Source organism: Serratia sp. 506_PEND, from assembly GCF_001076875.1.
Taxonomy (GTDB): domain Bacteria; phylum Pseudomonadota; class Gammaproteobacteria; order Enterobacterales; family Enterobacteriaceae; genus Serratia; species Serratia marcescens.
Window position 1 is genome coordinate 1 of record NZ_JVEL01000468.1, and the last position, 43343, is coordinate 43343.

Sequence of the window (43343 nt, forward strand, 5' to 3'; positions counted from 1 at the left end):
GTCATCAATAAATTTCATGGCGGCAAGGTTAAAATTTAACCCGTTGAATTGATTGTTCTGTGAGCAATCGAGGTTTGCCCGGGGAGGGTTGCTGTAAAAAACAGCATTTTCTTTAGGCAAACTTTCAGGCAAAATGCCCGGCCGCCATAAAGAGACGGCGCGTTATCGTTTTAAAGCTTTGGCTTTGGGTTGGAAAACTCGGCGGTACAGCACGCACGGCGTTTCTGTATAGCGTTACTTTGTCAACAACAGCGGTGCAATATGCAAGTTTTGATTATGCGTCACGGAGAGGCGGCGCTCGAGGCAGCCAGCGATGCGGTAAGGCCCCTTACCCTGTGCGGCCGCGACGAGTCCCGTCAGATGGCGGCCTGGTTGAACACCAAGTCTGTGGATATTGAACGCGTGCTGGTCAGCCCCTATCTGCGGGCCGAACAGACGCTGGCGACGGTGCGTGAAGCCTTGACGCTGCCGGAGGGCGAAGAAGTGCTGCCCGAGCTGACGCCGGGCGGCAACGCCGAACAGGTCGGCAGCTATCTTCAGGCGCTGGCGATGCAAGGGGTGAGCTCGGTGCTGATCGTGTCGCACCTGCCGCTGGTGGGGTATCTGGTGGCTGAACTGTGCCCGGGCGAGTGCCCGCCGATGTTCGCGACCTCGGCGATTGCCAACGTCGATCTGCCGGCCGACGGCAGCTACGGCAAGTTTGAATGGCAGGTCAGCCCGTCGCAGGTGATGGCCAAAGTGTGAACCGCGGATGCGGTGCGGAATAAACTCAGGGCGATGTCTGACATCGCCCTGAGTCGTTTTTGCAGGAACTACTCGGCCAGTTCCACCAACAGCAGGATGGCGGCGTTGCCGCCCCATTCCTTCGGCGCCTGATGGAACGCCAGCACGTCGGGATGCTGCGCCAGCCACAGCGGCGTTTGCTGTTTGAGGATGTGCTTGCCGTGCCCGTGCATCACGCAGGCGCAGTGCACGTGCTCGCGTTTGCAGGCGGCGATCAGCGCCCCCAGCTCCTGCTTGGCCTGCAGCTGGGTCAGGCCGTGCAAATCAAGAAACAGTTCCGGCGAATAATCGCCGCGTCGCAGCTTCTTCAGCTCATACGGGCTGCTGCCGGGGCGCACGTAGCGCGTCGGGCCTTCCTCTTCCAGTTGCGGCTGGTATTCATCTGAAAAATAATAGCTGGCATCGACCTGCTCCTGCAGCAATCGCTGCGGCGCAATCTGTTTGACCTTGGGCTTCGGCGGGCGGTGGACGATGGTGTCCTGGCGCAGCTTTTTCGCGCCCGCCACCGACTCTCTGAAGAGCTGTTGTTCGTCTTTGCTCAGAGGGGGCTTGTTCTTCATGCTTCATTCACCGGAAATCGTTTATTTCGCTAGTTTACCTTGTGAATGAGCGCTGTCGACGCAAAACTCGGGCCAGAGTGAAAAGCGCGAGGGGCAAGCGTGATTTGTCGCGGGCTTCATGGCAAACTATGCGGCTAAATCATGAAACACAGCGCCTGCCGGAGGGCAAATTGGACAAAATTTTCGTCGACGAAGCAGTGAACGAACTGCACACCATTCAAGATATGCTGCGCTGGACGGTAAGCCGCTTCAACGCCGCCAATATCTATTATGGTCACGGAACCGATAATCCGTGGGACGAAGCGGTGCAATTGGTGCTGCCAAGCCTGTTCCTGCCGTTGGACATTCCGGAGGACATGCACACCGCCCGTCTGACTTCCAGCGAGCGCCATCGCATCGTTGAGCGCGTGATCCGCCGCGTCAACGAACGCATCCCGGTCGCTTACCTGACCAACAAGGCCTGGTTCTGCGGCATGGAATTCTACGTCGACGAGCGCGTGCTGGTGCCGCGTTCGCCGATCGGCGAGCTGATCAACGATCGTTTCAGCGCGCTGATCCCGCACCCGCCGCGCCATATCCTCGACATGTGCACCGGCAGCGGCTGCATCGCCATCGCCTGCGGCTACGCTTTCCCGGAAGCGGAAGTGGACGCGGTGGACATCTCCAGCGAAGTGCTGGCGGTAACCGAGCGCAATATTCAGGCGCACGGCGTCGAACATCAGGTGATCCCGATCCGTTCCGATCTGTTCCGCGACGTTCCCGCGATCCAGTACGATCTGATCGTCACCAACCCGCCGTACGTCGATGCGGAAGACATGTCGGATCTGCCGCAGGAGTTCCGCTTTGAGCCGGAACTGGGCCTGGCGGCGGGCAGCGACGGCCTGAAGCTGGTGCGCCGCATCCTGGCCTGCGCGCCGGACTACCTGACCGACGACGGCGTGCTGATTTGTGAAGTGGGCAACAGCATGGTACATCTGATGGAACAATATCCGGACATTCCGTTCACCTGGCTGGAGTTCGAAAACGGCGGCGACGGCGTGTTCATGCTGACCAAGCAGCAACTGGTGGATTGCAAGGAACACTTCAGCCTCTATCGCAGCTAAGCCGCATTTCCAAGGCCCGTATGGCGGGCCTCATAACGATAAAAGACTAACGGTAAGGAGCCGTGATGGCAGGAAACAGTATTGGGCAGATTTTCCGCGTCACCACCTTCGGTGAATCTCACGGGGTGGCGCTGGGTTGTATCGTCGACGGCGTGCCGCCAGGCATCCCGCTTACCGAAGCCGATTTGCAACACGATCTGGACCGCCGTCGTCCGGGCACCTCGCGTTACACCACCCAGCGTCGCGAACCGGATCAGGTGCGCATTCTCTCCGGCGTATTCGAAGGCGTGACCACCGGCACCAGCATCGGTCTGATCATTGAAAACACCGATCAGCGCTCGCAAGACTACAGCGCCATCAAAGACGTGTTCCGTCCGGGGCATGCCGACTACACCTACGAACAGAAATACGGTCTGCGCGACTATCGCGGCGGCGGCCGCTCTTCGGCGCGTGAAACCGCCATGCGCGTCGCGGCGGGCGCTATCGCCAAGAAATACCTGCAGCAGAAGTTCGGCGTGCAGGTGCGCGGCTATCTGGCGCAGATCGGCGACGTGACCTGTGAGCTGAAAGACTGGGATCAGGTCGAGCAGAACCCGTTCTTCTGCCCGGATCCGGACAAGCTGGAAGCGCTGGACGAACTGATGCGCGCGCTGAAAAAAGAGGGCGACTCCATCGGCGCCAAGGTCAGCGTGATCGCTGAAAACGTGCCGGTTGGCTTGGGTGAGCCGGTGTTTGACCGCCTCGACGCCGATCTGGCGCATGCGCTGATGAGCATCAACGCGGTGAAAGGCGTGGAGATCGGCGACGGGTTCGCCGTGGTGACCAAACGCGGCAGCGAAAACCGCGATGAAATCACCCCGGAAGGCTTCCAGAGCAACCATGCCGGCGGCATTCTCGGCGGCATCAGCAGCGGCCAACCGGTGATCGCGCATCTGGCGCTGAAACCGACCTCCAGCATCATGGTGCCGGGGCGCACCATCAATCGCCAGGGCGAAGCGGTGGAAATGGTGACCCGCGGTCGCCACGATCCGTGCGTGGGCATCCGCGCCGTGCCGATCGCCGAAGCGATGATGGCGATCGTGTTGATGGATCACCTGCTGCGCCAGCGTGCGCAAAACGGTGATGTGGTTTCCGACGTGCCGCGCTGGTAATCGCCATGAAAAACTGGATGTTGGGCCTGCTGGCCCTGACGGCCTCCGCTTCCGCCATGGCGCTGACGCCGTGGCAGAAAATCGACCATCCGGTGGCCGGCGCGCCGCAGGCGGTGGGCGGTTTCGCCAACGGTTGCGTCATCGGCGCGCAGCCGCTGCCGCTGAACTCACCGAACTACCAGGTGATGCGTACCGACCAGCGCCGCTATTTCGGCCACCCGGATCTGCTGGCGTTCATTCAGCGTCTCAGCAGCCAGGCGAATCAGAAAGCGCTGGGCACGGTGCTGATCGGCGACATGGCGATGCCGGCCGGCGGGCGCTTCAGCAGCGGCCACGCCAGCCACCAGTCGGGGCTCGATGTTGACATCTGGCTGCAGTTGCCGCGCCAACGCTGGAGCGCGCAGCAATTGCTGAAGCCGCAGCCGATCGACCTGGTGTCGGGCGACGGCAAGCAGGTGGTGGCGCGCCAATGGCAACCGCAAATTGAGTCGCTGATTAAGCTGGCGGCACAGGATGCGGAGGTGACGCGCATCTTCGTCAATCCGGCGATCAAGCAGCGCCTGTGCCTGGACGCCGGCGCCGATCGAGCCTGGTTGCACAAGGTGCGGCCGTGGTTCGGCCACCGTGCGCACATGCACGTGCGCCTGCGTTGTCCGGCTGGCAGCCTGGAGTGCCAGGAGCAGGATACGCCGCCGCCGGGCGACGGCTGCGGCGCCGAACTGGCGAGCTGGTTCGTACCGCATCAGCCGAACGCGAAGCCGGGCAAACCCGTGCCGCCGCCGTTACCGCCGACCTGTCAGGCATTGCTGGATCACCATTTCTCAGCGGAATAACACATGGACTGGTTCGTCATTGGCCCCGAGATGCTCGGGGTGTTGTTTGCGGTAGCGCTGCTGGCGGGGTTTATCGACTCCATCGCCGGCGGCGGCGGATTACTGACGGTGCCGGCCTTGCTGGCAGTGGGGGTTCCTCCGGCGCAGGCGCTGGCGACCAATAAGTTGCAGTCGGTCGGCGGCTCCTTCTCCGCCAGTCTGTACTTCATTCGTCGGCGAGCGGTGAATCTCAACGACCAGAAGCTGACGATTTTTCTGACGCTGATCGGCTCGATCGCCGGCGCCATTTTGGTGCAGCATATGCGCGCCGATTTGCTGCGGCAGATGTTGCCGCTGCTGGTGATCGGCATCGGTCTCTATTTCTTGTTGATGCCGCGACTGGGGGAGGAAGATCGTCAACGCCGCCTTGGTGCCTTGCCGTTCGGGCTGGTGGCCGGCGGTTGCGTCGGGTTTTACGACGGCTTTTTCGGCCCCGGCGCCGGGTCATTCTACGCGCTGGCCTACGTGACGCTGTGCGGTTTCAACCTCGCCAAGTCCACGGCGCACGCCAAGGTGCTGAACTTTACCTCCAACGTCGGCGGGCTGGCGCTATTCATCATCGGCGGCAAGGTGGTGTGGAGCATCGGTCTGGTGATGTTGGTGGGGCAGGTGCTGGGGGCGCGTTTGGGCGCGCACATGGTGCTGACCCGCGGCCAGAAATTGATTCGGCCGATGATCGTGATCGTCTCGCTGGTGATGAGCCTCAAGCTGCTGTACGACAATCACGGCGCGGAAATTCAGCAGTGGTTGACCGCCTTGATGCACGGTTAAAGATGAAAAGGGGGCGCTGCTTACGCGCCCTGTCTTATCGGGTATAATGGCCTCTTTATTTTTGTGGTTATAGAGTTTTTATGTCAGACACGCAGACCCGTCATCGCTATGAACAGCTGATCGAGATCTTCAATCGCTGCTTCAGCGATGACTACAACACTCGCCTGGTGAAGGGCGACGACGAACCCATTTACCTGCCGGCCGACGATGAACTGCCGTATCACCGCATCGTGTTCGCCCACGGTTTCTACGCCAGCGGCCTGCACGAAATCTCGCACTGGTGCATCGCCGGTGAAGCGCGCCGTCAATTGGTGGACTTCGGTTATTGGTATTGCCCGGACGGGCGCGACGCGCAGACCCAGAGCGAATTCGAAGCCGTGGAGATAAAACCGCAGGCGCTGGAATGGATGTTCTGCGTGGCGGCCGGTTTCCCGTTTAACGTCAGCTGCGACAACCTGAATGGCGACTGCGAGCCGGATCGCATTGCGTTCCAACGCAAGGTGCGCGACCGGGTATTGACGCTGCTGGAGCAGGGAATACCCACAAGGCCTGCGCGCTTTATTCAGGCGCTGCAATCGTTCTACAATACGCCACCGTTGGCAGCCGAGCATTTTCCGTACCCGGAAGATCTCAACTGACGCCACAGTCCGTTATTTAATGAGGAAATTTGATGATCGCAGAATTTGAAGCGCGCATTTTGGCGCTGATTGATGACATGGTAGAGCACGCCAGCGATGATGAACTGTTTGCCGGTGGCTACCTGCGCGGTCATCTGACGCTGGCGGTGGCCGAAGCGGAAGAGCAGGGCGAACACACCGCTGAAGCGCTGAAAGCGCGGGTGGAGGAGAGCCTGCACAAGGCGATCGCCGCCGGTGAACTTTCGCCGCCGGATCAGCTCCTGGTGCGCGGCATGTGGGAAAACCTCTATCAGGCTGCCACCCCTGCCGCCTGACCGCCATGCCGGGGCGCGATCGCCGCGCCCCTCCGGGTTGATTAAACCGCACGTCCCTTCAGTAATTTCCGCACCCACATCCGATTCGGATTCAACGCCGCCAGCAGGCGCATATCGCCCGGCAACGGCTCGCCGAACAGCTGCGCCGCCAAAATTTCCGCCGCCAGCGGCGCCGAGCTCAGCCCGCGCGAGCCTAATCCGCCGATAGCGAACAGGCCGGGATAGACCGGCGCATCGGCGACGGTTTCGCCGCGCTGATTTTGCCGCTGCAAATCCTGATACTGCGTCAGCGTGGCCTGATAGTCCGGCAGCGCGCCGACCATCGGCAGATGATCGCGGGTGGCGCTGCGCACGCCGCAGCGCGCCTGGCGTGCGCTGACGTCCACCTGCTGCGGCCAGGCCTGCTCCGGCAGGCAGCGCAGCAGGCGCTCGCGGTTTTCCTGTTGCTCCTGCTCGCGGTAGTCGGTGGCGATGTCGCCGCGCTGATAGCTGGCGCCAATGCAGTGCTGGCCGTTGTTGGCATTAATCGGCGTCAGGTAGCCGTCGTAGCACAAGACCTGCTTCAGTTGACCGAGGGCCGGCGAGGTCGGGATATGCGACACCTGCCCGCGTACCGAATACAGCGGCAGGGCTTCCGTCGGCGCCAGCTCGGCCAACCGATGGCCGTTGGCCAGGATCACCGTCGCATGGCGCCGGCAGTCGCCGTTGGCGAAATCGATGCGCCAGCCGTTTTCTTCCTGCGTCAGCATCTTTGCATCGTGCCGGTAGCGGCAGACCAAGCCCTGGCGCTGCGCCAGCGCGATAGCGCCGCGCGTCAGCTCGGCCGGGCACAGCCAGCCGCCTAGCGGGTAGGTGATGCCGCCAAAGCCGGTATCGACGCCGCAGCGTTCGCTGAGCGTCTCGCGGTCGGCCGCCATCGCCAAGGCCTGCGGCCAGTCGGTTTTCAGCATATTGGCGATCTTGGCGCTGCTCTTTTCGTCATAGGCCAACTGGCTGACGCCGCACCACTGGTGATCGAAGGCGACGCCTTGTTGCAACAGGGCGTCGTATTGGCGGCGGGCGAAGGGAAACGCGGCGCTGAAGAAACTCTCCAGCGCGTCGCCGCTGCCGTTCAGCAAAGGATAAATCGCGCCCTGGCGGTTGCCGGATGCGCCTTCGGCCGCCTGTTCATCGGCGCAGTACAGCGTGACGGTGGCGCCGCGCCGCAGCAAGGCCAGCGCAGTGAGCGCGCTGGCGACGCCGCCGCCGATCAGGGCGATGTCGGCGGTGTTGTCCGCCGCCGGGCGTCGATACCAGGGCGCTGGGTGTGCGGCGGGCTGCGCATCGGCCGGGAGCTCGCCGGCGAGCATCTCACGCTTTTGGCCGAAGCCTTTGCAGCGGTTGACCTGAAAACCGGCCTGTTGCAAGCCGCGGCGCACGAAGCCGGCGGCGGTAAAGGTGGCGAAGCTGCCTCCCGGCCGGGCGAAACGCGCCATGGCGGCGAACAGTTGATCGGTCCACATGTCGGGATTCTTTGCCGGCGCGAAGCCGTCGAGGAACCAGGCATCCACCTGGTTATTCATGCTGGCGTCAAACTGCGGCAGCAGATCGTTGACGTCGCCGAACCACAGATCGAGCGTAATGCGGCCTTCGGCTAACAGCAGGCGATGGCAACCCAGCAACGGCAGCGGCCATTGGGCGCGCAGTTCGTCGGCGTAAGGCGCCAGCTCCGGCCAGCGCGCATGCGCCGCCGCCAGGTCAGCCTGCTGCAGGGGGAATTTTTCGAAGCTGATAAAGTGCAGGCGCTGCAGCGTTGCGTCCGGCTCGGCCTGGCGAAAGCCGGCGAAGGCCTGCCACAGCGTGAGGAAATTGAGCCCGGTGCCAAACCCGGTTTCCGCCACGACAAACAGCGAGCGCGGGTGGACGGCGAAACGCTGCGGCAGCCGATTGCCGTGCAGGAAGACATAACGGGTTTCTTCCAGCCCATCCTGATTGGAAAAATAGACGTCATCAAACTGTTTCGAAACAGGTGTACCCTGTTCGTTCCAGGTTAGCGTTGCGGTTTGGATGGGGGCGTGGTTCACGGTCAATGGCTCGAAATTCAAGGGATGCCGCGAATTCTAACGGCGCTGGCGCCCCGGCGCAAACTGGACAACAATAAAGCTGAAAAACGCTGATCGGACTTGTTCGGCTTACATCTGTACGCTAAAGTGCGATGCAAAATCCCGTAGGTAAATAGTGGAAGAGGTATTGAATGAAACGTGCAGTGATTACTGGCCTGGGAGTTGTCTCCAGCATTGGTAATAACCAGCAGGAGGTCCTGGCGAGCCTGCAGGAAGGACGTTCTGGGATCACTTTCTCCCAGGAACTGAAAGATTCCGGCATGCGTAGTCACGTATGGGGGCAAGTTAAGCTCGACACGACCGGCCTGATCGACCGCAAGGCGGTGCGTTTCATGAGCGATGCTTCCATTTATGCCTTCCTGGCGATGCAAGAAGCGATCGCGTCTTCCGGTTTGAAGGAAGAAGAGTATCAAAACAACCCGCGCGTAGGCCTGATCGCCGGTTCCGGCGGCGGTTCTCCGCGTTTCCAGGTGTTCGGCGCCGATGCGATGCGCAGCCCGCGCGGCTTGAAAGCGGTTGGCCCGTACGTGGTCACCAAAGCCATGGCTTCCGGCGTTTCCGCCTGCCTGGCGACGCCATTCAAAATCCACGGCGTGAACTACTCCATCAGCTCCGCTTGCGCGACCTCCGCACACTGCATCGGCAACGCGGTTGAGCAAATCCAGCTGGGCAAACAGGACATCGTGTTCGCCGGCGGCGGCGAAGAGCTGTGCTGGGAAATGGCCTGCGAGTTCGATGCGATGGGCGCGCTGTCCACCAAGTACAACGACACGCCGGAAAAAGCCTCCCGCACCTACGACGCCGATCGTGACGGTTTCGTCATCGCCGGCGGCGGCGGCATGGTGGTGGTTGAAGAACTGGAGCACGCGCTGGCGCGCGGTGCACATATCTACGCAGAAATCGTCGGCTACGGCGCGACTTCCGACGGCGCCGACATGGTTGCGCCTTCGGGCGAAGGCGCAGTGCGCTGCATGAAGATGGCGATGCAGGATCTGGACGCGCCGATCGACTACATCAACGTGCACGGCACCTCCACACCGGTGGGCGACGTGAAAGAACTGGGCGCCATTCGCGAAGTGTTCGGCGACAATACCCCGGCTATCTCCTCCACCAAGGCGATGACCGGTCACTCGCTGGGCGCCGCGGGCGTGCAGGAAGCGATCTACAGCCTGTTGATGTTGGAGCACGGCTTTATCGCGCCGAGCATCAACATCGAAACGCTGGATGAGCAGGCGGTCGGCATGAACATCGTGACTCAGCCGACTCAGCGCGAGCTGACCACCGTGATGTCCAACAGCTTCGGCTTCGGCGGCACCAACGCCACCCTGGTGATGCGCAAACTGGCGAAATAATCCCGCCTGAGCCTCACCTCGCCATCAAGCCCGCGTTTTCGCGGGCTTTTTATTGCTCAAAGCCCACTTGCCGGGCGCTCGGAGTTTTCCCAAATCACATCCCCTGACACATCATTACCTCGCCATTACACGCGTTGGGCATACAATAGCCTGGTAGCGTGATTATCGCTCGGCGTAGCTTTATAAAGTGATCGAACATTGAGGCAAGAAGTATGAAAAAGTTAATTGCGGTTGGGTTACTGTCGGCCGTGTTGGCCGGATGCGCCACCGATTCTCCCTGCGTGCCGGTCTACGATGACCAGGGGCGTCTGGTGCACACCAACACCTGCATGAAGGGCACCACTCAGGATAACTGGGAAACCGCGGGCGCGATCGCCGGCGGCGCGGCGGCGGTTGCCGGTCTGACCCTCGGCATCATCGCGCTGACCAAGTGATCGGCGCGGAACAGGACTAAGCCCGGCCATTGCGTGCCGGGCTTTTTTTATCTCACTGCACCAAAAACGCTTTGAACTGCGGCGTCATCACGGCGCTGAAACCGTCGTCGGTTTTACTGATCAGGTAGACCGCCAGCCCTTTCTCTTCCGCGAGCTGCAACGCTTTCTCCGTGCCCAGCACCATCAGACCGGTATCCCAGCCGTCGGCCTCGAGCGCGGTCGGGGCGATCACCGTGGCGGAAACCAGCCGGTGGTTGATCGGCGTGCCGGTGATCGGATCGATGACATGGGAGTAGCGCTGGCCGTTTTGTTCAAAGTAGTTGCGGTAGCTGCCGGCGGTGCTGATGCCGTAACCGTGCAGATCAACCAGCGCCTGCACCGCATTTTCACGATCGGTCGGCTTTTGGATCGCCACCCGCCAGGGTTTGCCCTGGCCGTTGACGCCGCGCGAAGAGACCGCGCCGCCGACCGATACCAGGTAGTTGGTAATGCCGTTGCGGTTCATCAGGCGCACCAACTCATCCGCGCCATAGCCTTCGCCCAGCGTCGAGAGATCGACATACATGTCCGGCAGATCTTTTTGCAGCCACTCCCCGCGGTTGTCGCTGATCAGCTTCAGGTGCTGCAGGCCGGTGCGCTGCTTCGCCGCGTCGATCTGCGCCTGTTCCGGCACCTTGACCGGATGTTTGTCTGGGCCGAATCCCCACAGGTTCACCAGCGGGCCGACGGTGATATCCATGGCGCCGCCGGTATCGCGGCCGATGCGTTGAGCCATCAGCACGATGTCCGCCATGCCGCGTGGGATCGGCTGCGGCCCGAGGCTGGCGCTGCGGTTAAACCGCGACAGCACTGAATCGGCGCGGTAGGTAGAGATATCGTCGTTGGCCCGTTCGAGCACCGTGTCGATCTGCCGCTGCAGCTCTTGTTTGCCGATCGCGACGTCACCGCTGACCTTAACGCTGTAGAAGGTGCCCATGGTCTTGCCGTCGATATCGATTTGCGGGCGGGAGGAGGCATCGTCGCAGGCGGCGAGCAGGGCGCATAAGGCGCTCAGCAACGCCCCTTTGGCGAACAGGGAAGCCATAACATGTCCTTTGAAAACGAGAAAGCCGCTACAAATAAAGTAAAGCGCGGCAAATGAAAAGCGGATAAAGGTAAAATAGCATTTTGCTGGCGCTGAAACCGCGTCTGAGCTAACGTCTGCCCATTCTTTTCGGTGAGGTTCACGCAGCCACCATGAGTTCAACCGCCATTTCTCGGCTTATCCACCCCTTTATCAAAGATCGCTTCTTGCATGCATTGTTGCTGGCCGGCGTGGCGATGTTCACTTTTCATCCGCAACCGCTGAAAGCGCTGGGTGGTTTCATCGACGGCCGTACCCTCATCACCCTGTTGGGGCTGATGCTGCTGACCAAAGGCGTGGAGGTCAGCGGCTACTTCGATTTTGTCGGTCGCAAGATTATCAATCGCTTGCTCAGCGAACGGCGGCTGGCGCTGTTCCTGGTGTTTTCCGCCGCGCTGCTGTCGTCGTTTCTTACCAACGATGTGGCGCTGTTTATCGTCATTCCGCTCACCATCACGCTGAAAAAGCTGTCGGCGCTGCCGGTTGGCCGCTTGATCATCTTCCAGGCGCTGGCGGTGAACGCCGGTTCGTTGCTGACGCCGATCGGCAACCCGCAAAATATCCTGCTGTGGAGCCGCTCCGGCCTCTCTTTCCTCGGTTTCATCGGCCAGATGGCGCCGTTTGGCGCCGCAATGATGTTGAGCTTGCTGGCGCTGACCTGGTTAAGCTTCCCGGCGCGCGACATTGTGAAAGCGCCGAATACCGAGGGGTATCCCTACCAGCGGCCGCTGTTGCTGAGCTGCGTAGGGCTGTATGCGGTTTTCCTGCTGAGTCTCGATTTCGATCTGCCGTTGTATGGGCTGTTGGCGGTGTTCGCCGGTTTCTTGCTGCTGGCGCGCCGGGTGCTGTTGCAGATCGACTGGAGCCTGATTTTCGTGTTCGCCGCCATGTTCATCGATGTCGGCCTGTTTACCCGTTTGCCGCCGCTTCAGCCGGCGTTCGCCGCCATCGCCGGGCTGAGTGAGGGCGGCGTGTATGCGTTGGGCGTTGGGCTGTCGCAGATCGTCAGCAACGTGCCGGCCACCATACTGTTGCTCAACTATGTGCCTTCCAGCGCTCAGCTGGCCTATGCGGTCAACGCCGGCGGCTTCGGATTGGCGATCGGATCGCTCGCCAACCTGATTGCGCTGCGCATGGCGGGGGAGCGCATGATCTGGTTGCGCTTCCACTATTATTCGCTGCCGTTGTTGGTATGGGCCGCGTTGCTCGGTTGGGTGATGAGCTAAGCCGGTTGGCCGCTTTGCCGCGCGGCCAGCAGGCAAATGCTGCGGGTCACCTGATAGGATTTCACGAAGGCGCTGACGGGTAAAAACTCGAAGCGCGAGTGGAAGTTATGCGCGCCGGTGAAGTAATTGGGCGTCAGGATGCCGCGGCTGGAGAGCGCCGCGCCGTCGGTGCCGCCGCGCATCGGGATCACCTTCGGCGGGATGCCGTGGGCGGCGAGGGCGCCGAAGATCAGATCGATAGCGCGCCGGTCCTCGCCGATGGCGTTGCTGATGTTGCTGTAGATGTCGCTGACGCTGCAGCTGACGTTGGCGCGCGGATAGTTGGCCGCCACCTGGCGCACCGTCTCCTCAAGGCGGGCCTTGCGCGTCTCGAACGCCGCGCGATCGAAGTCGCGAATCGACACCTTCAGCGTCGCCTGATTGGCGTTGGCGGCCAGATCGGTGAACCAGAAATAACCCTCGCGCCCCTCGGTGTGCTCCGGGGTATCCTGCACGTCGAATCGGTTTATGATGTCGTTGGCGATGCGTATTGGGTTGATTAACACGTTTTTCGCCGACATCGGGTGGGCGGTCACTCCCTCGATGCGGATCTCCGCCGCCGCCGCGTTGAAATTCTCGTATACCACTTCACCCAGTTCGCAGCAGTCGATGGTGTAGGCGAAATCGACGGGGAAGCGCTGCAGATCCAGCGCCTTGGCGCCGCGCAGGCCGATTTCTTCGTCCGGCACGAACGCCACCACGATATCGCCGTGGCGATCGGCCGCGGTCAGGTTGGCCAGCAGCGTCATCACCACGGTGACCGCCGCCTTATTGTCGGCACCCAGCACGCTGGTGCCGTCGCTGAACAGGATCTCTTCGTTCCGGTAGGGCAGGATCTCCGGATGCTCGGCGACCCGCAGCCAGATGTCTTGCTCGGCGTTCAGACATAAATCTTCGCCGGTGAAGCGCAGGCGCTGCGGGCGAATCTCGGGCGAGAGGCCAACGTCCACGGTGTCGATATGCGTGATGAAGCCGATGCGCGGCGCGCCGGGTTGGGTGCCGGGCTTGCGCGCGGTCACGGTGGCGTGCTCGTCGATTTGCACGTCGGCCAGGCCGAGCCGGCTCAGCTCGTCCGCCAACAGTTGCGCCATCTCATGCTGCCCCGGCGTGCTGGGCAGGGTGGCTGCGGCGGCGTTACTCTGGCTGGTCACCGCCAGATAGCGGAAGAAACGTTCGGTAAGCTGTTCGGCAATCGGGCTGGTCATTGGAACTCCTCGCGGTTGGCAATCTACCGGTTTTAAAACGAAATCAGCCGTTTGTCCAACGGTGCAATGCGTAAACCGCCAGAATGCGAAGTATCGCGCAGAAACGAAAAATAGCGGTGCAACTAGGAAATAGTCGCAGGTTTCTGCGGCAAAATCGGTGTTAGCTGTGGGCCGGGATGCGCCCACATAACACTTATCTGTCCCTCAAGGAGAATTCATGCACACCGGTCACGCTCTGCTTATCACCTTACTGTCCCTGGGTATCTCTCACAGCGCCTGGTCGTCTGCCGATACCGGGCACGCCAACAGCAACGCCAACAGCCGCGAGGTGGCCAGCGCGTTGGGCGGCCTGAAGAACAAAACCTACGAACTGGAACAGGCGCCGAAGATCCGCGTCGCCAGCTTCAATATCGCCGCCGGCAAGGTCAGCGACATGACCGCCATCGCCAAGGCGATTCGCGCGATGAACGTCGACGTGGTGGCGCTGCAGGAGGTGGATAAACTCACCGCCCGCAGCGGGCGGGTCGATCAGGCGGCGGAACTGGCGAAGCTGACCGGCATGCAGGCGGTGTTCGGCCGGGCGATCGATTTCGACGGCGGTGAATACGGCCTGGCGTTTCTCTCGAAGTATCCGCTGCACGACGCCGTGATCTATCCGTTGCCGTCCGGCCAGCGCGAGCAGCGCATCGCCTTCAGCGCCAAGGTCGATGTGCCGGAGTTCCCGACGCCGATCACCCTGTTCAACACCCACCTCGATACCAAGGAAGATCCGACGATGCGTCTGGATCAGGTACGGGAGCTGAACGATCGCACCATAGAAGTGCGCGGCATCAAACTGCTGTTCGGCGACATGAACGACGTGCCGGGCAGCGTCACCTGGCTGGAGCTGAGCCGCTATTGGAACGATATCATGCCCAACGGGCAGGACGGCCGCAGCTGGCCGGCGGAAAACGCCGAAATCAAGGTGGATTACATCTTTAGCGGCAATGCGCAGCGTTGGCATCTGGACAGCCTGACGGTGCCGAACGCCAGCGGCGATTGGAACGGCGTGCACTGGCCGGCGGTAAGCGATCACCTGCCGCTGGTGGCGGAGATGCGCCTGACCGAGCAATAAGCCGGCCGGCGTCTCTCCGGGGCAGGGCTAAGCCGCGGCGATCCGCGCCAGCCGCTCGACGGCGCTGCGGATCTCGCCCGGCGTCAGGGCCGAAAAGCCCAGCAGCCATCCGTCGCGCTGGGCCTGAACCGTTTGGTATTGCGCAGTTAACCCGGGTGTAAGGACGCCGAGCCGCCGCGCCTGCCGGCTGAGCGCCGCCTCCTGGCCGGGCGGCAGCCAGACGCTGAGCTGCAGGCCGCCGGCGGCGGGAGCGGGTGTGGCGAAGTGGCCGAGTTTTTCGTGCACTGCCGCCAGCAACACATCGCGCCGGCTATGGTAGAGTTGGCGCATGTAGCGGATATGCGCGGCGAAGTGCCCCTGGCGGATGAATTCGGCGGTGACCGCCTGCATCAGCTGCGCGCTGTGGCCGTCATACACCGTGCGCGCGGTGACGAACGCTTCAACCAGCGTGGGCGGTACGATCAGGTACGCCAACCGCAACGAAGGGAACAGCGATTTGGAGAAGGTGCCGAGGTACAGTACCCGGCCACGGCGATCCAGGCCCTGCATCGCCGGTATCGGCAGGCCGTCGTAATGAAACTCGCTGTCGTAATCGTCCTCAATGATCCAGGCCTGCTGTCTTTCCGCCAGCGTCAGCAATGCCAATCGGCGCGCCAGGCTGAGCGCTGCGCCGGTTGGGTATTGGTGCGAGGGCGTCAGATAAATCAAACGCGGCTCGGGCAAGGAGGGCTCAGCGCGCAGGCCGTCGCCGTCTACCGCCACCGGCGTCAGGGCGGCGCCGGCGCTGATAAAGGCGTTTCTCGCCCCGGCGTAACCCGGTTCTTCCATCCAGACGCTGTCGCCGCTGTCCAGCAGCAACGTGGCGATCAGCTGCAGCGCCTGCTGCGAACTGGTCAGCACGATAACCTGGTTTGCATCGCAGATTACGCCGCGCGTTTGGTTGACGTGGGCGGCAATCGCTTCACGCAGCGGCAAATAGCCCTGCGGGTCGCCGTAGCGCAGCAGGCTTTCCCCCTGTAGCCGCAGGCGCTGCGCGGTCAGCTGCTTCCACAAGGCCAGCGGAAACGCGCGCAGATCCGGCGAGCCGGCGGCAAACGCCTGTGGCTGCTGCGGATCGCGGCAGCCGCCGGTTTGCACGATCTGTTGGCCGCGCTGCGAAAGGCGCGGCAAGCCGGAGCCGGCTGCCGGCGGCGGTGATTTGGCGATGGTAATCGCCACAAAGGTGCCCTGGCCGACGCGGCGCTGCAAATATCCTTCCGCCTCCAACTGGCCGTAGGCTGCTTCGACGGTCACCCTTGAGAGGCTCAGATCCCCAGCCAGCACTCGGCTGGAGGGCAGGCGTTGCCCAATGCTCAATGCGCCGTGGTGGATGGCTTGCCGCAATGCCGCGCACAAACGATCGCGCAGTGTGCCGACGGCCTGGGGCGATTGCTGAAACAGCGTGATCAGCGTGTGCCGCATAATGGGTCTTATCATCTGTGGATAATGGGTATCAATCATAAGACCAAAATGGGGCACTATTGTCATCTGTCTTGATGCACGGGAGTAAGTGATATGTCGAAAGAATCATTGGTGCTGGCTTTTCCGCCGGCGTCGCCGGAAGAGAGTTTGGCCTACCTGGCGGCCAAACTGAGCCGCTATGCGGATGCCTGGGATGTGGCGGAAGATCTGCGCAATGGCGTGGACGGGATAGTGGTGATCGATACCCGCGCGGAGGCGCTGTACGCCGCCGGGCATATTCCCGGCGCGTTCAGCTTGCCGCATCGCCTGATGGATGAAGCCGGCACGGCGCATCTGGATCGTCAAAAGGTGTATGTGACCTACTGCGACGGCATTGGCTGCAACGGATCCACCAAAGGCGCTTACAAGCTGGCGAAACTGGGATTCAGGGTGAAGGAATTGATCGGCGGGCTGGACTTCTGGCTGCGCGATGGCCATCCATTGGCCATCGGAGAACAGCCGGGATCGCTGCGCGATCGGGCGGCTGCTGAGGACTGCGGCTGCGCCTGAGGCGTTAAAACACCAGCGCCAGCACGACCGCCAACGCCAACAGCAGCAGGATCAGCGCCACGGCCGGCTTGCTGAGCGCTTTTTGCAGCGGCAGAGGCAGAGCGGCGATCAGCGGGTTGAGCAGCGGCTGCGGTTCGACAGGGTGGCTGGCGATCGGCTGCGTCTGGCCGGCTTTATCCAGACGGCGGGCAAACAGCTGATGAATGGCGTCGCTCATTTGCGGGTGCGTCAGCGGCGCATTAGCGCCGCAGTTGAAGCGCGCCTGGCAATAGTCGTTCATCTGCTGCAGTTCTTGCTTATCCGCCGGCTGTTTGAGCGCCGCCAGCAGGTTGTTCAGCGTCGGCGCGTTCTGCGGGCTGAGCGCCACCTTCACCTGTAAAAACTGGTTCAGCAGCTGGAAGTGGCGCGCCGGCAGCGGATCGTTGGTTTTCACGCCCGCCAGATCGAACAGTGTTTGCCAGATTTTAGCCGGCGCTTCGCCGGTCGCGGCGCTGAGTTTGGTGATCTGCTGCTGCAGGCTTTGATGCTCTGCGGGCAGCAGCGGGCGATCGCTGGTGGCGGTTTGCTGCGGCTGGGGAATGGTCAGGCCGCCGGTCTGCAACAGATTCAGCACCTGCTGCAATTGCGGTGGGCTCAGCTGGCTCAACACCGTATGGCCGAACTGCTGGCGAATAAAGTCGCTGACCGCCTGGCGGTTATTGCCCTGCGGCAGCAATTCGGCCAGCTGTTGCAGCAGTTGGCGCCCGGCATGGTTTTGTTGCGCCTGCGTCAGGCGCGTTTGCAGCAGCTGTTCCGCCGGTTGAAAATGGCGCGCCAGCAGTTCGCCGCCTTTGTCGGCGCCGAGATCGTGACGCAGAGACGCCCAGATCTCCGCCGATTTGGCCGGGCTGAGCGTCATGATTTTCACGATCAGTTTTTCCAGCGTCGTGCGCTGCGCCGGAGAGAGGGGTTGATCGTCAGTGGCCGCCGTTTTGCCCGGGGAGGGGGGGCGTTCGCCGGCGATTGGGGTGCCCGGCCCACTCAAAGGTTGCATATCACCAGTCCTTCGCTGTGTATCCCCGCAGTGTGCCTGGAGGAGAGAATCGTCATCGTACCCGGCGAAAAGCGCAGGCTTACCGTCTATGATACCTGTAAATCGCCGCCATCAATACCGCCGCTCAGACATTTCTTTACCGACAAAACGTTGCTAAACGCGTCTGCGTCGCTAAGATAACCCCAGATCTGAACATGAGGATGGCATGGTTAAACGGCAGCGGATTGCAAAATGGTTTTTATGCCTGGCTTGCCTGGTGGTGCTGACGTGCATGACCCAGCGCATGGCGGGCCTGCATGCGCTGCAGCAAACGCTGGGGATCCCGGCCGCCACTGCCGTGCAATCCAGCGACGCCGCCGCCGAAGCGCAGCCGACGCCTTGTGAACTGAGCGCCAAATCATTGCTGGCCGCGCCGCCGGTAATGTTCGAAACCGTGCTGTTCGGGCTGGGTCTGCTGCTGGCGCTGTTGGCACCGACCATTGCCGCGCGTCTGCGCATTCCTCCTCCCCGCGCCATTTCACCGCCCACCCTCAGGGTGCACCTTCGATTATGCGTCTTCCGTGAATGAGTTAATCGCCCGTTTTTCGCGGTGAATTAATCATTTATGGAGAATTAACATGTTGAAAATTATCAGGCTGGCCTGCGCTTGCCTGTTTATGCTGTGGCTGCCTGCCTTGCAGGCGGCGGACAGCGGCTGGCTGCAAAACCCGGCCAACGATCATGCCAAGGTGCGGCTGCGCGCCGACACGTCACAGCCGGGAGAGACCCGTCTGCTGCTGTCGGTCGAGCTGCAAAAAGGCTGGAAAACCTACTGGCGCTCTCCAGGCGAAGGCGGCATCGCGCCGGCTATCGTCTGGCAGGGTAACCCGCCGCCGGCGACCTGGCACTGGCCGACGCCGCAGCGTTTCGAGGTGGCCGGCATTTCCACCCAGGGCTATCACGATCGGGTCACGTTGCCGATCGTGATGCTAGGCCAGGTGTCCGGCCCGCTGGCGGGTACGCTGACGCTGTCCACCTGCAGCAACGTCTGCATTCTGACCGACTACCCGTTCAGTCTGGATCTGACCACGCCGAACGATCCGCAGTTTAACCATGACTTCGCGCAGGCAATGGGGCAGGTGCCGATCGCCGCCGGGTTGGCGGAAAGCGTCAAGGCCGGGTATCGCAGCGGCGAGCTGCAGATTTCCGCCGAACGCGCCGCCGGCTGGCAACAGCCTGCGCTGTTCTTCGATACCCTGGCGGATGCCGATCTCGGCAAGCCGCAGGTCGAGACCGACGGCGCTCAGCTGTTGGCGCGAGTGCCGGTCAGCGATGGCTGGGGCGATGCGGCGCCGGATCTGCGCGGCAAAACGCTGACGTTGGTGATCGACGACGGCGGCATGGCGCAGCAGATTACGCTGCCGATTGGCGAGCCGCTGGCCGCGCCCGCCGGTGCGGCGTTCCCGTTATGGCAGGCGGTATTGATGGCGCTGGCGGGCGGGTTGATCCTCAATCTGATGCCGTGCGTCCTGCCGGTGTTGGGCATCAAGCTCGGTTCCATCCTGCAGGTGGGGCGGCGCGATCGGCGCAGCGTACGGCTGCAGTTCCTGGCATCGTCGCTGGGTATTGTCGCCTCGTTTATGGCGTTGGCCCTGCTGATGACGCTGCTGCGGCTCGGCAACCATGCGCTTGGCTGGGGCATTCAGTTTCAGAATCCGTGGTTTATCGGCTTTATGGTGCTGGTGACGCTGCTGTTCAGCGCCAACCTGTTTGGCCTGTTCCATCTGCGCCTCTCATCCGATTTGAATACCTCGCTGGCGACCCATAACGGGCGCGGTCTGAGCGGCCATTTCTGGCAGGGCGCGTTCGCTACGCTGCTGGCGACGCCGTGCTCGGCGCCGTTTCTCGGCACGGCGGTGGCCTTCGCGCTGGCGGCGTCGCTGCCGGTGCTGTGGGGCATGTTCATCGCGCTCGGCATCGGCATGAGTCTGCCGTGGCTGCTGATAGCCGCCTGGCCGTCGCTGGCACTGCGATTGCCGCGCCCCGGCCGCTGGATGAATACCGTCAAGCTGGCGATGGGATTGCTGATGCTGGCGTCGTCGCTGTGGTTGCTGAGCCTGCTGAGCAATCATATCGGCGCGCAGGCCACGCTGTGGCTGGGGGCGCTGGCGCTGCTGGCATTACTGCTGGCGGTGTGGCGCCAGCAGGGGGCACGGTTGGCGGCCAAGCTGGCGGCGGGCACGTTGGTGCTGGCGGGCGCGGCCTTGCTGGCCGGCTCGCTGACCGCCGGTCTGTGGCGTCAACCCTTGCAGGATCGGGTGCAGTGGCAACCGCTGAGCGAACAGGCGATCGCCGAGGCGCTGGCGCAGCATAAGCGGGTGTTCGTCGACGTGACCGCCGACTGGTGCGTGACCTGCAAAGCCAACAAATTCAATGTGCTGCTGCGCGATGACATACAGCGGGCATTGAGCGCCGATGATGTGGTCGCGCTGCGCGGCGACTGGAGCCGCCCGTCGGCCGACATCAGCGCCTTCCTGCAAAGGCGCGGCAGCGTCGCCGTGCCTTTCAACCAAATCTATGGCCCCGGTAGCCCGGACGGCGAGGTGTTATCCCCGCTGTTGACCCGTGACGCCGTGCTGCAAACGCTTTCCCATGCCAAAGGAACCGAACAATGAAAAAACTACTGATTTTACTGATGATCATCGCCGCCCCAGTGTGGGCCGCCGAGCCTTTCACCCCGGCGCAAGAGGCGCGTATCAAAGAGATGATCCGCGAAACGCTGGTGTCCAACCCGGACATTCTGGCGCAGGCGGTGGACGCCTGGCAGCAGCAAACCGCCAGCCAGCAAATCAGCCAGGCTATCAAGCAGAACGCCAAAACGCTGTATCAGGATCCGGCCAGCCCGCGGCTGGGCGCCGCCAACGCCAAACTGACGCTGGTGACCTTTACCGACTATAACTGTCCGTACTGCAAGCGTTTTGATCCGATGCTGGAGAAGATAGTTAAGCAATACCCGGATGTGGCGCTGGTGGTGAAGCTGCTGCCGTTCAAGGGCGAAAGTTCGGTCAGCTCGGCGCGCGTGGCGCTCACTGCCTGGCAGCAGCACCCTGATCAATTCTGGGCCTTGCATCAGCGGCTGATGGCGAAAAAGGGCTTCCACGACAATGCCAGCATCGCCGCCGCGCAGGAGAAAACCGGCGTCAAGGCGGTGGCGCCGAGCGAACAGAGCATGACCACGCTGCGCAGCAATATGGCGTTGGCGGAGCAACTGGGCGTACAAGGAACGCCGGCGACGTTGATCGGCGATCGGATGCTGCCGGGGGCGGTGTCCTATGAAGAGCTGGAAACGATGGTGAAGCAGCAACTGGCGAAGGCCAACAATGGCTAAGCTCAAGCGCTGGGGGCGCGAGTTGCTGCTGCTGGCGCTGATCGCATTGGCGGTGGTCACGGTGATGGATTGGCTGAACGCGCCGCAGGCGCCGCCGGCCTTCGATGCCCAGACGCTGACCTCGCTGGACGGCGAGCGCGTGTCGTTGGCGCAGCTTAGCGATGAGCGGCCGCTGCTGGTTTACTTTTGGGCCAGCTGGTGCGGCGTTTGCCGTTTCACCACGCCGGACGTTGCCCGCTTGCAGGCGGAGGGCGGCAACGTGCTGACCGTCGCGCTGCGCTCGGGCGACGATACCCAGGTGAAACAGTGGCTGGCGCGTAAACGGCTGGCGCTGCCGGTGGTCAACGATCCGGCCGGCGCGCTGTCGGCGCAGTGGCGGATTGGCGTGACGCCGACCTTCGTGGTGATCTCGCAGGGCAAGGTGGTGCAGAGCACCACCGGCTGGACCAGCTACTGGGGGATGAAGCTGCGGCTGTGGTGGGCCGCCGTCTAACCGGCGCTTTTCTCCGCTATCACTTCCTCAATCGCCCGGCACAGCCGGGCGATACCTTCTTCAATTTGCGGCGGCGAGTTGGCGGCAAAGTTTAGCCGCAGGCCGTGTGCGCCCTGCTGTTCCTGCGCATAGAAGCATTCACCGCGGGCAAAGGTGACGCCGTGCCGCCAGGCCGCTGGCATCAGTTCGGCGGTGGTCACCGTCGCGGGCAGCGTCAGCCAGATAAACAAGCCGCCTTGCGGCGTTTCGAAACGGCACCCCGGCGGCAGCCGCCGTTGCAACGCGTCGATCATCACTTCCAGATGCAGGCGATAGACGCGCCCGGCGCGCCGCAGCTGCTTGTCGTAACGGCCGACGGTGACGAACGCGTCCAGCGCCCGCTGGATCAGGCTGGAACTGGTGAAGCTGTCGACGTGCTTCAGCCTGGCGAAACGCTGATAGTGTTCGCTGTCCGCCACCAGATAGCCGATGCGCATGCTGGGCAGCAGCATTTTGGAGAAGGTGCTGACGTAGATCACCGCGCCCGGCTGCGCCAGCGCGCGCAGCGACGGCAGTTGTTTGCCTTGATAACGCAGATCGCCGACGAAGTCGTCTTCCAGGATCACCACGCCGGCCTGTTGGGCGATCGCCAGCAGACGTCGCCGGCGCGTCTCGCTCAGGCAACGGCCGGTCGGGTTGTGGAAGTTGGGGATGGTGTAGATCAGTTTGGGGCGGTGGCGTTCCAACAACTCCGGCAGCAAATCCACCCGCATGCCGTGGCGGTCGCCGGGCACGGTGACGATATTGATGCGGTGCTGGCGCAGCAGGCCCAGCGCTTCGGCATAGGTCGGCTCTTCGACGATCNCCCGGCGCCAGCAGGCTTTGCACCACCAGACTGATGGCATGCTGCGAACCGTTGGTGATCAGCACCTGTTCCGCCTGCGTGGGGATGCCCTGGGCGCTGAGGATGCGGCTCAGCGTATCGCGCAGCGGATAGTAGCCGCAGTATTCGCCGTAGCTGAAGGCCTCTTCCGCGTGGCGGCTGAGCACCGACAGCAGCACTTTGCGAAACGCCTCCAGCGGAAATATTTTGGGGCTGCCGACGCCGGCGGCGAAGTTGATCAGCCCCTCCGGCAGCGGGGCGTCGGCGTAGCCGTCCAGACGCGAGGTGAGGGTGGTGAAGCTCTCCAGCGGGAAAGGGGCGTCGCTGGTCGGGCGGGCCGGGCGCGTTTGCGCCTGCGGGTGCGCGACATAGGCGCCGCTGCCGCGCCGCTGATGCAAAAAGCCCTTGGCCGCCAGCTCGGCGTAGGCGTTATCCACCGTTAAACGGCTGACCGCCAGCTCGGTCGCCAGCGTGCGCGTCGAGGGCAGCTTGTCGCCATCGACGAACACGCCGGTGAGGATGGCGCGCCGCAGCGCTTCTTCGATCTGTAAATAGAGCGGAACGTCCTGCTCGCGATCTAACGGGATGTGCATGCGAAATTGGCCCGGTTAGGGAGAGATATTTTCACTATACCCCATGTCAGCAGGGCTTCAAGCGCAGAAAAGTGGCCTGCATGACAACGCCGCAAAGTGGCTATAGTGAGAAAAAATGGCCGCGTTACACTCTGTGCCTGAGTATTTATGTCGCCATTTCTCCGAGGATCTCATGTCATTACCGTCAGGCGTTTCCGCCCGGCCGGCGCTGCCCGGCGCGCGCCTCTTTCAGGGCAGCAGCCAGGGGTACGTCATCGCCATGATCAGCGCCATGCTGCTGGCCTTTACCGCCATCATCATCCGCGCGCTGACCGAGTATTACCACCTGCCGACCTTCGTGCTGGCGTTCTGGCGCGCGGCGCTGGTGGCGTTGGTGCTGTTGCCGCTGCTGTTGCTGGTGAAACCGCAGTGGGCGCGTCTGCGCCGTGAGCAGGTGGTGTTCTACGCGCTTTACGGGCTGCTGCTGGCGCTGTTCAACAGCCTGTGGACGCTGTCGGTGGCGCTGAACGGCGCGTCGGTGGCGACCATTCTGACCTACTGTTCGGTGGGCTTTACCGTATTCCTCGGCTGGGTGATGTACAGCGAACGCCTGACGCTGCGCCAATTGCTGGTGATCGCCATCAGCCTGGGCGGCTGCTTCCTGGTCAGCAACGGCGACAGCATGGGGAACAGCCACTTCGATCTGCTGGGGCTGCTGGTGGGGATGCTGTCGGGCATCGGTTATACCCTGTATACCCTCGGCGGGCGGGTGGCCAGCGAACGCGGCTATCCGGTGTGGAACACCATCCTGTACGTGTTCGGGTTTTCGGCGCTGTATCAGCTGGCGTTCAATGCGGCGCTGACGGCGTTCCCGTTGGCGGCGTTCCACGGCATGGCCGGCGATCTGTGGTTCCTGTCGCACAGCGCGCAGGGCATTCAGTGGAGCGGCTGGCTGTTGCTGCTGGCGTTGGCCGCCGGGCCGACGCTGCTGGGTTTCGGGTTGTATAACATCAGCCTGAAAACGCTGCCGCTGGCGGTAGCCAACCTGATCCTGTCGCTGGAGCTGGTGTTTACCGCGGTGATCGCCTATTTCCTGCTGGGGGAGAACATGAATCAGCTGCAGCTGCTGGGCAGCGCGTTGGTGATGGGCGGGGTGCTGCTGTTGAAAAGCAAGACCGCCGAGGCGTGATCGGTTAGCATTACGCCTCGCAAGAGAGGCGGTAATGATGAATAACCCAAGATTGAAACGAGCGCTTATCGCTTGAATGGCCGTGTTGAGTGAACGACAACACGGCCACAGACACTCCGTTCCGTGGCTTTTATTCCCGTAACAAGAGAATACGCCATGTCCGAAAAACACTGGTCCAAAACCGAGCTGCTGCATCAGACGGTGACCAACCCGAATATAATCGTCAAAGGCACCCACAGCTACTACAGCGACTGCTGGGACAACGGCTTCGAACGCTCGGTGGTGCGCTATCTGCACGGCGACGCGGTCAGCCGGCAATGGCAACCGCTGGGCGAAATAGACCGTTTGCTGATCGGCGATTACGTGTGCATCGCGGCCGAAGCGGTGATCCTGATGGGCGGTAATCACACCCATCGCATCGACTGGCTGAGCCTGTACCCGTTTATGGCAACCATCAAGCAGGCGTACCGCCCCAAAGGCGATACCCGGCTGGGTGACGGTTGCTGGATTGGCATGCGGGCGATGTTGATGCCGGGGGTATCGATAGGCGAAGGGGCGATCGTCGCCGCCGGCAGCGTGGTGGCCGGCGATGTTGAACCTTATGCCATCGTCGGCGGTAACCCGGCGACGTTTATCCGTTGGCGATTCACGCCGGAAATCATCGCGCGGTTGCTTGCGTTGCGCCTCTATGACTTGTCCGAGGCGGACTTTGCGGTGATCCAGCCTCTGCTTGCCGATGACGATATCGGGGCGCTGGAAAAGGGAATTGCGGCCTTGCGCCGTTAAACACCACGGGCGGGGGAGCCCCGCCCGTTTCGCGTTATTCGGCCTTGGCCTCGGCCGCCGGTTGGCGGCGTTTGCGCATCAGGCGCAGCAGCGGCGGCAGCGCCAGTACCGCAACCGCCAGCACCAGCAGCGTTTGCGCGATGCTGCTGCTCCACAGAATGCCGAACTCGCCGTTGCTGATCGACAGCGCGCGGCGCAGGTTTTGTTCCAGCATCTCACCCAGCACAAAGCCCAGAATCAGCGGCGACATCGGGAAATGCATTTTCCGCAGAATATAGCCGAACACGCCCAACCCGACCATCAACAGCAGGTCGAAGGTGGTGCTGTGCACCGCATAAACCCCCACCGCCGACACCGCGGCGATCGCCGGCACCAGGAACCACAGCGGGATGGTCAGCATGCGGGTGAACAGGCCGACCAGCGGCAGGTTCATGATCAGCAAGATGACGTTAGCGATCAGCAGCGCGGCGATCAGCCCCCAGACGATATCCGGCTGTTCGGTGAACATCGCCGGGCCGGGGGTGATGTTGTACAGCGTCAGCGCGCCCATCATCACCGCCGTGGTGCCGGAGCCCGGCACCCCCAGCGTCAGCATCGGAATGAACGAACCGCAGGCCGAGGCGTTGTTGGCCGCCTCCGGCGCCGCCACGCCGCGAATGTCGCCCTTGCCGAAGGTGTCGCTGTTGCCGCTGATTTTCTTCTCGGTCATGTAGGTCAACGCGCTGGCGATAGTGGCGCCGGCGCCCGGCAGAATGCCGACGAAGAAGCCGATCACCGACGAGCGCAGGGTTGGGCCTGCGCACTGCGCCGCCTCTTTGCGGTTGAACAGCAACCGGCCGGTTTTACGCACCAGCTTTTGCCCGGCGCTGGTGCTTTCCAGCATCAGCAGGATTTCGCTGACCGAGAACAGGCCGATCACCACCACGATAAACTGCACGCCGTCGGAGAGATGCACGCTGTCGAAGGTAAAGCGGTAAACGCCGGTGTTGGCGTCGACGCCCACCGTCGCCAGCCCCAGGCCGATCAGCGCCGCCAGCAGCGATTTTAGCGGGTTCTGGCTCATCATGCTGCCGAGGCAGGCGATGGCGAACACCATCAGGGCGAAATACTCGGCCGGGCCGAAGGCCAGCGACCAGCGGGCCAGCAGCGGCGCGAACAGAATGATGCCGCCGATGGCGATCATCGAGCCGACGAACGAGCTGACCGCCGAGATGGACAGCGCCACGCCGGCGCGCCCCTGCTGCGCCATCGGGTAGCCGTCCAGCGCGGTCATGATCGCCGCCGCGTCGCCCGGCACGTTGAGCAGAATCGACGAGATGCGCCCGCCGTATTCGCAGCCGATATACACCGTCGCCAGCAGGATCAGCGCCGATTCGGCCGGCAGTTTGAGGGCGAACGCCAGCGGCAGCAGGATCGCCACGCCGTTGATCGGCCCCAGCCCCGGCAACAGGCCGACGATGGTGCCGACGAAGCAGCCGATCAGGGCGATAATCAGGTTCTGCGGCACCAGCGCCACTTCAAACCCTTGGGTCAAATACATCCAGGTATCCATCATCGCTCCCGTTAGCTCAGCCAGATGCCGAGCGGCAGTGTGACATCGAGAAGTTGGTCAAAGGCGTAGTACAGCGCTGCGCCCATGATGACGCCGGAGATGGCCGCCGCCGGCAGGCTGGCCTGAAACAACAGGCCGATGCTGAACGTCAGCAGTGCGGTCGCCAGCGGAAAGCCCAGCCATTCAAAGCCCCAGGCATACAGCACCAGGGTGATCACCAGCACCAGCAGCCGCTGCAGCACCTTGTGGTGCGGCCATTCCACCGCCTGTGGGCGGCGCAGCAGCAACAGGGCCGCGCACAGCGCCATCAGGCTGAGGATCGCCAGCGGGAACGGGCGCGGCCCCAGCGGTTCATAGCTGTATTCGCTCTGGATGCCCCAGCCGATGAACAGCCCGCCGATACACAGCAGCAGCCAAAAGCCGGCAAAAATACGATCGCTCATGGTTTTCCCCTGCGGTTATTTGGCCAGGCCGAACACTTTCGCCTGCTCACGGTATTGGGCAACCTGATTCTTCACGTAGGCGTCCAGCTCTTTGCCGGTCATATTGAATTCGAACAGGCCGCGCAGATCGCGCTGCTGCTTGAATTCGTCTGTTGCCATCATTTTCTGGAAGGTGTCGATCCACCACTGATACTCTTCATCGCTGACTTTCGGCCCGACGTAGAAGCCGCGAATGATCGGCCACACCAGGCTGTACCCCTGTTCTTTGGCGGTCGGAATGTCGGCCAACTGGCCCGGCAAACGTTGCTCGGCATACACCGCCAGCACGCGGATTTTGTCGCCCTGCAGGTAAGGCACCATCTCGCTCAGGTCACCGGAAACCGCCTGAATATGGTTGCCCAACAGCGCGGTGACCGGCTCGCCGCCGCCTTCGAACGCCACGTAGCGCATCTTGCGCGGATCCACGCCGACTTCGCGCGCCAGCAGCGCGGTTTTCATCCAGTCCTGGCTGCCGATGGAGGCGCCGGCGCCGAACACCACGCTGTTGGGATCTTTTTGGAAGGCGTCCATCAGGTCTTTCAGGGTTTTGTAAGGCGAGTCGGCGCGCACCGCGATCATGCCGTAGTCGGTTCCGACCGCCGCCAGCCATTTCACGTCGTCCACGTTATAGCGGCCGAACTTGCCCTGAGCCAGATTGAGCAGCGAACCGCCGGAGAAGGCCACCACGGTGCCGAACTCCGCCGGGCGCTGCGCGACGATGGCGTTGTAGGCCACCGCGCCGACGCCGCCGGGCATATAGGTGACGCGCATCGGTTTATCGATGGCCTTGGTGTCCTGCAACGACACCTGAATCAGCTTGCAGGTCAGATCGAAGCCGCCGCCGGGCTTGGCCGGCGCAATGCATTCGGTGCGTTTGGGCGCTTCCACGGCAAAGGCCTGAGAGGCCGCCAGCAACAGTGCGGCGGCGGTCAAGGTACGGGTCATTATTTTTTTCATTGTGGCTTGCCCTCGGTATTGTTCTGGTTGTGAATCCCGCTGAGCGCGGTTGCAGGATTGTTAAAACAACAACCTTTCATTTACCTTTCAGTGGCCGGAAAAGTTTCCAGTCTGTGATTAGGGTCTCTTGTCGCTAGCGAATCACGGGTGCGCTACCATAGAAATGCTGGCAGGAACAGGGCGCAAAACCGGCCAAAATCCTGCGTAATATCAGGTTTGCCGTTTTGCTTTCGCGATAAAATCATGATCAGTGAAATGAATAGAGACGCAGTGATATGTTTTCGTTAGGGAAATTGTTTAGCGGCAGGGACAGCGCCAAAGTATGCGCGATTAAACGGTTGCCTGAGGTCTACGCGGAGATGGTCGGTGGAACCGGGCAGTGCCGTTTGAAGCGACTGCGCGCCGAGGTTGGCGTGTTTGAGCTGCATTTCGTCAACGCCGCCGGTGAAAGATATGCCTGCCAGATGACCGCCTGCGTGACCGGCATCGATCTGGTATTTGCCGTCAACAATCGCTCCGTGCTGGTTTCTGCACCGTTTACCGCCGACAAGCTGCGCTCGGTGCTGGACATTGCCGTGGCCGATAGCCCCATTCCGCTGATCTGACGCCGCCCTGCGATCGCGCTCCATACGCATAATTGTGTGCCAGCTCCCAAAACTGGCGGCGCGGCGCTCTTTTATCCCCTTATTTTCCATGCCATTCTCTGTTATCAGCCTGTTAACGGACGCCGTGTCGGAGCCAGGTTGTTCAGATAAATCAATGGAATGGGAACATGCGACTGTTATTGGTTGAAGATCACCCCGAGCTGTCTCACTGGTTGCAAAAGGCGCTGACCGGCGCCGGGTTTGCCGTCGACGTCGCCCCGGATGGCGTGGCGGCCGATCATCTGTTGCTCAACGAGCGTTATGCGCTGGCGGTGTTGGATGTGGCGCTGCCGCGTTTGAACGGCCTGGATTTGCTGGCGCGCCTGCGCAAGCGCGGGCAGGATCTGCCGGTGTTGCTGCTGACGGCGCGCACCGACGTGGCCGATCGGGTAAAGGGCCTGAATCTGGGGGCGGACGATTACCTCACCAAGCCGTTCGAACTGGACGAGCTGGAAGCGCGTATTCGGGCGCTGCTGCGCCGCAGCGTCGGCGCCCCGCAGCCGGCGTTGCAGTACGGCGCGTTGACCTACCATGACGAAGGCTATTTTCTGCTGGAGAGCAAGCCGCTGGCGCTGACGCCGCGCGAATTGGCGGTGTTGACCGCGCTGATGCATCGGCGCGGCCGCCCGGTGGCCAAACAACAGCTGTTCGAGCAGGTGTTTACGCTGTCCGACGAGGCCAATCCCGAGAGCATCGAGCTTTACGTACACCGCCTGCGGAAAAAGCTGCAGGGCAGCGACGTGGCGATCGTCACGCTGCGCGGTCTGGGCTACAGCCTGGAGCTCTGCAATGCGGTGGTTTAATGCGCCGCGTTCGCTGTTCTATCAACTGCTGCTGTTTTTTGGCCTGCCGCTGCTGGCGTTGGGCGGTATCTCTATCTACACCCACTATTTCAGCGCCATGAGCGCCGCCACATTGGCTTACGATCGCACGCTGCTGGCGTCGGCGCGCACCGTGGCGGAGCGACTGGTGGTGCGCGAAGGCAAGCTGGCGGTCGATGTGCCCTATGTAGTGCTCGACAGCTTCGAGCGCAACATGAACGATCAGCTGTATTACGAGGTGATTTCGCCGCAGGGAAAAAGCATCTCGGGCTATGACGATTTGCCGTCGCTGCCGCCCCATATCCCGCGCTCCACGCTCTACCCGGCGCTGGTGCATTTTTATGATGCGGAATACCTCGGCCGGCCGATCCGCGTGGCGGCGCTGTTTCAACCGGTCAACGAGTCGGGGGTGAGCGGCATGGCGACCATTTTGGTGGCGGAAACCCTGGAATCGCGCCGTTACCTGGCGCGGCAGATGATGATCGCGGCGCTGCTGAGCCAGGGCACGGTGGTGGTGTTGACCCTGATCCTGGCGTTCGCGCTGCTCAAGCGGGTGTTGAAGCCCATGCGTAAACTCTCCGGCATCATGCTGCGGCGCGATCCGGGCGAGCTGACGCCCTTGCCGCGGGTATTGCCGTGGTCGGAGATGCAGCCGCTGCTGGTGGCGTTCAATCGCTATATCGAACGGCTGCGGCTGATGGTGGCGCGTCAGGAACGCTTCAGCGCCGACGCTTCCCACCAGCTGCGCACGCCGCTGGCGGTGTTGAAGACGCAGGTCGGGGTGGCGCTGGCCAGCGATCGGCCGCAGCAGTGGCGCGAAAGCCTGCAGGCGATGAGCGCGACGCTGGACAATACCGTGGCACTGACCGACCGCCTGCTGTATCTCTCACGCCTGAAGGCCAGCGAGCACCAGGCCGAGCGCAAGCTGCAGCCGGTCAACCTGGCGCAGGTGCTGCGCGACGCCTGTTTTTCCCGCTTGCCGCAGGCGCGCAGCAAACAGATCGATCTCGGTTTCGAAGGTGAAGCGGCGTGTCAGGTGGCGGGGGAACCGCTGCTGTTGGCCGAACTGTGCGCCAACCTGTTGGACAATGCGTTGAAATACACGCCGCGTCAGGGCGTGGTCACCGCTCGCCTCACGCAGGAAAAGGAGACGGGGGAAGGCGTGCTGGAGATTGAAGACAGCGGCCCCGGCATCGCCTTACAGGACAAGGCGCTGGCGCTGCAGCCGTTTCACCGGCTGGACAACGTGGGCGATCAGCCGGGCGCCGGCCTGGGGCTGGCGCTGGTGAAGGATATCACCGCGTATCACGGCACCCGCCCGGAGCTGTTGAGCTCCGCCGCGCTGGGCGGCCTGTTGGTGCGGGTGCGTTTCACGTTGCTGCCTTAAGCCTGTTCTTTGCAGGACTCGACGTCAGCCGCCGGGGCTTTGGCTTTACGCGTCAGCGGCGTGCGCAGCCGCTGCGACAGGATAACGCCCAGCAGGGTAATGCCGCCGCCGATCAGGTGGTAACCGTGCAACTGCTCATGCAGGAACAGCACGGCGATAGCGGCGGTAAACACCGGAGCCAGGTTCATGAAGATCGAGGCGGTGTTGGCGCCCAGGCGCATCACGCCCTGGATCCACAGGAACGGGGCGATGATCGAAGCCGGAATGCCGGCGAACAGCACCAGCGGCAGGTTATGGCCGTTCAAGCCGACATCCTGCGCCATCAGGAAATTAGGCAGCAGCAGCAGCACGCCGAACAGGATCTGCACGTACAGCGATTGCCAGTTCGGCAGCGCGATGGCCCAGCGTTTGGTCAACACGCCATACAGCGCGTAAGAGGCGGTGGCGAGCAGCATCATCAATTCCCCCTTGCCGATACCGTGCTGCAGCAGTACGCCGGGCTGGCCGCCGCTGACCAGCCAGATCAAACCGCCGAAGGAGAGAATACTGCCGAGCAGCACGCCGACGGTCGGCGCAATGCGCAGCAGGACGATGCTGATCAGGATGGTCAGCAGCGGGATCAGCGACACGATGATGCCCATAAACAGCGCGCTGACGCTGTGCGCCGCGTAATAGGCCAGGCTTTGATACAGCACCATGCCCAGCAGGCCGAGGATCATCAACTTCCACCAGTTGGCGCGCACCTGCGCCCAATTGCGCAGCACGCCCGGCAGCACGAACGGCGTCAGGGCAACCAGCGCCAGCAGCCAGCGGTAGAGCGAAATGGCCGCCGGATCGATGGCGGTGGCGGAGAGTTTGCTGACGACGGCGTTAATCGACCAAATCAGCACGGCCAACAGCGGGAAGAGCATATTCATGATAATTATTCTCAATAACGTCCAACATGCTGGCTAGTCTACGCGTGTCCGGTTTATCATATATAGCGATATCCAGACAAAAATCGGCGTAAACAAGACAAATCACGGGACGAAACCATGCCAGAAATCCGCCATTTCCCCGAGTCGCTGATCCCGGCGCCCAACCCGGTGCAGTTCCGCTGCGAAGAGTTTAACGCGCGCACCGAATTCCAGCCGCACAGCCACACCTGGGGCCAGTTGATGTGGGTCAAGGCCGGGGTGATGGTGCTGCGCATCGGCGGGCAGCGCTTTCTGGCGCCGCCGGAGTTCGTGTTGTGGGCGCCGGCGGGCATCGAACACTCCTGCTACAACCAGCGACTGGCGCAGTGCCGCATGGTGGACATCACGCCGGCGCTGTGCGCCGGTATGCCGGCCGACCCCTGTCTGGTGAGCGTCACGCCCATCTTCCGCGCCATCGCCGAGGATTTCTATGCGCGCAAGCAGTACATTCCGCAGGCGGAGGAGGATTTGCGCCTGTGCCAGGTGCTGATCGATCAGCTGCGCCTGTCGCCGCGTCAGCAAACCTATCTGCCGTCGTCGGACGACAAATTTTTGGCGCCGGTGCTGGAAGCGCTGGAGCATTGTCCGGCGGACAACACCTCGCTGGCGACGTGGGCGGGGCGGGTCTACACCACCGAGCGCACGCTGTCGCGCCGCTGCCAGCAGGATCTGGGCATGTCGTTCAGCGAGTGGCGCCAGCGCCTGCGTTTTCTGCATGCCGTGTCGTTGCTCGAGCAGGGCAAAACCGTGCAGGACGTGGCGTTGGACGTCGGCTACAGCTCCGCGTCGGCCTTTATCGTCATGTTCCAGCAGATCGCCGGCACCACCCCTGAACGCTTTCGCCGTGCCTGATTCAGTGGCACACTATTTCGCAGACAAATAGCCGTAAACCGTCGGAGAACGCAGTGAAAATTCTGGTTGATGAAAATATGCCGTACGCGGCCGAGCTGTTCAGCCGCCTGGGCGACGTGCAGGCGGTGCCGGGGCGTCCGATCCCGCGCGAGGCGCTGGCGGATGCCGATGCGCTGATGGTGCGTTCGGTCACCAAGGTCAATGAGGCCTTGTTGGCCGGCAGCCGCATTGGCTTTGTCGGCACCGCCACCGCCGGCACCGATCACGTTGATGACGCCTGGCTGCAACGGCAGGGCATCGGGTTTTCCGCCGCGCCGGGCTGCAACGCCATCGCGGTGGTCGAGTATGTGTTCTCCGCCTTGATGCTGCTGGCCGAACGCGACGGCTTCCAACTGCGGGATAAAACCGTCGGCATCGTCGGCGTGGGCAACGTCGGTTCCCGCCTGGACGCGCGCCTCAAAGCGCTGGGCGTGCGCACGCTGCTGTGCGATCCGCCGCGTGTCGATCGCGGCGACGCCGGGGAGTTTTGGCCGTTGGAGAAGCTGGTGGCCGAGGCCGACGTGCTGACCTTCCATACGCCGCTGAATAAATCCGGCCCATACCATTCGCTGCATCTGGCGGACGCCGAGCTGTTGGCGGCGCTGCCGGACAACCGCATTCTGATCAACGCCTGTCGCGGGCCGGTGGTGGATAACGCCGCCTTGCTGCAGGCGCTGGAAAAGGGCAAAAAGCTGAGCACGGTGCTGGACGTGTGGGAACCGGAGCCGGATCTCGCCTTGCCGCTGCTGGCGCGGGTGGATATCGGCACCGCGCATATCGCCGGATATACGCTGGAAGGCAAGGCGCGCGGCACCACCCAGGTGTTCGAAGCGTTCAGCCGCCATCTGGGGCAGCCGCAGCAGGTGGCGCTGGCCTCGCTGCTGCCGGTGCCGGAGTTCAGCCTGATCCGCCTCAACGGGCCGCTGGATGAAGCGCGGTTAAAACGATTGATGCACTTGGTGTATGATGTGCGCCGCGATGATGCGCCACTGCGCAAAGTCGCCGGGCAACCGGGCGAATTCGATCGCCTGCGCAAGCACTACCAGGAGCGCCGCGAGTGGTCTTCGCTGGCCGTGCAATGCGATGACAGCGCCAGCGCCGAGCTGCTCGGCAAGCTGGGCTTCAGCGTGGCGTAGCGTAAGGTTGTCTTAAGCCAACGCCGCTACAGTGAGCGGTAAAGATTATCGGGCGGTGATTGCACTGCCCGTGTGCTTTTATGAATGAAATACTCTGGAGAAAACCCGATGTCTGACGGCTGGAATATCGCGCTGCTCGGCGCCACTGGCGCGGTAGGTGAAGCGTTGCTGGAATTGTTGCAGGAACGCCAGTTCCCGGTGGGTGAACTCTATCCTCTGGCAAGCGAACGCAGCGCGGGCGCCAATGTGCGCTTCAACGGCAAGTCTCTTCTGGTGCAAAACGCCGAAGAGTTCGACTGGTCGCAGGCGCAGCTGGCCTTCTTCGTCGCCGGCAGCGACGCTTCCGCGCGCTATGCCGAAGAAGCCGGCAACATGGGCTGTCTGGTGATTGACACCAGCGGCCTGTTCGCCATGGAGCCGGATGTGCCGCTGGTGGTGCCGGGCGTGAACCCGCAGGTGCTGGCGGATTACCGTAACCGCAATATCGTGGCGGTGGCCGACAGCATGGTCAGCCAACTGCTGACGGCGATCAAACCGCTGACCGAACAGGCGGGGCTGTCGCGTCTGCACGTCACCACGCTGATGTCGGTATCGTCGCGCGGCAAGGTGGCGGTGGACGACTTGGCCGGCCAGAGCGCGCGCCTGCTGAACGGCATTCCGGCCGAGGAAGGCGTCTTCGGTAAACAGCTGGCGTTCAACCTGCTGCCGCTTGTCGCCGACGAGCAGGGCAGCGTGCGCGAAGAGCGCCTGATCGTCGATCAGGTGCGCAAGGTGCTGCAGGATGAAGGGCTGCCGATTTCGGTGAGCTGCGTTCAGTCGCCGGTGTTTTACGGCCACGCGCAGGTGGTGCATCTGGAAGCGCTGCGCCCGCTGTCCGCCGAAGAGGCGCGCAGCGAGCTCGAAGAGGTCGAAGACATTCAGCTGAGCGAAGAGGACGATTACCCGACCCAGGTCACCGACGCTTCCGGCAGCGATGCGCTCAGCATCGGTTGCCTGCGTAACGATTACGGCATCCCCGAGCTGCTGCAGTTCTGGACGGTAGCGGACAATGTGCGCTTCGGCGGCGCGTTGATGGCTATCGAAACCGCCGAGCGTCTGGTGCAGGAGCAGATGTACTGATGTCTGAGGTGGTCTCGCCCGCTCAGCCGACGCTGAAGGTAGCGCTGGGCATCGAATATGACGGCAGCCGGTACTACGGCTGGCAGCGGCAGCAAGAAGTGGCCAGCGTGCAGGAACGCCTGGAGCAGGCGTTGAGCAAGGTGGCGGATGCGCCGATTACCGTGCTGTGCGCCGGGCGCACCGACGCCGGGGTGCACGCCACCGGGCAGGTGGTGCATTTCGAAACCACTGCGCGCCGCAAGGACGCCGCCTGGACGATGGGGGTGAATACCCATTTGCCGCCGGACATCGCGGTGCGTTGGGTGAGCCCCGTCGCCGACGATTTTCACGCGCGTTTCAGCGCCACCGCGCGCCGCTACCGCTATATCATTTTCAACCATCGCTACCGGCCGGCGGTGCTGCAGCAGGGGGTGACGCATTTTTATCACCCGCTGGACGCCGATCGCATGCACCGGGCGGCGCAGGCGCTGCTGGGCGAGAACGACTTCACGTCGTTCCGCGCGGTGCAATGTCAGTCGCGCACCCCGTGGCGTTGCGTAAAACACGTTAAGGTTACGCGCTACGGCGAATATATTGTGGTAGATATCAAGGCGAATGCCTTTGTGCATCATATGGTTCGCAACATCGTCGGCAGCCTGATGGAGATCGGCTGCGGCAATCAGGGTGAGAACTGGATGGCCGAGTTGCTGGCGCTGAAGGATCGCAATCTGGCGGCGGCGACGGCGCGAGCCGAGGGACTGTATCTGGTTGCCGTGGATTACCCTGACCACTTTGGTCTACCGCGGCCGCCGATGGGGCCGCTGTTTTTGCCCGACGATTAAACGCCGGCACGCCTGAAAGCGTCGCTCCCTTGTGCTTCTGCCGGGTGATTGAAACGCCCGGCATCAATGAGAGAATTTATGGACATCATCAAGTTTATTATTGATTTTATTCTGCATATTGATGTGCACTTGGCCGAACTGGTCGCACAATACGGCATGTGGGTCTACGCTATTCTGTTCCTGATCCTGTTTTGCGAAACCGGTCTGGTGGTGACGCCGTTCCTGCCGGGGGATTCTTTGCTGTTCGTCGCCGGCGCGCTGGCGGCGTTGCCGACCAACGATCTGAACGTGCACACCATGGTGGCGTTGATGGCCGTGGCGGCGATCATCGGCGATGCGGTGAACTACACTATCGGGCGGTTGTTCGGCGAGAAGCTGTTCAGCAACCCGAATTCGAAAATCTTCCGCCGCAGCTACCTGGACAAGACGCATCAGTTCTATGAGAAGCACGGTGGGAAAACGATTATTCTGGCGCGATTCGTGCCGATCGTGCGTACTTTTGCGCCGTTCGTCGCCGGCATGGGGCATATGTCCTATCGCCACTTCGCCGCCTACAACGTGATTGGCGCACTGGTTTGGGTGCTGCTCTTCACTTATGCTGGCTATCTGTTCGGCGATCTGCCGGTGGTGCAGGAGAACCTGAAGCTGTTGATCGTCGGGATCATCATCGTTTCGATTCTGCCGGGCGTGATTGAAATTTGGCGCCACAAGCGCGCGGCCGCCCGCCAGCAAAAACAGTAAAAACATCGCTTAACCTGTCGGTTCGACCAGTTTTTTGTCCACAGCGTCGGGCCGATATGGTTTAATGAGCGACATTATGGTCTGTTCCTGCGAACAACCCTGAAGCCGATGCCTCAGTCGCCGCGCTTGCCGCGCCGCGAACGGGCATTTTTTCATTGGGGTGTTTTCGGGGGGATTGTTAAAGCATGAACAGCGGACTGGCGTGTGCCAGGTTCAAACAGAAAGGTCATCGATGAGCTGGATTGAACGAATTCTTAACAAGAGCAATATCACACAAACCCGTAAGGCGAGCATTCCTGAAGGGGTCTGGACTAAATGCGACAGCTGCGGCCAGGTTCTCTACCGCGCCGAGCTGGAGCGGAATCTGGAAGTGTGCCCGAAGTGCGACCATCACATGCGTATGAGCGCGCGCGCGCGTCTGCATACCCTGCTGGACGAAGGCAGCGAAGTGGAGCTGGGCAGCGATCTGGAGCCGAAGGACGTTCTGAAATTCAAGGATTCCAAGCGCTATAAAGATCGTCTGGTCGCCGCACAGAAAGCGACCGGCGAGAAAGACGCGCTGGTGGTGATGAAGGGCACGCTGTACGGCATGCCGATCGTCGCCGCGTCCTTCGAATTCGCCTTCATCGGCGGCTCGATGTCTTCCGTGGTCGGCGCGCGTTTCGTGCGTGCGGTTGAGCAGGCGCTGGAGGACAACTGTCCGCTGGTGTGCTTCTCCGCCAGCGGCGGCGCGCGCATGCAGGAAGCGCTGATGTCACTGATGCAGATGGCGAAAACCAGCGCGGCGTTGGCCAAAATGCAGGAGCGCGGCTTGCCGTATATCTCCGTGCTGACCGACCCGACCATGGGCGGTGTCTCCGCCAGCCTGGCGATGCTGGGCGACATCAATATCGCCGAGCCGAAAGCGCTGATCGGTTTTGCCGGCCCGCGCGTCATCGAGCAAACCGTGCGCGAGAAACTGCCGCCGGGCTTCCAGCGCAGCGAGTTCCTGATCGAAAAAGGCGCGATCGACATGATCGTTCGCCGTCCGGAAATGCGCCAAACGTTGGCGAGCATTCTGTCCAAGCTGACCAACCAGCCGCAGCCGCATTTCGATGAGGCCGCGCCGGTCATTGAGCCGGAGCCGCAGGCCGACGCCTGAGGCAAAGACAGATCCCGCCCGGGTTCAGCCGCCACTTTGTGGCTAAGTGACGGCTGATGCCCGCTCCCTGCCGGCCGTAGCCTTTCCGCTGCGGTTTGCAGGGTGGCTGCAGTCACGAAGCGCATCGCCTTTACCGCGGTGAGGGTGGTGCCCTGATGGATTAATGAACCCAAGTTCAGTGATGGGACTCATGCAAAACCACCAAATTCCCCAAGCCACGTCGCCATTGAGCTCGTGGCTTTACTATCTGGAACGTCTGCACAGCCAGGCGATCGAACTCGGCCTTGAGCGCGTACAGCGCGTCGCGGCGCATCTGGATTTACTGACCCCCGCACCCACGGTGTTCACCGTTGCCGGCACCAACGGCAAAGGCACCACCTGTCGCACCCTTGAAGCTATTCTGCTGGCCGCCGGCCTGCGCGTCGGCGTCTACAGTTCACCGCATCTGGTGCGCTATACCGAACGCGTGCGCATTCAGGGCGAAGAGCTGAGCGAAGCGGAGCACAGCCGCTCGTTCGCCGCCATTGAAGCCGGCCGCGGCGAAACGTCGCTGACCTATTTCGAATTCGGCACCCTGTCGGCGCTGCAGCTGTTCAAACAGGCGCGACTCGACGTGGTGATCCTGGAAGTGGGGCTGGGCGGGCGTCTCGACGCCACTAACATCGTCGATCCGAGCGTGGCGGTGATCACCAGCATTGCGCTCGATCACACCGACTGGCTGGGCAACGATCGCGAAAGCATCGGCCGTGAAAAGGCCGGCATTTTCCGCAGCGGCAAACCGGCGGTGGTCGGTGAACCCGATATGCCGGACAGCATTCGTCAGGTTGCCGAAACGCTGGGCGCACCGCTGTCTCGCCGTGGTGAAGCCTGGCGCTTCAGCGAGCAGGGCGATCGCTGGCAGTGGCAGGGCGGCGACACGCTGCTGACCGATCTGCCGACGCCGAACGTACCGCTGGCCAACGCCGCTACCGCGCTGGCGGCGCTCAACTGCAGCCCACTGGAAATCGACGAACGCGCGATTTTCACCGGACTGCAGCAGGCGACACTGCCGGGGCGTTTCCAGATCGTGCGGCGGGAGCCGACGCTGATCCTCGATGTGGCGCACAACCCGCACGCCGCCGGCTATCTGGCCGGGCGTCTGGCCAAACTGCCGCGCAACGGCGGCAAGGTGCGCGCGGTGGTGGGCATGCTGTCGGACAAGGATATCGCCGGCACGCTGGCCTGCCTCAGCGAGCAGGTGGATGAATGGTACTGCGCGCCGCTCGACGGGCCGCGCGGCGCCAGCGTCGAACAGCTGGCGCAGCATCTGACGGAACCGCGCCGCTTTAATGATGTCGAAACTGCCTGGCGGCAGGCTATGCAGGATGCTGATAAACAGGATATTGTGATCGTCTGTGGATCGTTCCACACCGTGGCGCAGGTGATGGCGGCGTTAGACGAGATGCGGGGAGTGTGAGTGGCGAGTAAATTTCAGAACCGACTGGTCGGAACCGTGATTCTGGTGGCGCTGGGGGTGATCATCCTGCCAGGGTTGCTGGACGGCAAAAAGAAGCATTACGAGGATGAATTCGCGGCCATTCCGTTGGTGCCGAAGGCGGGCGACGTCGAAGAGAACGACGTGCTGCCACCGGTGACGCAACCGTTGCCGGCGCAGCCGCCGGAAGGGGCGGGCGCGCTGGTCGAACAGCAGGCGGCCAACGAAGCGGCGGCGCAACAGGCGGTGCGGCAAGGTGCTCAGCAGCCAGCGCAGGTGGCGCCGCCACCGGTCGAGACGCGTCCTCAGCCGGTGCCGCAGCCCAAGCCGAAACCGGTAGAAACCAAACCGGTGGAAGTGAAACCGAAACCGGCTCCGCAACCGAAACCGGTGGAAGTGAAGCCGGTACCGAAGCCGGAGCCGACGCCGAAACCTGAACCGACGCCGCAGCCGAAACCGGCGGAAGAAAAAGCGCCGGCCGGGCAAGCCTACGTCGTGCAGCTCGGGGCGTTGAAAAATGCCGCCAAGGCGAACGAGATTGTCGCCTCGCTGCGCCTCTCGGGCTATCGCGCCTTTACCGTGCCGTCAACGCCGGTGCAGGGGCAGATCACCCGCATCTATGTCGGCCCGGACGCTTCCAAGCAGAAGCTGCAGGCGGCGCTGCCGTCGCTGAACTCGATCAGCGGGCTGAGCGGGCAGGTGAAGCCGTACGGCCGTTAAACCCCGCAGGGGCGCAGCACGATGCGCCCCTGAATTAAGGAGTGGTGGAGATAAAGCGAGAAAAACCGCGCCTTTTACAGGCGAAATCACCTATGTAGGCGCGGCGATTGGGAATTTTTTGATCGCCGCTTTTTATTTGTAACGTGGTAGGAAATCCCCTACGCAAACGTTTTCTTTTTCTGTTAGAATTCGCCGCGAATTGGATGCAGGGGCGATTCATCATTGGAATAGTTCATGGTCTGGATTGATTACGTCATTATAGCGGTGATTGGATTTTCGGCTCTGGTGAGCCTGATCCGAGGGTTTGTTCGCGAAGCATTGTCACTTGTGACATGGGGATGTGCGTTTTTTGTTGCCAGCCATTTCTACTCTTACCTTGCGGTTTATTTCACTCGTTTTGAAGATGAACTGGTGCGAAACGGCATCGCGATCGCGATTTTGTTCATCGCGACCTTGATCGTAGGGGCTATTGTTAACTATGTGATTAGCTCACTGGTAGAGAAAACCGGGTTGTCGGGCACCGACCGGGTGTTGGGCATCTGCTTCGGCGCGCTGCGCGGAGTATTGATCGTCGCGGCGATCCTGTTCTTCCTGGATACCTTTACCGGCTTTTCACAGAGTGCCGACTGGAAACAGTCACAGCTCATTCCCCAGTTCAGTTACGTCATCAGGTGGTTCTTTGACTACCTGCAGAGCACGTCGAGTTTCTTGCCGACCCAATTGCCGGGGCGGTAGCGCTGATGAGGAAAAGACAACATGTGCGGTATTGTCGGTATCGCCGGTTTCATGCCGGTAAACCAGTCGATTTATGATGCGCTGACGGTGCTTCAGCACCGTGGCCAGGATGCCGCAGGCATCGTCACCATTGACGCCCACAACGGGTTCCGTTTGCGTAAAGCCAACGGCCTGGTGAAAGATGTGTTTGAGGCGCGCCATATGCAACGCTTGCAGGGCAACATGGGCATTGGCCATGTGCGTTACCCGACGGCCGGCAGCTCGAGCGCCTCTGAGGCCCAGCCTTTCTACGTCAACTCGCCGTTCGGCATTACGCTGGCCCACAACGGCAATCTGACCAACGCCCATGAGCTGCGCCAAAAGCTGTTCGAAAGCGGCCGCCGCCATGTCAACACCACCTCCGACTCGGAAATCCTGCTGAACGTGCTGGCCAGCGAGCTGGATCGCTTCCCGCATTATCCGCTGGAGGCCGACAACATTTTTACCGCGGTCGCCGCCATGCATCAGCAACTGCGCGGCGCTTACGCCTGCGTGGCGATGATCATCGGCCATGGCCTGCTGGCGTTCCGCGATCCGAACGGTATTCGTCCGCTGGTGATCGGCAAGCGCACGCTGGAGGATGGCCGCAGCGAGTACATGGTGGCTTCCGAGAGCGTGGCGCTGGATACCCTGGGCTTTGAGTTCCTGCGCGACGTGGCGCCGGGCGAAGCGGTGTACATCACCACCAAGGGCCAGCTGTTCACCCGCCAGTGCGCAGAGAACCCGAAAACCAACCCGTGCCTGTTCGAATACGTCTATTTCGCGCGCCCGGACTCCTTTATGGACAAGATCTCGGTCTACAGCGCCCGCGTGCGCATGGGCCAGAAGCTGGGTGAGAAGATTGCCCGCGAATGGGAAGATCTGGACATCGACGTGGTGATCCCAATCCCGGAAACCTCCTGCGACATCGCGCTGGAGATCGCGCGCATTCTTGAGAAACCCTACCGCCAGGGCTTTGTGAAGAACCGCTACGTCGGCCGCACCTTTATCATGCCGGGCCAGCAGGCGCGTCGTCAGTCGGTGCGCCGCAAGCTGAACGCCAACCGCGCCGAGTTCCGCGACAAGAACGTGCTGCTGGTGGATGACTCCATCGTGCGCGGCACCACGTCGGAACAGATCGTCGAGATGGCGCGCGAAGCGGGCGCCAAGCGTGTGTACCTGGCTTCCGCCGCGCCGGAAGTGCGTTTCCCGAATGTCTACGGCATCGACATGCCGAGCGCCAACGAACTGATCGCCCACGGGCGTGAAGTGGATGAAATCCGCCAGATTATCGGCGCCGACGGGCTGATCTTCCAGGACCTGGACGATCTGATCGAAGCGGTGCGCGAAGAGAACCCGGACATCACCCAGTTCGAATGCTCGGTGTTCAACGGCATCTACGTGACCAAAGACGTCGATCAAAGCTATCTGGAATATCTGGAGTCGCTGCGCAGCGACGACGCCAAGGCGCTGCGAGGGCAAACCGAAGCGGAAAATCTGGAACTGCACAACGAAGGCTAACCGGCCGCGTTGATTACTCGGGGGGCATCGCCGCGTCTGCGGCGGTGCGCCTTGCTCCTGTGAACTTGCTTATCCCTCGCCATTGCGGCAAAGTCTGCCTGATCTTACTTTTTACGGCAGAGGCCATTTTCCATGAAACGACTCATCATCGGCATTTCCGGCGCCAGCGGCGCGATCTACGGCGTGCGCCTGTTACAGGTTTTGCGCGACGTCGCAGAGGTGGAAACCCATCTGGTGATGAGCAACGCTGCACGGCAGACGCTGGCGCTGGAAACGCCGTACAGCCTGCGTGAAGTGCAGGCGTTGGCCGACGTGGTGCACGATGCGCGCGATATCGCCGCCGCCATCTCTTCCGGTTCCTTCAAAACCCTGGGCATGGCGATCCTGCCATGCTCGATCAAAACCCTGTCCGGCATCGTCAACAGCTACAGCGACGGGCTGCTGACCCGCGCCGCCGACGTGGTGCTCAAAGAGCGCCGCCGTTTGGTGCTGTGCGTGCGGGAAACGCCGCTGCATCTGGGACACCTGCGGTTGATGACGCAGGCGGCGGAGATGGGCGCGGCGATCATGCCGCCGGTGCCGGCGTTTTATCACCAGCCGAAAAGCGTGGAAGACATCATCGATCAGACCGTCAATCGGGTGATCGATCAGTTTGATATCGAACTGCCGGCCGATCTGTTCACCCGCTGGCAGGGTGCTGATTAACATTTTCATCCCCAAATTGGCACATTTGTGCAACACCGCACTGAATTAGGGCGGCGCATGCACCATAATGATCCCACTTCATCACGTTCACTGTTTCATGGCGCCGCCTTATCGCGGCTGCCAGTGGCGCGGCCCCGAGCGGCCGATTTAATTTTGCGGTTATCGTCCCAGGAAACAGTATTGTGAAGGCCGGAGCCGTTCCCTCCGCCCGTAGCACCTAATGTGGCACGATTACTGCAAATTGATTTGGTGGGGAAAAGTAATGCCCGTAGTGGCATCAAAAAATCAATTTGAGGGTAATTTATGAAAAAGCGGGTTTTGATTTTGCCGTTAGTTCTGGCTTTGAGCGCCGCCAGCAGCGCCTTTGCCGCCATTCCTTCCACGCTGAAGATTGGCACCGATCCGACTTACGCACCGTTTGAA

Annotated in this window: 42 protein-coding genes and 2 pseudogenes; 33 read left to right on the forward strand and 11 right to left on the reverse strand. The window is 62.0% G+C overall.

The annotated features are described in order from the left end of the window. Positions 1-261 precede the first annotated feature (261 nt). Complete coding sequence (gene sixA, locus ADK28_RS18870; protein WP_004936230.1) at positions 262-744, forward strand: phosphohistidine phosphatase SixA; 483 nt, start codon at positions 262-264, stop codon at positions 742-744. Positions 745-812: 68 nt separating this feature from the next. Here the strand turns inward: sixA and smrB are convergent, their stop codons facing one another. After that, positions 813-1343: an endonuclease SmrB gene (gene smrB / locus ADK28_RS18875; RefSeq protein ID WP_004936226.1), complete on the reverse strand. Its 531-nt coding sequence runs from the start codon at positions 1341-1343 to the stop codon at positions 813-815. A 170-nt stretch (positions 1344-1513) separates the two neighbouring features. On the opposite strand from smrB, the gene prmB reads away from it, so the two are divergent. The 6 genes from prmB to ADK28_RS18905 all read left to right on the forward strand — a co-directional run bounded on the left by prmB (position 1514) and on the right by ADK28_RS18905 (position 6192). After that, entirely contained in the window at positions 1514-2446 is a 933-nt protein-coding gene (gene prmB / locus ADK28_RS18880; RefSeq protein WP_028127753.1) for a 50S ribosomal protein L3 N(5)-glutamine methyltransferase, read from the forward strand. 65 nt (positions 2447-2511) lie between these two features. Next, on the forward strand, positions 2512-3597 hold the full coding sequence (gene aroC, locus ADK28_RS18885; protein ID WP_004936219.1) for a chorismate synthase: 1086 nt from the start codon (positions 2512-2514) through the stop codon (positions 3595-3597). A 5-nt stretch (positions 3598-3602) separates the two neighbouring features. Continuing rightward, positions 3603-4430, forward strand: a complete 828-nt coding sequence (mepA, locus tag ADK28_RS18890; protein ID WP_033639752.1) for a penicillin-insensitive murein endopeptidase — start codon at positions 3603-3605, stop codon at positions 4428-4430. Positions 4431-4433: 3 nt separating this feature from the next. Beyond that, entirely contained in the window at positions 4434-5240 is an 807-nt protein-coding gene (locus ADK28_RS18895) for a sulfite exporter TauE/SafE family protein (protein ID WP_016926853.1), read from the forward strand. Between the two features lie 80 nt (positions 5241-5320). Then, positions 5321-5878 (forward strand): elongation factor P hydroxylase, encoded by a 558-nt coding sequence (locus ADK28_RS18900; RefSeq protein ID WP_016926854.1) that lies wholly within the window; start codon positions 5321-5323, stop codon positions 5876-5878. Positions 5879-5910: 32 nt separating this feature from the next. After that, entirely contained in the window at positions 5911-6192 is a 282-nt protein-coding gene (locus ADK28_RS18905) for a YfcL family protein (protein ID WP_048796380.1), read from the forward strand. Positions 6193-6233: 41 nt separating this feature from the next. Here the strand turns inward: ADK28_RS18905 and mnmC are convergent, their stop codons facing one another. Continuing rightward, positions 6234-8255, reverse strand: a complete 2022-nt coding sequence (gene mnmC, locus ADK28_RS18910) for a bifunctional tRNA (5-methylaminomethyl-2-thiouridine)(34)-methyltransferase MnmD/FAD-dependent 5-carboxymethylaminomethyl-2-thiouridine(34) oxidoreductase MnmC (protein ID WP_048796393.1) — start codon at positions 8253-8255, stop codon at positions 6234-6236. Between the two features lie 170 nt (positions 8256-8425). Here mnmC and fabB point away from each other — a divergent pair, with 170 nt between their 5' ends. Both fabB and ADK28_RS18920 read left to right on the forward strand, forming a co-directional pair. Continuing rightward, a complete protein-coding gene (gene fabB, locus ADK28_RS18915; protein WP_004936203.1) occupies positions 8426-9646 on the forward strand; it encodes a beta-ketoacyl-ACP synthase I in 1221 nt (406 codons plus the stop codon). A gap of 212 nt (positions 9647-9858) precedes the next feature. Then, entirely contained in the window at positions 9859-10080 is a 222-nt protein-coding gene (locus tag ADK28_RS18920) for a hypothetical protein (protein WP_004936201.1), read from the forward strand. Positions 10081-10132: 52 nt separating this feature from the next. On the opposite strand, the gene apbE is transcribed toward ADK28_RS18920, so the two are convergent. Then, on the reverse strand, positions 10133-11164 hold the full coding sequence (apbE, locus tag ADK28_RS18925) for an FAD:protein FMN transferase ApbE (protein ID WP_033639753.1): 1032 nt from the start codon (positions 11162-11164) through the stop codon (positions 10133-10135). Positions 11165-11316: 152 nt separating this feature from the next. Between apbE and ADK28_RS18930 the strand changes: the two genes are divergently transcribed. Next, positions 11317-12429: an SLC13 family permease gene (locus ADK28_RS18930; protein ID WP_048796381.1), complete on the forward strand. Its 1113-nt coding sequence runs from the start codon at positions 11317-11319 to the stop codon at positions 12427-12429. Here ADK28_RS18930 and pepT read toward each other — a convergent pair. Continuing rightward, positions 12426-13673 carry a peptidase T gene (gene pepT, locus ADK28_RS18935; protein ID WP_048796382.1) on the reverse strand — a complete coding sequence of 416 codons (1248 nt, stop codon included), beginning with the start codon at positions 13671-13673 and terminating at the stop codon, positions 12426-12428. The genes ADK28_RS18930 and pepT overlap by 4 nt on opposite strands. 217 nt (positions 13674-13890) lie before the next feature. Between pepT and ADK28_RS18940 the strand changes: the two genes are divergently transcribed. After that, positions 13891-14787: an endonuclease/exonuclease/phosphatase family protein gene (locus ADK28_RS18940; protein WP_016926861.1), complete on the forward strand. Its 897-nt coding sequence runs from the start codon at positions 13891-13893 to the stop codon at positions 14785-14787. A gap of 27 nt (positions 14788-14814) precedes the next feature. Here ADK28_RS18940 and ADK28_RS18945 read toward each other — a convergent pair whose 3' ends face one another. Further along, the gene (locus ADK28_RS18945) at positions 14815-16248 is read right to left on the reverse strand and encodes a PLP-dependent aminotransferase family protein (protein ID WP_193392141.1); all 1434 of its coding nucleotides are present in this window, start codon (positions 16246-16248) and stop codon (positions 14815-14817) included. A 93-nt stretch (positions 16249-16341) separates the two neighbouring features. On the opposite strand from ADK28_RS18945, the gene ADK28_RS18950 reads away from it, so the two are divergent. Then, on the forward strand, positions 16342-16797 hold the full coding sequence (locus tag ADK28_RS18950; RefSeq protein ID WP_033639758.1) for a rhodanese-like domain-containing protein: 456 nt from the start codon (positions 16342-16344) through the stop codon (positions 16795-16797). 4 nt (positions 16798-16801) lie between these two features. Here ADK28_RS18950 and flk read toward each other — a convergent pair whose 3' ends face one another. Then, positions 16802-17830 (reverse strand): flagella biosynthesis regulator Flk, encoded by a 1029-nt coding sequence (gene flk / locus ADK28_RS18955; RefSeq protein ID WP_033639759.1) that lies wholly within the window; start codon positions 17828-17830, stop codon positions 16802-16804. A gap of 205 nt (positions 17831-18035) precedes the next feature. Here flk and ADK28_RS18960 point away from each other — a divergent pair, with 205 nt between their 5' ends. From ADK28_RS18960 to ADK28_RS18975, 4 genes are read left to right on the forward strand one after another with little or no spacing between them, the layout of a single operon-like run. Then, positions 18036-18398: a hypothetical protein gene (locus tag ADK28_RS18960; protein ID WP_033639760.1), complete on the forward strand. Its 363-nt coding sequence runs from the start codon at positions 18036-18038 to the stop codon at positions 18396-18398. A 49-nt stretch (positions 18399-18447) separates the two neighbouring features. After that, the gene (locus tag ADK28_RS18965) at positions 18448-20484 is read left to right on the forward strand and encodes a protein-disulfide reductase DsbD family protein (RefSeq protein WP_048796384.1); all 2037 of its coding nucleotides are present in this window, start codon (positions 18448-18450) and stop codon (positions 20482-20484) included. Further along, a complete protein-coding gene (locus ADK28_RS18970; RefSeq protein WP_048796385.1) occupies positions 20481-21197 on the forward strand; it encodes a DsbA family protein in 717 nt (238 codons plus the stop codon). Before ADK28_RS18965 ends, ADK28_RS18970 begins: the two co-directional genes overlap by 4 nt. Beyond that, the gene (locus ADK28_RS18975) at positions 21190-21690 is read left to right on the forward strand and encodes a protein disulfide oxidoreductase (protein ID WP_048796386.1); all 501 of its coding nucleotides are present in this window, start codon (positions 21190-21192) and stop codon (positions 21688-21690) included. The genes ADK28_RS18970 and ADK28_RS18975 overlap by 8 nt, the downstream gene beginning before the upstream one ends. Here ADK28_RS18975 and ADK28_RS18980 read toward each other — a convergent pair. Beyond that, a pseudogene (locus ADK28_RS18980) lies at positions 21687-23145 on the reverse strand (PLP-dependent aminotransferase family protein). The gene ADK28_RS18975 and the pseudogene ADK28_RS18980 overlap by 4 nt on opposite strands. A gap of 172 nt (positions 23146-23317) precedes the next feature. Between ADK28_RS18980 and ADK28_RS18985 the strand changes: the two are divergent. Together ADK28_RS18985 and ADK28_RS18990 are read left to right on the forward strand one after the other, a co-directional pair. Further along, positions 23318-24313 carry a DMT family transporter gene (locus tag ADK28_RS18985; RefSeq protein ID WP_048796387.1) on the forward strand — a complete coding sequence of 332 codons (996 nt, stop codon included), beginning with the start codon at positions 23318-23320 and terminating at the stop codon, positions 24311-24313. A 156-nt stretch (positions 24314-24469) separates the two neighbouring features. Beyond that, positions 24470-25099, forward strand: coding sequence for a CatB-related O-acetyltransferase (locus ADK28_RS18990; RefSeq protein WP_016926871.1), 630 nt, complete (start codon positions 24470-24472; stop codon positions 25097-25099). Positions 25100-25133: 34 nt separating this feature from the next. Here ADK28_RS18990 and ADK28_RS18995 read toward each other — a convergent pair whose 3' ends face one another. From ADK28_RS18995 to ADK28_RS19005, 3 genes are read right to left on the reverse strand one after another with little or no spacing between them, the layout of a single operon-like run. Beyond that, positions 25134-26651, reverse strand: coding sequence for a tripartite tricarboxylate transporter permease (locus ADK28_RS18995; RefSeq protein WP_016926872.1), 1518 nt, complete (start codon positions 26649-26651; stop codon positions 25134-25136). Positions 26652-26662: 11 nt separating this feature from the next. After that, positions 26663-27094, reverse strand: a complete 432-nt coding sequence (locus tag ADK28_RS19000; RefSeq protein ID WP_048796388.1) for a tripartite tricarboxylate transporter TctB family protein — start codon at positions 27092-27094, stop codon at positions 26663-26665. Positions 27095-27109: 15 nt separating this feature from the next. Beyond that, positions 27110-28090, reverse strand: a complete 981-nt coding sequence (locus tag ADK28_RS19005; RefSeq protein ID WP_033639767.1) for a Bug family tripartite tricarboxylate transporter substrate binding protein — start codon at positions 28088-28090, stop codon at positions 27110-27112. A 386-nt stretch (positions 28091-28476) separates the two neighbouring features. Between ADK28_RS19005 and ADK28_RS19010 the strand changes: the two genes are divergently transcribed. The 3 genes from ADK28_RS19010 to ADK28_RS19020 all read left to right on the forward strand — a co-directional run bounded on the left by ADK28_RS19010 (position 28477) and on the right by ADK28_RS19020 (position 30942). Beyond that, entirely contained in the window at positions 28477-28695 is a 219-nt protein-coding gene (locus ADK28_RS19010) for a hypothetical protein (RefSeq protein WP_228009735.1), read from the forward strand. 167 nt (positions 28696-28862) lie between these two features. Beyond that, positions 28863-29537 carry a transcriptional regulator TctD gene (gene tctD / locus ADK28_RS19015; protein ID WP_016926876.1) on the forward strand — a complete coding sequence of 225 codons (675 nt, stop codon included), beginning with the start codon at positions 28863-28865 and terminating at the stop codon, positions 29535-29537. Next, on the forward strand, positions 29524-30942 hold the full coding sequence (locus ADK28_RS19020; protein WP_033639768.1) for a sensor histidine kinase: 1419 nt from the start codon (positions 29524-29526) through the stop codon (positions 30940-30942). Before tctD ends, ADK28_RS19020 begins: the two co-directional genes overlap by 14 nt. On the opposite strand, the gene ADK28_RS19025 is transcribed toward ADK28_RS19020, so the two are convergent. Continuing rightward, positions 30939-31859: a DMT family transporter gene (locus ADK28_RS19025; protein WP_048796389.1), complete on the reverse strand. Its 921-nt coding sequence runs from the start codon at positions 31857-31859 to the stop codon at positions 30939-30941. The two genes, ADK28_RS19020 and ADK28_RS19025, sit on opposite strands and share 4 nt — an antisense overlap. A gap of 117 nt (positions 31860-31976) precedes the next feature. On the opposite strand from ADK28_RS19025, the gene ADK28_RS19030 reads away from it, so the two are divergent. The 12 genes and pseudogenes from ADK28_RS19030 to ADK28_RS30345 all read left to right on the forward strand — a co-directional run. Next, complete coding sequence (locus ADK28_RS19030) at positions 31977-32750, forward strand: AraC family transcriptional regulator (RefSeq protein WP_048796390.1); 774 nt, start codon at positions 31977-31979, stop codon at positions 32748-32750. Between the two features lie 53 nt (positions 32751-32803). Continuing rightward, the gene (gene pdxB / locus ADK28_RS19035; RefSeq protein WP_048796391.1) at positions 32804-33925 is read left to right on the forward strand and encodes a 4-phosphoerythronate dehydrogenase PdxB; all 1122 of its coding nucleotides are present in this window, start codon (positions 32804-32806) and stop codon (positions 33923-33925) included. A 108-nt stretch (positions 33926-34033) separates the two neighbouring features. Next, on the forward strand, positions 34034-35044 hold the full coding sequence (locus ADK28_RS19040; protein WP_004936134.1) for an aspartate-semialdehyde dehydrogenase: 1011 nt from the start codon (positions 34034-34036) through the stop codon (positions 35042-35044). Next, positions 35044-35865, forward strand: coding sequence for a tRNA pseudouridine(38-40) synthase TruA (gene truA, locus ADK28_RS19045; RefSeq protein WP_004936132.1), 822 nt, complete (start codon positions 35044-35046; stop codon positions 35863-35865). Before ADK28_RS19040 ends, truA begins: the two co-directional genes overlap by 1 nt. Before the next feature lie 78 nt (positions 35866-35943). After that, the gene (locus ADK28_RS19050) at positions 35944-36606 is read left to right on the forward strand and encodes a DedA family protein (protein ID WP_004936130.1); all 663 of its coding nucleotides are present in this window, start codon (positions 35944-35946) and stop codon (positions 36604-36606) included. Between the two features lie 232 nt (positions 36607-36838). After that, a complete protein-coding gene (gene accD, locus ADK28_RS19055) occupies positions 36839-37747 on the forward strand; it encodes an acetyl-CoA carboxylase, carboxyltransferase subunit beta (RefSeq protein ID WP_028127750.1) in 909 nt (302 codons plus the stop codon). Positions 37748-37937: 190 nt separating this feature from the next. Beyond that, positions 37938-39203 carry a bifunctional tetrahydrofolate synthase/dihydrofolate synthase gene (folC, locus tag ADK28_RS19060; protein WP_033639771.1) on the forward strand — a complete coding sequence of 422 codons (1266 nt, stop codon included), beginning with the start codon at positions 37938-37940 and terminating at the stop codon, positions 39201-39203. Further along, a complete protein-coding gene (gene dedD, locus ADK28_RS19065; RefSeq protein ID WP_015378591.1) occupies positions 39204-39941 on the forward strand; it encodes a cell division protein DedD in 738 nt (245 codons plus the stop codon). It begins immediately after the preceding gene. Between the two features lie 234 nt (positions 39942-40175). Beyond that, positions 40176-40676, forward strand: coding sequence for a colicin V production protein (gene cvpA, locus ADK28_RS19070; protein ID WP_004936119.1), 501 nt, complete (start codon positions 40176-40178; stop codon positions 40674-40676). 21 nt (positions 40677-40697) lie between these two features. Then, on the forward strand, positions 40698-42215 hold the full coding sequence (purF, locus tag ADK28_RS19075; RefSeq protein ID WP_004936117.1) for an amidophosphoribosyltransferase: 1518 nt from the start codon (positions 40698-40700) through the stop codon (positions 42213-42215). Between the two features lie 132 nt (positions 42216-42347). Next, positions 42348-42920 (forward strand): UbiX family flavin prenyltransferase, encoded by a 573-nt coding sequence (locus tag ADK28_RS19080; RefSeq protein WP_016926883.1) that lies wholly within the window; start codon positions 42348-42350, stop codon positions 42918-42920. Between the two features lie 303 nt (positions 42921-43223). Continuing rightward, positions 43224-43343: pseudogene (locus ADK28_RS30345) on the forward strand (histidine ABC transporter substrate-binding protein HisJ); the annotation flags it as partial.

What these genes read in the sequence shown, in the direction of transcription:
- sixA (WP_004936230.1), top strand. Translation starts at nt 262, where the DNA reads ATGCAAGTTTTGATTATGCGTCACGGAGAGGCGGCGCTCGAGGCAGCC.
- smrB (WP_004936226.1), bottom strand. Translation starts at nt 1,343, where the DNA reads ATGAAGAACAAGCCCCCTCTGAGCAAAGACGAACAACAGCTCTTCAGA.
- aroC (WP_004936219.1), top strand. Translation starts at nt 2,512, where the DNA reads ATGGCAGGAAACAGTATTGGGCAGATTTTCCGCGTCACCACCTTCGGT.
- mepA (WP_033639752.1), top strand. Translation starts at nt 3,603, where the DNA reads ATGAAAAACTGGATGTTGGGCCTGCTGGCCCTGACGGCCTCCGCTTCC.
- ADK28_RS18895 (WP_016926853.1), top strand. Translation starts at nt 4,434, where the DNA reads ATGGACTGGTTCGTCATTGGCCCCGAGATGCTCGGGGTGTTGTTTGCG.
- ADK28_RS18900 (WP_016926854.1), top strand. Translation starts at nt 5,321, where the DNA reads ATGTCAGACACGCAGACCCGTCATCGCTATGAACAGCTGATCGAGATC.
- ADK28_RS18905 (WP_048796380.1), top strand. Translation starts at nt 5,911, where the DNA reads ATGATCGCAGAATTTGAAGCGCGCATTTTGGCGCTGATTGATGACATG.
- fabB (WP_004936203.1), top strand. Translation starts at nt 8,426, where the DNA reads ATGAAACGTGCAGTGATTACTGGCCTGGGAGTTGTCTCCAGCATTGGT.
- ADK28_RS18920 (WP_004936201.1), top strand. Translation starts at nt 9,859, where the DNA reads ATGAAAAAGTTAATTGCGGTTGGGTTACTGTCGGCCGTGTTGGCCGGA.
- apbE (WP_033639753.1), bottom strand. Translation starts at nt 11,164, where the DNA reads ATGGCTTCCCTGTTCGCCAAAGGGGCGTTGCTGAGCGCCTTATGCGCC.
- ADK28_RS18930 (WP_048796381.1), top strand. Translation starts at nt 11,317, where the DNA reads ATGAGTTCAACCGCCATTTCTCGGCTTATCCACCCCTTTATCAAAGAT.
- pepT (WP_048796382.1), bottom strand. Translation starts at nt 13,673, where the DNA reads ATGACCAGCCCGATTGCCGAACAGCTTACCGAACGTTTCTTCCGCTAT.
- ADK28_RS18940 (WP_016926861.1), top strand. Translation starts at nt 13,891, where the DNA reads ATGCACACCGGTCACGCTCTGCTTATCACCTTACTGTCCCTGGGTATC.
- ADK28_RS18945 (WP_193392141.1), bottom strand. Translation starts at nt 16,248, where the DNA reads ATGCGGCACACGCTGATCACGCTGTTTCAGCAATCGCCCCAGGCCGTC.
- ADK28_RS18950 (WP_033639758.1), top strand. Translation starts at nt 16,342, where the DNA reads ATGTCGAAAGAATCATTGGTGCTGGCTTTTCCGCCGGCGTCGCCGGAA.
- flk (WP_033639759.1), bottom strand. Translation starts at nt 17,830, where the DNA reads ATGCAACCTTTGAGTGGGCCGGGCACCCCAATCGCCGGCGAACGCCCC.
- ADK28_RS18960 (WP_033639760.1), top strand. Translation starts at nt 18,036, where the DNA reads ATGGTTAAACGGCAGCGGATTGCAAAATGGTTTTTATGCCTGGCTTGC.
- ADK28_RS18965 (WP_048796384.1), top strand. Translation starts at nt 18,448, where the DNA reads ATGTTGAAAATTATCAGGCTGGCCTGCGCTTGCCTGTTTATGCTGTGG.
- ADK28_RS18970 (WP_048796385.1), top strand. Translation starts at nt 20,481, where the DNA reads ATGAAAAAACTACTGATTTTACTGATGATCATCGCCGCCCCAGTGTGG.
- ADK28_RS18975 (WP_048796386.1), top strand. Translation starts at nt 21,190, where the DNA reads ATGGCTAAGCTCAAGCGCTGGGGGCGCGAGTTGCTGCTGCTGGCGCTG.
- ADK28_RS18985 (WP_048796387.1), top strand. Translation starts at nt 23,318, where the DNA reads ATGTCATTACCGTCAGGCGTTTCCGCCCGGCCGGCGCTGCCCGGCGCG.
- ADK28_RS18990 (WP_016926871.1), top strand. Translation starts at nt 24,470, where the DNA reads ATGTCCGAAAAACACTGGTCCAAAACCGAGCTGCTGCATCAGACGGTG.
- ADK28_RS18995 (WP_016926872.1), bottom strand. Translation starts at nt 26,651, where the DNA reads ATGGATACCTGGATGTATTTGACCCAAGGGTTTGAAGTGGCGCTGGTG.
- ADK28_RS19000 (WP_048796388.1), bottom strand. Translation starts at nt 27,094, where the DNA reads ATGAGCGATCGTATTTTTGCCGGCTTTTGGCTGCTGCTGTGTATCGGC.
- ADK28_RS19005 (WP_033639767.1), bottom strand. Translation starts at nt 28,090, where the DNA reads ATGAAAAAAATAATGACCCGTACCTTGACCGCCGCCGCACTGTTGCTG.
- tctD (WP_016926876.1), top strand. Translation starts at nt 28,863, where the DNA reads ATGCGACTGTTATTGGTTGAAGATCACCCCGAGCTGTCTCACTGGTTG.
- ADK28_RS19020 (WP_033639768.1), top strand. Translation starts at nt 29,524, where the DNA reads ATGCGGTGGTTTAATGCGCCGCGTTCGCTGTTCTATCAACTGCTGCTG.
- ADK28_RS19025 (WP_048796389.1), bottom strand. Translation starts at nt 31,859, where the DNA reads ATGAATATGCTCTTCCCGCTGTTGGCCGTGCTGATTTGGTCGATTAAC.
- ADK28_RS19030 (WP_048796390.1), top strand. Translation starts at nt 31,977, where the DNA reads ATGCCAGAAATCCGCCATTTCCCCGAGTCGCTGATCCCGGCGCCCAAC.
- ADK28_RS19040 (WP_004936134.1), top strand. Translation starts at nt 34,034, where the DNA reads ATGTCTGACGGCTGGAATATCGCGCTGCTCGGCGCCACTGGCGCGGTA.
- truA (WP_004936132.1), top strand. Translation starts at nt 35,044, where the DNA reads ATGTCTGAGGTGGTCTCGCCCGCTCAGCCGACGCTGAAGGTAGCGCTG.
- ADK28_RS19050 (WP_004936130.1), top strand. Translation starts at nt 35,944, where the DNA reads ATGGACATCATCAAGTTTATTATTGATTTTATTCTGCATATTGATGTG.
- accD (WP_028127750.1), top strand. Translation starts at nt 36,839, where the DNA reads ATGAGCTGGATTGAACGAATTCTTAACAAGAGCAATATCACACAAACC.
- folC (WP_033639771.1), top strand. Translation starts at nt 37,938, where the DNA reads ATGCAAAACCACCAAATTCCCCAAGCCACGTCGCCATTGAGCTCGTGG.
- cvpA (WP_004936119.1), top strand. Translation starts at nt 40,176, where the DNA reads ATGGTCTGGATTGATTACGTCATTATAGCGGTGATTGGATTTTCGGCT.
- purF (WP_004936117.1), top strand. Translation starts at nt 40,698, where the DNA reads ATGTGCGGTATTGTCGGTATCGCCGGTTTCATGCCGGTAAACCAGTCG.
- ADK28_RS19080 (WP_016926883.1), top strand. Translation starts at nt 42,348, where the DNA reads ATGAAACGACTCATCATCGGCATTTCCGGCGCCAGCGGCGCGATCTAC.